50 protein-coding genes are annotated in these 53,814 nt (G+C 65.1%); 23 read left to right on the top strand and 27 right to left on the bottom strand.

Going from position 1 to position 53,814, the window contains the following annotated elements:
• Positions 1-991: 991 nt before the first annotated feature.
• The 4 genes from NFX52_RS10115 to NFX52_RS10100 all read right to left on the bottom strand — a co-directional run bounded on the left by NFX52_RS10115 (position 992) and on the right by NFX52_RS10100 (position 8,757).
• Complete coding sequence (locus tag NFX52_RS10115; RefSeq protein WP_238385702.1) at positions 992-2,491, bottom strand: efflux transporter outer membrane subunit; 1,500 nt, start codon at positions 2,489-2,491, stop codon at positions 992-994.
• Positions 2,492-2,591: 100 nt separating this feature from the next.
• Positions 2,592-5,825 (bottom strand): efflux RND transporter permease subunit, encoded by a 3,234-nt coding sequence (locus NFX52_RS10110; RefSeq protein WP_207401996.1) that lies wholly within the window; start codon positions 5,823-5,825, stop codon positions 2,592-2,594.
• Between the two features lie 28 nt (positions 5,826-5,853).
• A complete protein-coding gene (locus tag NFX52_RS10105) occupies positions 5,854-7,107 on the bottom strand; it encodes an efflux RND transporter periplasmic adaptor subunit (protein ID WP_055400929.1) in 1,254 nt (417 codons plus the stop codon).
• 771 nt (positions 7,108-7,878) lie between these two features.
• Positions 7,879-8,757, bottom strand: a complete 879-nt coding sequence (locus tag NFX52_RS10100) for an alpha/beta hydrolase (RefSeq protein ID WP_176886528.1) — start codon at positions 8,755-8,757, stop codon at positions 7,879-7,881.
• 176 nt (positions 8,758-8,933) lie between these two features.
• Here NFX52_RS10100 and NFX52_RS10095 point away from each other — a divergent pair, with 176 nt between their 5' ends.
• Genes NFX52_RS10095 through NFX52_RS10085 form a run of 3 tightly spaced genes read left to right on the top strand, consistent with a single transcriptional unit; the run spans position 8,934 to position 10,491 of the window.
• Positions 8,934-9,851, top strand: coding sequence for a LysR family transcriptional regulator (locus tag NFX52_RS10095; RefSeq protein ID WP_055400927.1), 918 nt, complete (start codon positions 8,934-8,936; stop codon positions 9,849-9,851).
• A gap of 43 nt (positions 9,852-9,894) precedes the next feature.
• Positions 9,895-10,227, top strand: a complete 333-nt coding sequence (locus tag NFX52_RS10090; RefSeq protein WP_055400939.1) for a VF530 family protein — start codon at positions 9,895-9,897, stop codon at positions 10,225-10,227.
• 6 nt (positions 10,228-10,233) lie between these two features.
• Positions 10,234-10,491 (top strand): hypothetical protein, encoded by a 258-nt coding sequence (locus tag NFX52_RS10085; protein ID WP_055400925.1) that lies wholly within the window; start codon positions 10,234-10,236, stop codon positions 10,489-10,491.
• Positions 10,492-10,690: 199 nt separating this feature from the next.
• Here NFX52_RS10085 and NFX52_RS10080 read toward each other — a convergent pair whose 3' ends face one another.
• The 4 genes from NFX52_RS10080 to NFX52_RS10065 form a co-directional block, all read right to left on the bottom strand.
• Entirely contained in the window at positions 10,691-11,650 is a 960-nt protein-coding gene (locus NFX52_RS10080; RefSeq protein WP_055400923.1) for an alpha-E domain-containing protein, read from the bottom strand.
• Positions 11,644-11,799: an alpha-E domain-containing protein gene (locus tag NFX52_RS10075; RefSeq protein ID WP_082437570.1), complete on the bottom strand. Its 156-nt coding sequence runs from the start codon at positions 11,797-11,799 to the stop codon at positions 11,644-11,646. Before NFX52_RS10075 ends, NFX52_RS10080 begins: the two co-directional genes overlap by 7 nt.
• Positions 11,800-11,801: 2 nt before the next feature.
• Positions 11,802-13,337 carry a circularly permuted type 2 ATP-grasp protein gene (locus NFX52_RS10070; RefSeq protein ID WP_055400921.1) on the bottom strand — a complete coding sequence of 512 codons (1,536 nt, stop codon included), beginning with the start codon at positions 13,335-13,337 and terminating at the stop codon, positions 11,802-11,804.
• Between the two features lie 67 nt (positions 13,338-13,404).
• Entirely contained in the window at positions 13,405-15,885 is a 2,481-nt protein-coding gene (locus NFX52_RS10065; RefSeq protein ID WP_252635624.1) for a DNA internalization-related competence protein ComEC/Rec2, read from the bottom strand.
• A 265-nt stretch (positions 15,886-16,150) separates the two neighbouring features.
• Here NFX52_RS10065 and NFX52_RS10060 point away from each other — a divergent pair, with 265 nt between their 5' ends.
• Positions 16,151-16,609 carry a RidA family protein gene (locus NFX52_RS10060; protein ID WP_055400919.1) on the top strand — a complete coding sequence of 153 codons (459 nt, stop codon included), beginning with the start codon at positions 16,151-16,153 and terminating at the stop codon, positions 16,607-16,609.
• Positions 16,610-16,735: 126 nt separating this feature from the next.
• Here the strand turns inward: NFX52_RS10060 and NFX52_RS10055 are convergent, their stop codons facing one another.
• From NFX52_RS10055 to NFX52_RS10035, 5 genes are all read right to left on the bottom strand, one after another.
• A complete protein-coding gene (locus NFX52_RS10055; RefSeq protein ID WP_055400917.1) occupies positions 16,736-18,547 on the bottom strand; it encodes a methyl-accepting chemotaxis protein in 1,812 nt (603 codons plus the stop codon).
• Positions 18,548-18,878: 331 nt separating this feature from the next.
• Complete coding sequence (locus tag NFX52_RS10050; RefSeq protein WP_252635623.1) at positions 18,879-19,985, bottom strand: DNA glycosylase AlkZ-like family protein; 1,107 nt, start codon at positions 19,983-19,985, stop codon at positions 18,879-18,881.
• Between the two features lie 4 nt (positions 19,986-19,989).
• Entirely contained in the window at positions 19,990-22,347 is a 2,358-nt protein-coding gene (gene parC / locus NFX52_RS10045; RefSeq protein ID WP_055400913.1) for a DNA topoisomerase IV subunit A, read from the bottom strand.
• Positions 22,344-23,177 (bottom strand): lytic transglycosylase domain-containing protein, encoded by an 834-nt coding sequence (locus NFX52_RS10040; RefSeq protein ID WP_055400911.1) that lies wholly within the window; start codon positions 23,175-23,177, stop codon positions 22,344-22,346. The genes parC and NFX52_RS10040 overlap by 4 nt, the downstream gene beginning before the upstream one ends.
• Before the next feature lie 39 nt (positions 23,178-23,216).
• Positions 23,217-25,199 carry a DNA topoisomerase IV subunit B gene (locus NFX52_RS10035; RefSeq protein ID WP_055400909.1) on the bottom strand — a complete coding sequence of 661 codons (1,983 nt, stop codon included), beginning with the start codon at positions 25,197-25,199 and terminating at the stop codon, positions 23,217-23,219.
• Between the two features lie 130 nt (positions 25,200-25,329).
• Here NFX52_RS10035 and NFX52_RS10030 point away from each other — a divergent pair, with 130 nt between their 5' ends.
• The 6 genes from NFX52_RS10030 (at position 25,330) to NFX52_RS10005 (ending at position 30,309) form a co-directional block, all read left to right on the top strand.
• A complete protein-coding gene (locus NFX52_RS10030) occupies positions 25,330-26,547 on the top strand; it encodes an MFS transporter (protein WP_055400907.1) in 1,218 nt (405 codons plus the stop codon).
• 24 nt (positions 26,548-26,571) lie between these two features.
• Positions 26,572-26,739, top strand: coding sequence for a hypothetical protein (locus tag NFX52_RS10025; RefSeq protein ID WP_176886539.1), 168 nt, complete (start codon positions 26,572-26,574; stop codon positions 26,737-26,739).
• Between the two features lie 78 nt (positions 26,740-26,817).
• Positions 26,818-27,372 (top strand): class I SAM-dependent methyltransferase, encoded by a 555-nt coding sequence (locus NFX52_RS10020; protein WP_055400905.1) that lies wholly within the window; start codon positions 26,818-26,820, stop codon positions 27,370-27,372.
• A gap of 30 nt (positions 27,373-27,402) precedes the next feature.
• Entirely contained in the window at positions 27,403-28,299 is an 897-nt protein-coding gene (gene dapA / locus NFX52_RS10015) for a 4-hydroxy-tetrahydrodipicolinate synthase (protein ID WP_055400903.1), read from the top strand.
• A gap of 45 nt (positions 28,300-28,344) precedes the next feature.
• Entirely contained in the window at positions 28,345-29,436 is a 1,092-nt protein-coding gene (gene bamC / locus NFX52_RS10010) for an NlpB/DapX family lipoprotein (protein ID WP_082437569.1), read from the top strand.
• Positions 29,437-29,526: 90 nt separating this feature from the next.
• Entirely contained in the window at positions 29,527-30,309 is a 783-nt protein-coding gene (locus NFX52_RS10005; RefSeq protein WP_055400901.1) for an MBL fold metallo-hydrolase, read from the top strand.
• A gap of 133 nt (positions 30,310-30,442) precedes the next feature.
• Here NFX52_RS10005 and NFX52_RS10000 read toward each other — a convergent pair whose 3' ends face one another.
• From NFX52_RS10000 to NFX52_RS09990, 3 genes are all read right to left on the bottom strand, one after another.
• The gene (locus NFX52_RS10000) at positions 30,443-30,697 is read right to left on the bottom strand and encodes a hypothetical protein (protein ID WP_082437568.1); all 255 of its coding nucleotides are present in this window, start codon (positions 30,695-30,697) and stop codon (positions 30,443-30,445) included.
• 201 nt (positions 30,698-30,898) lie between these two features.
• Positions 30,899-31,420, bottom strand: a complete 522-nt coding sequence (locus tag NFX52_RS09995) for a hypothetical protein (protein WP_055400899.1) — start codon at positions 31,418-31,420, stop codon at positions 30,899-30,901.
• Positions 31,421-31,446: 26 nt separating this feature from the next.
• Positions 31,447-32,571: a JmjC domain-containing protein gene (locus NFX52_RS09990; protein ID WP_055400897.1), complete on the bottom strand. Its 1,125-nt coding sequence runs from the start codon at positions 32,569-32,571 to the stop codon at positions 31,447-31,449.
• Positions 32,572-32,625: 54 nt separating this feature from the next.
• Between NFX52_RS09990 and NFX52_RS09985 the strand changes: the two genes are divergently transcribed.
• The gene (locus tag NFX52_RS09985) at positions 32,626-33,150 is read left to right on the top strand and encodes an FKBP-type peptidyl-prolyl cis-trans isomerase (RefSeq protein ID WP_055400895.1); all 525 of its coding nucleotides are present in this window, start codon (positions 32,626-32,628) and stop codon (positions 33,148-33,150) included.
• 59 nt (positions 33,151-33,209) lie between these two features.
• Here the strand turns inward: NFX52_RS09985 and NFX52_RS09980 are convergent, their stop codons facing one another.
• From NFX52_RS09980 to coaBC, 4 genes are all read right to left on the bottom strand, one after another.
• A complete protein-coding gene (locus NFX52_RS09980) occupies positions 33,210-33,713 on the bottom strand; it encodes an outer membrane lipoprotein (protein ID WP_055400893.1) in 504 nt (167 codons plus the stop codon).
• A gap of 195 nt (positions 33,714-33,908) precedes the next feature.
• Positions 33,909-34,355, bottom strand: a complete 447-nt coding sequence (gene dut / locus NFX52_RS09975; RefSeq protein WP_055400891.1) for a dUTP diphosphatase — start codon at positions 34,353-34,355, stop codon at positions 33,909-33,911.
• A 2-nt stretch (positions 34,356-34,357) separates the two neighbouring features.
• The gene (locus NFX52_RS09970; protein WP_238385701.1) at positions 34,358-34,828 is read right to left on the bottom strand and encodes a hypothetical protein; all 471 of its coding nucleotides are present in this window, start codon (positions 34,826-34,828) and stop codon (positions 34,358-34,360) included.
• 21 nt (positions 34,829-34,849) lie between these two features.
• Positions 34,850-36,073, bottom strand: a complete 1,224-nt coding sequence (gene coaBC / locus NFX52_RS09965; protein WP_055400889.1) for a bifunctional phosphopantothenoylcysteine decarboxylase/phosphopantothenate--cysteine ligase CoaBC — start codon at positions 36,071-36,073, stop codon at positions 34,850-34,852.
• 114 nt (positions 36,074-36,187) lie between these two features.
• Here coaBC and pyrG point away from each other — a divergent pair, with 114 nt between their 5' ends.
• The 6 genes from pyrG to NFX52_RS09935 all read left to right on the top strand — a co-directional run bounded on the left by pyrG (position 36,188) and on the right by NFX52_RS09935 (position 41,312).
• The gene (gene pyrG, locus NFX52_RS09960; RefSeq protein WP_055400887.1) at positions 36,188-37,843 is read left to right on the top strand and encodes a CTP synthase; all 1,656 of its coding nucleotides are present in this window, start codon (positions 36,188-36,190) and stop codon (positions 37,841-37,843) included.
• A gap of 15 nt (positions 37,844-37,858) precedes the next feature.
• Positions 37,859-38,716: a 3-deoxy-8-phosphooctulonate synthase gene (gene kdsA / locus NFX52_RS09955; protein ID WP_252635622.1), complete on the top strand. Its 858-nt coding sequence runs from the start codon at positions 37,859-37,861 to the stop codon at positions 38,714-38,716.
• 3 nt (positions 38,717-38,719) lie between these two features.
• Positions 38,720-39,010, top strand: a complete 291-nt coding sequence (locus NFX52_RS09950) for a DUF1330 domain-containing protein (protein WP_055400883.1) — start codon at positions 38,720-38,722, stop codon at positions 39,008-39,010.
• A gap of 106 nt (positions 39,011-39,116) precedes the next feature.
• Positions 39,117-40,403, top strand: coding sequence for a phosphopyruvate hydratase (gene eno / locus NFX52_RS09945; protein ID WP_055400881.1), 1,287 nt, complete (start codon positions 39,117-39,119; stop codon positions 40,401-40,403).
• 23 nt (positions 40,404-40,426) lie between these two features.
• On the top strand, positions 40,427-40,705 hold the full coding sequence (gene ftsB / locus NFX52_RS09940; RefSeq protein WP_055400879.1) for a cell division protein FtsB: 279 nt from the start codon (positions 40,427-40,429) through the stop codon (positions 40,703-40,705).
• 250 nt (positions 40,706-40,955) lie between these two features.
• Positions 40,956-41,312: a hypothetical protein gene (locus tag NFX52_RS09935; protein ID WP_156358742.1), complete on the top strand. Its 357-nt coding sequence runs from the start codon at positions 40,956-40,958 to the stop codon at positions 41,310-41,312.
• 61 nt (positions 41,313-41,373) lie between these two features.
• On the opposite strand, the gene NFX52_RS09930 is transcribed toward NFX52_RS09935, so the two are convergent.
• The 3 genes from NFX52_RS09930 to NFX52_RS09920 form a co-directional block, all read right to left on the bottom strand.
• Entirely contained in the window at positions 41,374-41,862 is a 489-nt protein-coding gene (locus NFX52_RS09930; protein ID WP_055398611.1) for a CZB domain-containing protein, read from the bottom strand.
• Between the two features lie 229 nt (positions 41,863-42,091).
• Positions 42,092-43,084, bottom strand: a complete 993-nt coding sequence (gene hslO, locus NFX52_RS09925) for an Hsp33 family molecular chaperone HslO (RefSeq protein ID WP_055398610.1) — start codon at positions 43,082-43,084, stop codon at positions 42,092-42,094.
• Between the two features lie 54 nt (positions 43,085-43,138).
• Positions 43,139-43,663 carry a gamma carbonic anhydrase family protein gene (locus NFX52_RS09920; protein WP_055398609.1) on the bottom strand — a complete coding sequence of 175 codons (525 nt, stop codon included), beginning with the start codon at positions 43,661-43,663 and terminating at the stop codon, positions 43,139-43,141.
• A 110-nt stretch (positions 43,664-43,773) separates the two neighbouring features.
• On the opposite strand from NFX52_RS09920, the gene NFX52_RS09915 reads away from it, so the two are divergent.
• From NFX52_RS09915 to NFX52_RS09905, 3 genes are all read left to right on the top strand, one after another.
• Positions 43,774-44,577: a ferritin-like domain-containing protein gene (locus tag NFX52_RS09915; RefSeq protein ID WP_207402145.1), complete on the top strand. Its 804-nt coding sequence runs from the start codon at positions 43,774-43,776 to the stop codon at positions 44,575-44,577.
• Positions 44,578-44,761: 184 nt separating this feature from the next.
• Positions 44,762-46,027, top strand: coding sequence for an EAL and HDOD domain-containing protein (locus tag NFX52_RS09910; RefSeq protein ID WP_055398607.1), 1,266 nt, complete (start codon positions 44,762-44,764; stop codon positions 46,025-46,027).
• 81 nt (positions 46,028-46,108) lie between these two features.
• Positions 46,109-47,389: an EAL and HDOD domain-containing protein gene (locus NFX52_RS09905; protein WP_055398606.1), complete on the top strand. Its 1,281-nt coding sequence runs from the start codon at positions 46,109-46,111 to the stop codon at positions 47,387-47,389.
• Positions 47,390-47,455: 66 nt separating this feature from the next.
• Here the strand turns inward: NFX52_RS09905 and NFX52_RS09900 are convergent, their stop codons facing one another.
• From NFX52_RS09900 to NFX52_RS09890, 3 genes are all read right to left on the bottom strand, one after another.
• Positions 47,456-48,421 carry a Bug family tripartite tricarboxylate transporter substrate binding protein gene (locus tag NFX52_RS09900; protein ID WP_055398612.1) on the bottom strand — a complete coding sequence of 322 codons (966 nt, stop codon included), beginning with the start codon at positions 48,419-48,421 and terminating at the stop codon, positions 47,456-47,458.
• Between the two features lie 61 nt (positions 48,422-48,482).
• Entirely contained in the window at positions 48,483-49,382 is a 900-nt protein-coding gene (gene xerD, locus NFX52_RS09895) for a site-specific tyrosine recombinase XerD (protein ID WP_055398605.1), read from the bottom strand.
• A 79-nt stretch (positions 49,383-49,461) separates the two neighbouring features.
• On the bottom strand, positions 49,462-50,427 hold the full coding sequence (locus NFX52_RS09890; protein WP_252635621.1) for a tripartite tricarboxylate transporter substrate binding protein BugE: 966 nt from the start codon (positions 50,425-50,427) through the stop codon (positions 49,462-49,464).
• A 127-nt stretch (positions 50,428-50,554) separates the two neighbouring features.
• Here NFX52_RS09890 and NFX52_RS09885 point away from each other — a divergent pair, with 127 nt between their 5' ends.
• Positions 50,555-51,460 carry an AEC family transporter gene (locus NFX52_RS09885; RefSeq protein WP_252635620.1) on the top strand — a complete coding sequence of 302 codons (906 nt, stop codon included), beginning with the start codon at positions 50,555-50,557 and terminating at the stop codon, positions 51,458-51,460.
• Positions 51,457-52,134 carry a GDSL-type esterase/lipase family protein gene (locus NFX52_RS09880; protein ID WP_055398602.1) on the top strand — a complete coding sequence of 226 codons (678 nt, stop codon included), beginning with the start codon at positions 51,457-51,459 and terminating at the stop codon, positions 52,132-52,134. Before NFX52_RS09885 ends, NFX52_RS09880 begins: the two co-directional genes overlap by 4 nt.
• A 97-nt stretch (positions 52,135-52,231) precedes the next feature.
• Here the strand turns inward: NFX52_RS09880 and queG are convergent, their stop codons facing one another.
• Positions 52,232-53,281 carry a tRNA epoxyqueuosine(34) reductase QueG gene (gene queG, locus NFX52_RS09875; RefSeq protein WP_055398601.1) on the bottom strand — a complete coding sequence of 350 codons (1,050 nt, stop codon included), beginning with the start codon at positions 53,279-53,281 and terminating at the stop codon, positions 52,232-52,234.
• 12 nt (positions 53,282-53,293) lie between these two features.
• Here queG and tsaE point away from each other — a divergent pair, with 12 nt between their 5' ends.
• On the top strand, positions 53,294-53,812 hold the full coding sequence (gene tsaE, locus NFX52_RS09870; protein WP_055398600.1) for a tRNA (adenosine(37)-N6)-threonylcarbamoyltransferase complex ATPase subunit type 1 TsaE: 519 nt from the start codon (positions 53,294-53,296) through the stop codon (positions 53,810-53,812).
• The last annotated feature ends 2 nt before the right edge of the window (positions 53,813-53,814 follow it).

Below are 53,814 nucleotides of genomic sequence, written 5' to 3'. Positions count from 1 at the left end.
GGGATTTTTGAACGATTTTGGCTGCTGGCGCTTTTGGAATAAGCGCTGGCAGCTATTGTTTTTATAGTTATTGGGGCTCTCCTTCCCGTTCGCGCTGAGCTTGTCGGAGCCGGTGGAAGCTCGTTCTCTAGTTTGGGCGGCGTGCTTGGGTTGAGGGCAGAGGCCGGGATGTCGCCCCGGCGGGCGAGTCCCTTTCTTTCGCGTCGCCGAAAGAAAGGAACCAAAGAAAGGGCGACCCTACTGTCTGCGACCCCTTCGCTGCGCTGCGGGGCAACCTGGGGTGCTCGGTCACGGGGTGCACCGCAGAACTCGCTGCGCGCCTGCGGCGCTCCGCTCGGACAACTGCGGTGAGTCAGTTCACGAAGCATGCGCGCTCCGACGCGCATGCCACCCCGCGCCCTGCGCGCCCCAGGCGCATCCAGAAGGGAACCCGGGGGAGCGGACTTCCACACGGGCCATTGCTTCGCTCGGCCCCATCTCGCGGGCGCAAGCGCCACGCGCTGCGGCGGCAGGGCCGAGCGCAGCGATGGCCCGAAGGGCAGTTTGGCTGTTCGGATGTTCTGCTGCCCCACCCCTGCTGGCTGCGCCTGCGGCGGGGCGGTTGCGGGGTGGCATGGGCGTCGAAGCGCCCATGCTTCGTGAACTGACTCGCCGTGGTTGTCCGAGCGGCGCTGCGCAGCAGCAAAGCGAGTTCCACGGCGCACCCCGCAACCGCCCCGACGCAGGTTTGCCCCGTAGCGAAGCGCAGGGGTCGCAGACTGGGGGTCGCCTCTCTTTGGCTTACTTTTCTTTGGCGAAGCAAAGAAAAGTGAGTCGCCCGCCGGGGCGACAACCCGGCCTCCGCCCTCAACCCCAGCATGCTTTTCAAACCAGCACGCCCCAGCTTCGACAAGCTCAGACCGAACGGCCCAAGTCAACCCCAGTAGCTACAAAAATAATAGCCACCTCCGCTTGATAGATAAGCGCCAGCAGCCAAAATCACTCAAAAAAACTACTGCGACACCTGCGCCACCTTCACAGCAGGCTGATCCCCCCACCCGCCTCCAAGCGCCCGAATCAACCCCACCGTCGCCACATACTGCGCCGTCCGCACCTGCAACTCCTGCCGCCGATTGCGCAATTCGCTGCGCCGCGCGTCCAGCAACTCCAGCTGACTCACCAAGCCATTGCGATACCGCACATCCGACAACTGCGTGGCCCGCCGCGCCGCAGTCACCGCACGCCCTTGCGCCTCGGCCTGGCCAGACAACAAGCGCAGCGAGGTCAACTGGTCCTCAACGTCACGAAACGCGTTGAGCACCTGCCCCCGATGGTCCGCCAGCGCAGCCTCCAGGCGGGCCTTGGCGCCCTCGATCTGTGCATCGCGCTGGCCGCCGTCAAAGATCGGCAGCGACAGCAGCGCACTCACGCCCCAAGCACGGGCCGACCACTTGAACAGGTCACCCAGCTCTGGCGACGCATGCCCCGCATTGCCGGTGAGCGTGACGGCCGGGAACCACGCCTTCTGCGCCACGCCCACGCGTGCCTGCGCGGCCAGCACGGCAGTTTGCGCGGCCGACACATCGGGCCGGCGCGCCAGCACCGTGCCGGGCACGCCCGGCGGAATCACCGGCAACGCGGCATCGCCCGTTGCGGGCGGCAGCACAAAGCCGCTGGCCACCTCACCGGCCAGCACAGCCAGCGCGTTGGTCAGCAAGGCCTGCTGGCGCTGCAAGCCCAGGGCATCAGACTCGGTGGCCGCCACCTCGGTCTGCACACGGGCCACGTCCAGCTCGGCCACATCGCCGGCTTGCAGGCGGCGCTGTGTCAGGCGCAGGGTGTCCTGGTAAGCGGCCAGACTCTCTTGCACCAGCACCTGCTCGGCCTGCACGGCGCGCAGTTGCAGGTAGGTTTGCGCCACATCGGCCTGCACCATGAGGCGCGTGCTCTGGAGCAAGGCCTCGCGCGTGTCGGCGTCGAGGCGTGCGGCGTCGCTGGTTTGCGAGAGGCGGCCGAACAGGTCCAGCTCGTACGAAGCATTGAGCCCCGCCGTGCCCAGCGTGGATGGCACCACGCTGCCCGTGCTGTTGGCACCGGCCTGGCGTGCAACGCCCGCCGAGGCGCCCACTTGCACCGAGCGCGCGGCGTCGGCAGAACGCAGCAGCGTGCGCGCTTCGGCCAGCCGCGCGGCGGCCTGCTGGATGCTGGTGTTGGCCTGGCCCGCGCGCTGCACCAGATCGGCCAGCACCGGGTCTTGAAAGCCGAGCCACCACTCGCCGCGCGGCTGCGCTTCGGCGGGGGCAGCGACTGTCCAGGGCGCCGCGGGCAGTGCGTCGCCGCCTGCCGTGAAACTGGTGGGCACGGGCACACCCGCATGCGGCGCGGGGGCCACGGGCTGGGTCATGCAACCGGCCAGCACCAGGGCGGCGGCCAGGGGCGCCAGCAGGCTGCGCTTGCGCACGCCAAAGACAGCACCCTCGGTGGAGTTTTTCTTCAAAAGCAATTCGGTCATGGTTGTTCTCCTGCCCCAGTCGTTACGCCCGGTGCATTCGGCAGCGCGGAGCACGTGGCGAGGGCCACAAAGATTTTTCTTGTCACCGTTTTCAAAAGCATCATTCGTGCTCCTTGCGCGGCGCTGCCAGCACCGGGTGGGCAATGCCGCCGCTGCCCGGGGTGTGCGAGATGGGCGCCACATGCGTGCCATGCTCCACCAGCGGGCGGTTGCCTGCCAGCTTGCGCAGCAGCACGTAGAACACGGGCGTAAGGAACAGGCCGAAGGCCGTCACCCCAATCATTCCGGAGAACACCGCCACACCCATGGCGCTGCGCATTTCGGCGCCGGCACCGGTGGACAGCACCAGGGGCAGCACACCCATGACGAAGGCCAGTGAGGTCATCAGGATAGGACGCAAGCGCAGACGGCTGGCTTCGATGGCGGCCTGCACGGGGGTGCGCCCGGCAAACTCCAGTTCGCGCGCAAACTCCACGATCAGGATCGCGTTCTTCGCTGACAGCCCCACCAGCACGATGAGCCCGATCTGCGTGAACACGTTGTTGTCGCCGTTGCTCAGCCACACGCCGGTCATGGCCGCCAGGATGCCCATGGGCACGATCAGGATGATGGCAATCGGCAAGGTGAGGCTTTCGTACTGCGCGGCCAGCACCAGGAACACCAGCAGGATGGCCAGAGGGAACACCAGCACGGCGGAGTTGCCCGCCAGGATTTCCTGGTAGGTCAGCTCGGTCCACTCGAAGGTGATGCCCTGGGGCAGCGTCTCAGCCGCGATGCGCTCGATGGCGGCCTGCGCCTGGCCCGATGAATAACCGAGTGCAGGGCCGCCGTTCACATCAGCAGCCAGGTAGCCGTTGTAGCGCATGGCACGTTCGGGGCCGAAGCTCGGCTCCATCTTCATCAGCGCCGACAGGGGCACCATCTCGCCGGTGCTGGAACGCACCTTGAGCAGGCCCACATCCTCAGCCCGCGCGCGGTAGGCCGCATCGGCCTGCACGCGTACGCTGTAGGTGCGGCCGAACTGGTTGAAGTCGTTGGCATAGAGGCTGCCCAGGTAGATCTGCAGCGTGTCAAAGATGTCCGTCACCGGCACACCGAGCTGGCGTGCCTTGGTGCGGTCGATGTTGGCGTACAGCTGCGGCACATTGACCTGCCAGCTACTGAAGATGCCGGTCAGCTCGGGCGTCTGGTAGGCCTTGGCCATGAAGGCCTTCACGGCGCCGTCCATGGCTTCGTAGCCCAGCGAGGCACGGTCTTCGATCTGCAGCTTGAAGCCTCCCGTGGTGCCCAGGCCCGCCACCGGGGGTGGCGGGAACATGGCGATGAACGCGTCCTGAATGCTGCCAAAGGCCTGGTTCAGCTGGCCTGCCACGGCGCCGCCGCTCTGGTCGGCGCGGGTGCGCTCGGCAAAGGGCTTGAGCGTGGCGAACACGATGCCGGCGTTGGAGCTGTTGGTGAAGCCGTTGATCGACAGGCCCGGGAAGGCAATCGCGTCTTCGACGTTGGGGTTCTCCTTCATGATCTCGCCCATGCGGCGGATCACGTTCTCGGTGCGGTCCAGCGTGGCGCCGTCGGGCAACTGCGCAAAGCCGATGAGGTACTGTTTGTCCTGCGCGGGCACGAAGCCGCCGGGCACGATCTTGAACAGGCCCATGGTGGCCCCCACCAGCGCGAGGTAGATCACGAACATCAGCGCCTTGCGGCCGATCACGCGCTTGACGCCGCCGCTGTAGGCCTCGGAGCCACGGTGGAACAGGCGGTTGAAGCCGCGGAACAGGCCACCGAACACTTTGTCCATGCCGCGCGTGAGCGCGTCCTTGGGCTCGTTGTGGCCCTTGAGCAGCAGTGCTGACAGGGCGGGCGACAGGGTCAGCGAGTTGATCGCCGAGATCACCGTGGAGATCGCGATGGTCACCGCGAACTGCTTGTAGAACTGGCCTGTGAGGCCACTGATGAAGGCCAGCGGCACGAACACTGCCACCAGCACCAGCGCAATCGCGATGATGGGGCCGGACACTTCACGCATGGCGCGGTAGGTGGCCTCGCGCGGGGTCAATCCCGCCTCGATGTTGCGCTCCACGTTCTCCACCACCACGATGGCATCGTCCACCACAATGCCGATGGCCAGCACCAGGCCGAACAGGCTCAAGGCATTGATCGAGAAGCCCAGCAGGTGCAGCACCGCAAACGTACCCACCACCGACACCGGCACAGCCAGCAGCGGGATGATGGACGCGCGCCAGGTCTGCAGGAACAGGATCACCACCAGCACCACGAGGGCGATGGCTTCGAGCAGCGTGTGGATCACGGACTTGATCGAGGCACGCACGAACTGCGTGGGGTCGTACGCAATGCGGTACTCCACACCTTCGGGCATGTTCTTCTGGATCTCGTCCATGGTGGCGCGCACGTTCGACGAGATGTCGAGCGCGTTGGAGCCCGGCGCCTGGAACACGCCCATGCCCACGGCCGGGTCGTTGTTGAGCAGCGAACGCAGCGAGTAGTCGGCCGCGCCCAGCTCCAGGCGGGCGATGTCGCGCAGGCGCGTCACCGCGCCGTCGGCACCGGTCTTGACGATGATGTCGCCGAACTCTTCTTCGGTCTGCAGACGGCCCTGCGCGTTGATGGACAGCTGCAGGTCCACGCCGGGCAGTCCGGGCGATGCGCCCACCACCCCGGCAGCGGCCTGCACGTTCTGGCCGCGGATGGCGGTCACCACGTCGCTGGCCGACAGGCCGCGCTGCGCGACCTTTTGCGGGTCGAGCCAGACACGCATGGAGTAGTCGCCGCCGCCGAAGATCTGCACCTGGCCCACGCCGCCGATGCGGGCGAGGCGGTCCTTCACATTGAGCACCGCGTAGTTGCGCAGGTAGTCGATGTCGTAGCGGTTGTTGGGCGAGACCAGATGGACCACCATGGTCAGGTCCGGCGCGCTCTTCACAGTGGTGACGCCCAGGCGGCGCACTTCCTCGGGCAGGCGCGGCTCGGCCTGCGAGACGCGGTTTTGCACCAGCTGCTGGGCCTTGTCGGGATCAGTGCCCAGGGCAAAGGTCACGGTCAGCGTCATCACGCCGTCGGTGGTGGCCTGGCTGCCCATGTAGAGCATGCCTTCCACGCCGTTGATGGATTCCTCCAGCGGCGTGGCCACGGTCTCGGCGATCACCTTGGGGTTGGCGCCCGGGTACTGGGCGCGCACCACCACGGACGGCGGCGCGACTTCAGGGTATTCGGAGATGGGCAGACCGCGCAATGCGATCAGCCCCCCGAGGAAGATGAGCACCGACAGCACCCCGGCAAAGATGGGGCGGTCGATGAAAAAACGGGACAGGTTCATGGATGCAAATTCCTGGTGTCCAGCGCGCTCAGGCGGCTGGCGACTTGGCGGCGTTCTTGGCTTCCTTGCGATCACCCGCAATCTCGGCCTTGGCGGTCATGGGCACAGGCTGTGGCGCCACCACGGCGCCGGGGCGCACGCGCTGCAGGCCGTTGACGACGATGTTCTCGCCCGCCTTCAGGCCCGAGGTGACCACGCGCAAACCGTCAATCGGCGCGCCCAGGGTGACCTCGCGGTACTCGGCCTTGTTGCCCTCGCCCACCACCATCACGAACTTCTTGTTCTGGTCGGTGCCCACCGCACGTTCGTTGATGAGCAGCGCCTGCGTGTTGCGGGCCTGGCCCATGCGGACGCGGGCAAACTGGCCGGGGATGAGCGAGCCGTCTTCGTTGTCGAACACGGCGCGCACGCGCACGGTGCCGCTCTTGGCATCGACCTGGTTGTCGATGAGCTGCAGGCGACCGGCGTGCGGCGTGCCGCCCGCAGTGCCGGTGCCCATCTGCACAGGAATGCGCTCGATGAGCTGGCGGGCGCTGTTGCCGCGCTGGCCGCTTTGCAGGTCGGCCAGGGCCTTCACCACGATCTGCTCATCGGTGTCGAAGCTCGCGTAGATGGGGCTCACGGAAACCAGCGTGGTCAGCACGGGAGCGCCCGGACCGGCCGCCACCAGGTTGCCCACGGTGACTTCGATGCGGCCCACACGGCCCGCCACCGGGGCGCGCACCTGGGTGTAGCCCAGGTTCAGCTTCGCGGTCTGCAGCGCGGCCTGGGCGGCGCGCAGGTTGGCATCGGCTTCGCGCTGGGCGTTCAGGCGCTCATCGTGCTCGCGCTGGGCGATGGCTTTTTCTTCGAGCAGGCGCGTGGCGCGCTCCAGTTCGCTGCGGGTGTACGACACGCGTGCCTGTGCAGCCACCACCTGGGCTTCGGCGCGGTCCACTTCGGCGGCGTAAGGGGCGGGGTCCACCGTCACGAGCAGCTCGCCCTGCTTGACCAGCGAGCCTTCGCGGAAGTGCACGGCCTGCACGGCGCCCGAGACGCGCGGGCGCACGTCCACGCGCTGCACGGCTTCGAGGCGGCCGGAGAACTCGTCCCACAGGGCGATGTCTCTTTGGAGCACGGCCGCCACCGACACCGGCATGGCCGGGGGCGCAGCAGGGGTGCCATCGGCCTGGGCGGCGGGCGCCTGGAACACAAGGATGATGGCGGCCACGGTGGCCGTCACAGCAGTGGCAAGGGTGGCCAGTCCCAGCGGGCGGCTCTTGGAGAGAGGATTGGAGTTCATGGTCGTTTCAATCGTTAAGGCCGCCCTTGTGGAGCGAGCCGGTGGAGGTTTTCTGCCGCGCCCCGGTAGGTGGCGTTGTGCCGACAAGAGTCAAAAAAGGTGTCACAACCGTGGGCAGATGGGCAGTCTCGGCAATGACACCGTGGCAAAGTCAAGGCCCCGGCAGCACACCGCCGGGACACTGAGAACCTGTTCCAAATCTTTTCGGGGATCGCATTGGAGTGCAATCGGGAGGAGTGGATGCTTCGGATGCGCCGCATGGGCTCGTGCCCATGCAAGCAGCCGGGGCGTCCAATCACCCGATTTCACTCCAACCCTTCGGGCAAGATCCTTGCCGGGCGGTCTGCGGCGTTGCGGCGCTTGCCAATAGCCGGGCTATTGGCTGCACCCCGCGCCTTGCATCCCATCCCGGCAAGGACCTTGTGCGACCCTGAAAAGATTTGGAACAGGTTCTCAAAGCCGACGTCAGAAGACGCGGCAACACTGTGTGTTGTGACAGCCGTGGCTGCAGACAGGCAAGTCGCCCAACGGGTTGTTCATGGTGTGATTTCCTCCGTATGTATCGTTGACATCAATGGCACCTGCCCGCCGTCTGCGCCCTGATGGGCTCGGCGTGCAGAAATACGTGGGCAAAGCTTCTCCCTCCGGCACGTGTGGGCCGGAAAAATCAGCGTTGATAACCAGATGGTTGGCGGTAAGGCCGCAGTATCAAACCTCAACCAAAGTTGAGGTCAATGACTTTCTGGAGACAGCCTTGCCGGGTTCAGGGTCTCAGGAAGGCACCGGACATCGGGTGGCTTCAAAGAACAGGCGGAACTGTTCCTGCGCACCGGTTGCGCAAGGGCATTCGTGGGGGCCGGTTTGCAGCAAGGCATCGGGCCACTGCGCCGTTTTCGAGAAAACATGGCGGGTCACCTGCAGGCCCGCCGCCTCCAGCCGGGCGGCATAGGCCAGTGCCTCATCGTGCATGGGGTCGGTGTCGCCCACCAGCACCAGCGTAGGCGGCAAGCCGGCCAGACGGTGTGCTGCGGCAGGCACTGCATAGGGGTGCTCGGCATCGCGCGGGCAACGCAGAAAATTGCGCCAGCCTTCGGCCCATTTGCAGCCAGTGGCATTGCCCGTGGCTTCGCGCAGCGAGGCTGTGCCCACACACGGGTCCAGCATGGGCGAGAGCAGGATCTGCCCGGCCAGCGGCGGGTGCGACTGGTCGCGCGCCATCAGCCCCACAGCCGCAGCCAGATTGCCGCCCGCTTCTTCACCCGCCAGGTAGACCAGTGCACCTTGCCCGCCGAGCTTGGTGCGGTTGCGGTGCACCCACTTGAGCACGTCATAGCCCGTGTCCACCGGCTGCGGGAACGGGGTGAGCGGGTACGCCACCGACACCACAACGGCCCCCACACCTTCCAGCAGCGAGGCCACGGTGCAGCCGTTGTCCAGCCCCCCCGAGGTAAATGCGCCTCCATGAAAATGCACCACCACCGGCGACGCCTGGCCCGTCTTCTTGCGCCCATACATGCGCACGGCCACATCCTGCCCCTTGGTCACTTCAATAGTGGAGTCGGAGCACACGGAGGCGGCCTTGCCCCCTTCGGTGGGTTTGGCAACGGGTGGCAATGTGGAAGATAGCGAGGACGGCTGGTCGGGCTGCATGGCATGTACCCATTGGATTGACGATGGATGAAATGTAGTGGCTCGGGCCTTTCAGATAAACAGGTCAAACACCACCGCACTGTTTCCAAAAGCTCAACAATCAAATGGCAGTGCCCGTGTGAGAATTCCGCAGCACCCACCGGTGGGTGCTGACGTTCCAGATTCAAGGAGAAGCCATGGACCAAATACAGGCCATGCGCATATTCGTGCGGGTGGTGGAGGCCGGCACGTTTACCCGGGCAGCGGATTCGCTATCGCTGCCCAAAGCCACCGTGACCAAGCATGTGCAGGCGCTGGAGGAGCGCCTGCGCGTAAAGCTGCTCAACCGCACCACGCGGCGCGTGACAGTGACGCCCGACGGCGCCGCCTACTACGACCGCACCGTCCGGCTGCTGACCGACCTGGATGACATCGAGGCCAGCATGACCAATGCACGCGCCAATCCGCGCGGTCGCCTGCGCATCGATGTCGGCACGTCGGTGGCACAGCTGCTCATCATTCCGAACCTTGCAGAGTTTCATGCACGGTACCCGGACATCCAGGTGGACCTGGGGGTGAGCGACCGCATCGTGGACCTGATCGGAGATAACGTGGACTGCGTGATTCGCGGTGGCGAGCTCAGCGACCAGTCGCTGGTGGCGCGGCGGGTGGGCAACCTGGAGTTCATCACGGTGGCATCGCCCGACTATCTGGCGCGCAAGGGCACGCCCACCCATCCGCTGGAGATCGAGGAAAAACACGCCAGCGTGATCTATTTTTCTCCGCAAAGCGGCCGGCACTACCCGCTGGAGTTCGTCAAGGGCTCCGAATCCATCGACATCACGGGTCCCTACCAGTTGAGCGTGAATGAAGCCAATGCCTATGTGACGTCCGTGCTGGCGGGGCTGGGTATCGGGCAAATCACCAGCTACCAGGCGCAACAACACCTGCAAAATGGCGCCCTGGTGCGGCTGATGCCCGAGTGGACCCAGCCGCCACTGCCGGTGTACGTGGTGTATCCACCCAACCGCCACCTGAGCGCCAAGGTGCGTGCGTTTGTGGACTGGGCGGCCGAGCTGTTTCAACGCGAGACCCACCTGCAACGCACGCAGTGAAGGCATTACACAAAGGCGGGCAGGGGCCTTTATGCTTGGGCCCATGAACGCTACCGAGTCCACCCCCACCCCTGACGCGCGCACCAACGAGGGCGGCCACACCGCGCAAGCTGCTGAGCCCACACCTCCAGCAGCTTCTGCCAAACAGCCCCGCAACCCCCTGCACGGCGTAACGCTGGAAGCCATGGTAGTGGGCCTGGCAGACTATTTTGGCTGGGACGAGCTGGGCCGACAGATCCCCATCCGCTGCTTTCAGATCGACCCCAGCGTGGGCTCCAGCCTCAAGTTTTTGCGCAAAACCCCCTGGGCGCGCGAGAAGGTCGAGAGCCTTTACCTCTTCATGCTGCGCGACCAGCGGCGCAACGCGCAAGAATGACTGGCAATGCGCGCTACCACGCCCCAAGCATCGCCAACCCCGAATGCGTATTCGGCACGGCTGAGCGCACGGTATCGCAATTTTCTGGTCTCCCTGCTGACGCTGGGCGTCATCGGTGGGTTCAATGCTTTGCTGGCGGCTCAGTCCGGAAGGGGTGATGCAGGATGGTGGCCCGTGGCGTGGCTGGCCACCATGTTCTTGGGGGTTTTCTTCAGTGCAGCCTTCATGGCCATGGCGGGTCGCCGCAAGCTGCCGGTGGCCTAGGGCATCGCTCTGGGTGCGACTGTAGGTCTGGGGCTGACGACCTATGGGATTCTGCAGACGAGCCTGCACGCCCCTTGGGGCGCAGTGATGCCCGACTGGCTGCGTGGCGCGCAGGCAAGAGCCTGGCTGGGCTCTCCCTGGGCACCGCTCATTCCCTACGCAGCGGGGCTGGCCTTGCATGGCGCCGCCATGCTGGTTTTCAATCGCCGGACGTCACCAGAAAATCGCGGCTGATGCCGCCACCCAGGTCGTTGACCCGGTCCAGGAACTGCGTGAGGAACGCGTGCAGGCCCGTCGCCAGGATCTCGTCGATGCGACCGTACTGCAGGTCGGCCAGCAAGCGCCCTGCCCTGCGGCTGGTTTCGGCGGACTGCCCGTTGGCCAGCACGGCCAGGTTGTCCACCACCTCGCGCAGACAGGCGTGCAGCGATCGGGGCATATCGCGGCTCAGGATCAGCAGGTCGGCCACGCGCCCCGGCGTGATCACATCGCGGTAGACCTTGCGGTACACCTCGAACGCCGACACGCTGCGCAAGATGGCGCTCCAGTGGTAGAAGTCGCTTTCCTGGTTGCGGTCGCTGGGGCGGCCAAAAAAGTCATTCTTCACGGCGTGGAACTTCACATCCAGCAGGCGCGCAGTGTTGTCCGCGCGCTCCAGGAAGGTGCCCATGCGCAAAAAGTGAAACGCCTCGTCCTGCAGCATCGTGCCGAGCACCACGCCGCGTGAGAGGTGCGAGCGGTACTTCACCCATTCAAAGAACTGACCCGGGTCGCGCTCAAAGGCGCCCCCCTCCAGCTGGCGGTGCAGCTCCAGCCAGGTCTGGTTCTGCGTCTCCCACACCTCGGTGGTCAACGCACCGCGCACGGCCCGCGCGTTCTCGCGCGCGGCACGCAGGCACGACAGGATGGACGACGGGTTGTTGCCATCGTGCACCATGAACTCCAGCACGTTGGCGGGCGTCACTTCGCCATGCTTGGCGGTGTAGGCAGGAATCAGCTCGCTGATGGACAGCAGGCCCTCCCAGCCTTTCTGCGCCACATCGGCAGCCTGGGGCAACAGGGAGGTCTCGTAGCTCACATTGAGCATTCTTGCGGTGTTCTCAGCCCGCTCGGTGTAGCGGGACATCCAGAACAGATGGTCGGCGGTGCGGCTCAGCATGCGGCCTCCTTGATCGAGCAGGGCTGAGAACCCCGCACGTGCTGCGCACGCACGCGGTGTTGTGTCGAAAGCCCCATGCCAAGGGGCTTTTCAGCCCGCTCGGTGTAGCGGGACATCCAGAACAGATGGTCGGCGGTGCGGCTCAGCATGTTCAGAGGCTCCCTTGCGATTGACTTTGCGACTGGCCCTGGGATTGCGATTGCGACTGGGATTGCACGGCCTTGGGTTGCGCGGCAGGCGCACCCTCGCCCAGCACCCAGGTGTCCTTGGTGCCGCCGCCCTGCGACGAATTCACCACCAGCGAGCCCTCTTGCAGTGCCACGCGCGTGAGGCCCCCTGCGGCCATCTGCACCTCGCGACCGCTGAGCACGAAGGGGCGCAGGTCGATGTGGCGCGGGGCGATGCCGCTTTCCACATAGGTCGGGCAGCTCGACAGGCTGAGCGTGGGCTGGGCGATGTAGCCCGCCGGGTTGGCCAGCAGCGCACGGCGGAAGTCCTCGATCTCGGCCTGCGTGGCGGCCGGGCCGATCAGCATGCCGTAGCCACCGGCACCGTGCACTTCCTTCACGACCAGGTCCTTCAGGTTGGCCAGCACATGCTGCAGATCCTCCTGCTTGCGGCACATCCACGTGGGCACGTTCTTGAGGATGGGCTCCTGCCCCAGGTAGAAGCGGATCATCTCGGGCACGTAGGGGTACACCGACTTGTCGTCGGCCACGCCCGTTCCCACGGCGTTGCAGATGCCCACGTTGCCTGCGCGGTAGGCCTCCATGAGACCGTGGCAGCCCAGCGTGGAGTTGCGGCGGAAGACCTGCGGATCGAGGAAGTCGTCGTCCACCCGGCGGTAGATCACGTCCACCCGCTGCAGGCCGCGCGTGGTGCGCATGTAGACGAACTTGTCCTTGACGACGAGGTCCTGCCCTTCGACCAGCTCCACGCCCATCTGCTGCGCGAGGAAGGCATGTTCGAAGTACGCGCTGTTGTGCATGCCGGGGGTGAGCACCACCACCGTGGGCTCGTCGGCCGCTGCGGGCGCGCTGGCGCGCAGGGTTTCGAGCAGCATGTCGGGGTAGTGGGCCACGGGCGCCACCTTGTGCAGGCTGAACAGCTCGGGGAAGAGCCGCATCATCATCTTGCGGTTTTCCAGCATGTAGCTCACGCCGCTGGGCACGCGCAGGTTGTCTTCCAGCACGTAGTACTCGCCCTCGCCCTGCGCGTTGGGCGCGCGCACGATGTCGATGCCGGCAATGTGCGCGTAGATGTTCTGCGGCACATGCAACCCGGCCATCTCGGGCCGGTACTGCGCGTTGTTGAGGATGAGGTCGGCGGGCACGATGCCGGCGCGGATGATGTCCTGGCCGTGGTACACGTCGTGGATGAAGCGATTGAGCGCCGTGACCCGCTGCACCAGCCCCTGCTGCATGCTGCTCCACTCATGGGCCGGAATGATGCGCGGAATCAGGTCAAACGGAATCAACCGCTCGTTGCCCGCCCCGCCCTCGTCCTTTGCGCCGTAAACGGCGAAGGTAATGCCCACGCGCCGGAAGATCATCTCGGCTTCGGCCCTGCGGGCCTGCATCACATCAGGGGGCTGTTTGCTCAACCACTGCGCGTAGCGCTTGTAGTGTTCCCGCACATCGCTGCCATCAAAAGGCAGCATGGCGTACATCTCGTCAAATTTCTGCATGAACTGGCCTCCTGAAGACAGGATAGCAAGTTGCGCGCCCACACTCTGCAAACGGCCCCTGGTGGCACTACGGCATCGCGCCTGCTGAGTCCGCCCGGGGCACCATCTGGTGCTGCCAGTAGCGTCGGCCCGCATCGCGTTCACACCCTATTGCTGCGGGTTTGGCAGAGGCCCAGGTCGCGGCGCCACAGCGCGAAGACTCCACCACTTCGATGTCGCGAAGGCGATAGCGCTGCAACACCTGCGGGGCTGGATGGCCAAAGCGATTGCGGTACCCGGCTTGCACCAAAGCAGTGCGCGGCTGGACGGCATCCAGAAACGCCGGGGACGATGATGTCTTGCTGCCGTGGTGGGGCACCAGCAGCAGGTCGGCCTGGAGCGCCGCACCGCGCGCCAGCAGGGCCTGTTCCTGCGGGGCTTCGATGTCGCCCACCAGCAAGGCCGACACGCCCTGCGGCCCGGCGGAGGTGATGCGCAGCACACAGCTCAGCGCATTGGGGCGCACGCTGCGCACCGCCGCGTCGTCCGACTGTGGGTGCAGCACTTCGAAAGCCACACCATCCCATTCCCAGCGCTGGCCCGCCAGGCAGGGCTGGACTGGGCGCAAGGCCTGCAAGGTGTTCTCTGCCTCGATCGAGCCCACCAGCTCCGCATGCGGCTGCTGCGCCAGCACCGCGGCCGCACCGCCGGTGTGGTCTGCATCGCGGTGGCTGAGCATGAGGGTGTCCACGCGCTCCCCCAGTGCCCGCAGCAGCGGCACCAGCACACGGTGGCCCGCGTCGCTCTCGCGGCTGAAACGCGGCCCTGCGTCGTACAGCAGCGTGTGGGTGGCGGTGCGCACCAGCACCGCATTGCCCTGGCCGATGTCTGCGGCCAGCAGTTCAAACTGCCCTGCCGCGGGGCGCACCGGCTGCCACCACAGCGCGGGCCACAGGAGGGGAAATGCCAGCAGCCGCAGCCGCCAGGGCAGGCGCGTGGCCAGCAGCGCGCCTCCGGCCACGGCCAGCATGCCCGCCCACAACGGCGCGGCAGGCAGGAAGACCACGGCCCAGGGCCACAACGCCAGCCATTGCAGCAGAGCTGCCAGCGGCTGCAAACTGAGGGCGGCCAGGCTCCACAAGGGCGCCCACAGCACGCCGCCCAACGCCAGCGGGGTGACCACCAGGGTGACCCAGGGAATCGCCACCAGGTTGGCGGCAAAACCCACCACCGACACCTGGCCAAACAACAGCAGGGTCAGGGGCGTGAGCGCCAGCGTCACCACCCACTGCTCCCGAATCAATGCATAAAAATGGTGCCTAGCGCTGGATGGATAAGCGCTACCAGCTATTGAATTAGTAGCAAACAGAATACCCACCGCCACAAAGCTCAGCCAGAAGCCTGCCTGCGCCAACGCCCACGGGTCTGCCACCACCACGGCCGCACACGCCCACAGCCACACCTGCGGCCAGGGCCAGCGGCGGCCACTGAGCTGCAGCACGGCAATGGCCGCCAGCATGATCACCGTGCGCTGTGCAGGCACGCCCCAGCCGCTGAACAGCGCGTAGGCTGCCGCCAGCACCACCCCGGCGGCCAGTGCTGCGGAGGGCGCGGGCACCGCCAGGCACAGCCGGGTGGAACGCCGCCACAGGGCACCCACCACCAGCGCGGCCAGCCAGGCAAACAAGGTGATGTGAAGCCCGGAGATGCTCATGAGGTGAGCCACGCCCGTGGCGCGGAACACATCCCAATCGGCACGGTCAATGGCGCGCTGGTCACCCGTCACCAAAGCCGCCACCACGCCCGCAACGCGCGTGCGGGCCGGGTCACTGCCATCCTGGTCGCCCGCCAGGCGCTCCAGGATCGCATCGCGCACCGACTGCCGCGCCCGCTCCACCGGATGCCGCCAGGTTGCAGCCACAAACTCCGGCGGCTCGTCCTTGGGCCCTGCACGCACGTAGCCTGTGGCCTGCACGCCCTGCTCCCACATCCACAACTCGTAGTCAAAACCATGGGGGTTGCGCAGCCCGTGCGGCGCCTTCAGACGCACCGTCAACGCCCAGCGGTCGCCGGCTTTCAGGGCGGGCGGTGGACGCTGCAGGTCCAAGGTTCCGGCCGCATCGCGGAACGGGCCGCCGTACCAGGCCACATCGATGCGCGGCGGCAGCGTCACCGGGGCACCGTTCAGGCGCGCGGCCTCCACGTCCACGCGGATGCGGGTGCCAGCCTCGTTGGTTTGGGGCATGGCCGCCACCACGCCGGTCACCCGGATGTCCTGGCCCTCCAGCGCGGGCGCGAGGCCCTGGGCCGCATAGTCCACAGCGCGCAGCCCGCACAGGGCGAACATCACCAGCACTCCGGCGCCCACCGCCAGCGCGGTGGCGGCATGAGCGCCCCATCTGCGTCGCCTGGACGCTGCCCGCGCGCACCCGCCCACCACACACGCCGCCACCAGAACCGCCCCGTAGACCACCCCGGGCCACAACACCGGCTGCTGCAGCTGCAGCGCGGCCCCCAATACGGCCCCCAGCAGCCACGCAGGCAAGCGCCAGGGAACGGCGGCGACCATCGCGGAGCTTTCGCTGGCCACGGCGCCATCCAGGCCCACAGGGGCGGAGGGAATGGCATTAGGGGCGCTTATGGCGGGCATGGGCTGATGCTAATGCGATGCCTGAGGGCTGGCCGCTGGATTCTGCACACCAGGCTGTGTAACACTCGCGGCCATCCGGGTGCCGCCGGACCGCGAAGCCACCGCGCTGACCAGCAGGCCGTGCCGGCGCACCTGCACCGGCAAGCCCCCGCCATCCACCTTCACGCCAAACCGAGGAAAGACCATGAGCGTTTACGACAAGCTGAAAGAACTCAACATCACCCTGCCCCCCGTGTCGGTGCCCGCTGCCGCCTATGTGCCCTATGTGCAGACGGGCAACCTGGTGTTCCTGTCCGGCCACATCGCACGCAAGGACGGCAAGCCCTGGGCCGCGCAGTTTGGCCGCGATATTGGCACCGATGAAGGCAAGGAAGCTGCACGCTCGGTAGCGATTGACCTCATGGGCACGCTGCAGGCGGCCTGTGGCGGCGACCTCAACCGCGTCAAGCGCATCGTCAAGGTCATGAGCCTGGTGAATTCCACGGGTGATTTCACCGAGCAGCACCTGGTGACCAACGGCGCCAGCGAACTGCTGGGCCAGGTCTTTGGCGAAAAAGGCGTGCACGCCCGCAGCGCTTTTGGCGTGGCGCAGATCCCCCTGGGTGCCTGCGTGGAAATCGAGCTGATCGCCGAGCTGGCCTGACAGACCCCACCCCTCACCAAAAAACCCATGGCATGGCTGCCATGGGTTTTTTGTTTTCTGCGCAGGGCGGCGACGGATGCGCCCCTCCCAGCCGCCATGACACCATGGCCGCCAGTTGTCAGAGCGTCAGAAAGACTCCCAGTCCTCTTCCGATCCCTGGGCCACCGCGGGCTTGCGGCTGGCGGGTGCAGGTGCCGCAGATACCTTGGAAACAGCGGCCGCTGCAGCCGGAGCCTTGGCCACCGCAGCGGGCGGGCCGTGGAGTGCCTTCGCACCAGAACCCGGTGCGGGCCGTGCGGGTGCCGAGGGGACAGCGGTGGCGGCGGGTGCCTGTGGCCGCTGGGCAGCCGTGGCGCGCGCCGCACCAATGGCCGCCTGCGCGGGCCCATAGCTGGCGGCATTCACCTTGAACATGGACACCTCGCGCGCCAGGTGGTCTGCCTGCTCACGCAGGCTCTGGGCGGCGGCGGCGCTTTCTTCCACCAGCGCCGCATTCTGCTGCGTCATCTGGTCGAGGTTGCTGATCGCCTTGTTGACTTGCGACACCCCCGCACTCTGTTCGGACGATGCTGCGGTGATCTCGCCAATCATGTCGGTCACGCGCTGCACCGACTGCACGATGTCGGTCATGGTGGTGCCTGCGTCCGACACCAGGCGCGAGCCCGTCTCCACCTTCTCGACCGATGCACTGATGAGCAACTTGATCTCCTTGGCGGCCTCGGCGCTGCGCTGGGCAAGGCTGCGCACCTCGCTGGCCACCACCGCAAAACCCCGGCCCTGCTCACCCGCGCGGGCAGCTTCCACAGCGGCGTTCAGCGCGAGGATGTTGGTCTGAAAGGCTATGCCATCAATCACGCCAATGATGTCCGCGATCTTCTTGCTGCTGTGGTTGATGTCCTCCATCGTGGCCACCACCTGGTTCACCACCTCGCCGCCCCGCCGCGCCACGCCCGTGGCGCCCGCCGCCAGGCTGCTGGCCTGCTGCGCACTGCCTGCGCTTTGCTGGATGGTGCTGGTGAACTGCTCCATGGCGGCCGCCGTCTCCTGCAGGTTGCTGGAGGTCTGCTCGGTGCGGGCCGACAGGTCGTGGTTGCCCGTAGCAATCTCGGCGCTGGCGATGGCGATGCTGTCGGTGCTCTGGCGCACCTGGTGCACCATGCGGCCCAAGGCGCTGCTCATGGCATACAGCGAACGCAGCAGATCGCCAAACTCGTCGCCCCGGGTCACGGATTCCTGCATGCTCAGGTCTCCCCCCGCAATGCGTTCGGCCAGCCCGTTGGCCTGCTCCAGGGGCCGCTGGATGCTGCCGATCAGGTAGTAGGCACCCACAATGATGGCCAGCAGCAGCAGGCCCACAGCCACGGCAGCAATCTTGACCGTCAGCATGCGCTCTGCCGCCATCTGCTTCTGAACGGCCTCGGCACCTTGCTGCTGCTGCTGAACGAACTCACGCAGCGTGGTGGTGTAGGCCGCCACCGAAGGGTTGTACTTCTGGGTGATCAGCGTCACCGCCTGTTCTTGCTGCCCATCGCTCTTGAGTTTGCGGGCCTCGCCGCGCAGGTCGATCATGGTCTTGCGCGCAGCGGCGATCTTGGCCATCTGCTGCTTGTCGGCCTCTGACAGGGCCATGGATTCCAGCGACTTTTGCACTTCGCTGATCTGCGCCGATGTGGCCGCAATCACATCCTTGAACTCGGCTTCGACGGCCGGGTCGCTGCTGACGATCAGGGCCTGGGTTCTGGCGGCATTGGTCTCGGTAAGACCCGACCAGCGCAGTGCCGCCTGCACGCGCGACTCCATGTCTTTGCTCACCGCATCAGCATGGGCCTGTACCTTGGCAGACCGGTAGGCCGCAAAGCCCACCACCGCCACCAGCATGACCACAATCAAAATCACCGCCAGCCAGAGCTTGTGAGCCATCCGAAGATGCTTGGGCATGGTTGTCTCCTGAAGCGTTGTGTTTGTGTACAGATGTTGCACGCTTTTTCACGATTGCACAAACTCCGTCACTGCACATCAGGGTCTGCCCTGCCTGCATGGGCCCCAGCACATCTCCCGGGGTGCACGTCATTGCGCCGCCAGAGTTCGGCCACGGGGTTTCAGCAGGTCGTGTCGCTCGGGCAAATGCCCCATTCGCATGCCATCTGTACGCCCATCGTCGACAAAAGCGTGGTGCCAGCGGCCCCTGTTGCCCGCTGCAACACCCTGAAAAAAACTGGCGACAGGTGCTAACTCGCAGGCCCGGGGTGCCGGGTGCGTGAGCGGGCTGTCAGGCTGCGGAGCCGAGGAAGGCCTCAAAACGCGCCAGTTCGTCGCCCAGCGCGCGCCGGAACCCCGCGTCGCGTGGTGGGCGCCCGGCCACAAAACCCAGAGCATGCTGCAGCCGACCGCGCTCCACGCGCAGGTTGGCCCAGCCCACCATCTGTTCGCCCCACAGCACCGGCAACGCATAGTGGCCCATGGTGCGCTTGGGTGCCGGTACATGGGCCTCGAACCGGTACGCCCAGCCCCACAGCATCTCAAAGCGGCGTCGGTCCCACACCACGGGATCGAACGGTGCCAATAGCCGCACGCCGTTATGCGGCTGGTGGCGGCGCGATGCCGGGCTTTCAGCGACAGGCCAAAACCAGGTGGTTCCATCGACCACCGCATGGCCGTAGCGTGACGGTGCGGCCTTGGCCACCGCGCGCGCCTCGGCAGCCAGCTGCGGTGCGCCGTAGCGCAGCAGCGTGACCAGGTAGCCCAGGCTGGGTGCAGGCAACGGGGCATACAGCGCCACGATGCGATCCACCAGGGCTTCGGCGCGCGCCATGCGTGCGGCAGGACTGGCATCCTGCTCGGGGTGCGCCACCGGCGCATACACCCGGGTACCCGATTCGCGGCGGCACACGCGCAACCAGCCGTGGTGGTGCATGGCGTCCAGCAGGCGCGTGCTCGCGTTGAGTTCTCCGCCCCAGTAGCCTGCCACGCGGCCATGGTGCGCAAACGCCTCGCTGACCTCACGTGGATGCACCGCGCCCCGCTCCCGCACAAACGCCAGCACCTCGCGCGCACGCTCGGTCGTGGCTGCGTCCCACGGCCTGCGCGGCGTGCGCGGGTGCAGCAGCGCCAGCATCTCGCGCGACACAAAACCGTAGTTGACGAAAGCGTCTTCCTCAATGCCCAGCCGCTCGTAGCGGCGTTCCAGGTCACCGGCACGGTAGTCACGCACCCGTAAACGCAAAATCAGGTCCTGTGCCCGCGCGGGCGCCCGCATCGGATCGGCCTGCACAAAACCCAGCGTGCGGATCGCACCGGGCAGGGTCTGTGGTTTGAACAGGCTGCGCGCAATCGCGTAGCGGCGCAGCTCATCCAGCGTGGGTGAGCGCGACGCCACACCCTTACTCCACGCGCGTCACGGCGTTGGGCTTGAAGCCCAGGTCCGCCGCCTTGCCCTTGCGGCCGCGTGCGGCGCGGGCGTTGTTCAGGCTGCGGATCTCGAGCGTCTCGTCGCGCTGCTTGCCGCCCCGGCCAATGCCATCCAGGCGAATGCTGCGCGTGTAGGCTGCGGCTCCCGCCAGCTGGTCCTTGTCTTCGAGGTCGATCAGCATCAGGCCGCGACCGCCGTTGACCATGGTTTTCAACTCGGTAATTTCGAACGTGAGGATGCGTCCGCCCGTGGAAGCGCAGGCCACGTGCGTGGCAGGCAGCACCGGCTTGCTGCCTGTACTGCCTGCGGCATGCGAAGGCACACACACGGTTTCGCCCTCGCCCAGCGTGAGGAAGGCCTTGCCGCCCTTCTGGCGCGAGACCATGTTCTCCACCGCCGCCAGAAAGCCGTAGCCACCGGAGTTGGACAGCAGCAGCGTGGCGTTGGCGGGCCCTGCAAAGTAGTGGAGCAGTTGTGTGCCCGACTCCAGCTCGATCAGCGTGGTCACCGGCTGGCCGTCACCGCGTGCGCCGGGCAGCAGCGACACCGCCACCGAGTACACGCGGCCATTGCTGCCAAAGGCCAGCAAGGTATCGACCGTACGGCATTCAAACGTGCCATACAGGCCATCGCCCGCCTTGAAGGCAAAACTGGCAGCCTCGTGGCCATGGCCGGTGCGAGCGCGCACCCAGCCTTTTTGCGAGACGATCACCGTGACGGGCTCGTCCACCACCTTCACTTCGGCCACAGCCTTTTTCTCGGCCTGGATCAGCGTGCGGCGCGCATCGGCAAAGGTCTTGGCGTCGGCCTCGATCTCCTTGACCATGGTGCGGCGCAGCGAGCCGGGGTTGTTCAGAATGTCTTCGAGCTTGCCCTGGCTTTCGCGCAGCTCTTTCAGCTCCTGCTCGATCTTGATGGCTTCGAGCCGCGCAAGCTGGCGCAGGCGAATTTCGAGGATGTCTTCGGCCTGCCGGTCGCTGAGGTTGAAGCGTGCAATCAGCGCGGCCTTGGGCTCCTCGGCCGCACGGATGATGGCGATCACCTCGTCGATGTTGAGCAGCACGGTCTGCCGCCCTTCGAGGATGTGAATACGGTCCAGCACCTTGTCCAACCGGTGCTGGCTGCGGCGCGTGATCGTGGTCTGGCGGAAGGCGATCCACTCTTCCAGCATCACACGCAGCGACTTTTGCACCGGCTTGCCGTCGAGCCCCACCATCGTCAGGTTGATCGGGGCCGAGGTCTCCAGGCTGGTGTGCGCCAGTAGCGCGGTGATCAGCTCCTGCTGCGGGGTCTTGCCCGTCTTGGGCTCGAACACCAGGCGCACAGGGGCGTCTTTGCTGGATTCGTCGCGCACGACATCCAGCACGGCCAGCATGCTGGCCTTCAGTTGCGTCTGGTCCTGGCTCAGCGCCTTCTTGCCGGCCTTGACTTTGGGGTTGGTGATTTCCTCGATCTCTTCGAGCACGCGCTGCGTGCTCACGCCCGGTGGCAGCTCGTTCACCACCAGTTGCCACTGGCCACGCGCCAGTTCCTCGATCTTCCAGCGTGCGCGCACCTTGAGGCTACCCCGGCCGCTGCGGTAGGCGTCGGCAATGTCGCCGGGGCTGCTGATGATCTGGCCACCGCCGGGGTAGTCCGGGCCGGGCACGATGGCCAGCAGCTCGTCCTGGCTCAGCGAAGGTGTCTTGATGAGTGCAATGCAGGCGTCGGCGATCTCGCGCAGGTTGTGGCTGGGGATTTCGGTGGCCAGGCCCACGGCGATGCCGCTGGCGCCGTTGAGCAACGCAAACGGCAGGCGGGCGGGCAACTGGCGCGGCTCCTCGGTGCTGCCGTCGTAGTTGGGCATGAAATCCACGGTGCCTTCGTCGATCTCGTCGAGCAGCAGGCTGGTGATGCGCGACAGGCGCGCCTCGGTGTAGCGCATGGCAGCGGCGCCATCGCCATCGCGGCTGCCGAAGTTGCCCTGGCCGTCGATCAGCGGGTAGCGCTGGGCAAAGTCCTGCGCCATGCGCACCAGCGCGTCGTAGGCCGACTGGTCACCATGCGGGTGGAAGCGGCCCAGCACATCGCCCACCACGCGGGCGCTCTTGACCGGCTTGGCGGCAGTATTGCGCGTGGGGCCGCTGTAGCCCAGGCCCATGCGGTCCATCGAATACAGGATGCGCCTCTGCACGGGCTTGAGACCGTCGCACACATCGGGCAACGCGCGGCCCTTGACGACCGACAGTGCGTATTCAAGGTAGGCGCGCTGGGCATAGCCTGCCAGGCCCAGGGAGTCGCCCCCGTCATCGCCTGCGGTGGTGAAATCCAAAGTCGGTTGGTCGCTCATTCGTTAACTACAGGTTCTTGATTCAGGTTCTGGTCGCGTGTCTGCGCGACGCGGGTGGGCGGCAGGTTGCCCCTGTTGGTGGCACCGCCCGAGAGCTCCATGCGTACGCGGCCAGGCGCTGCACGCTGTGCCAGCACGGGTGCCGGGGGCTTGAGCTGGGCATACAGGCCCAGCACGGTGCGCACATAGCTCTGCGTTTCCTTGTACGCGGGGATTTGGTTGCCCGCGCGCTGTACCGCACCTTCACCGGCGTTGTAGGCCGCCACGGCCAGGTCCATGCGGCCGGGGAACAGGTCCAGCAGGTGGCGCAGGTAACGGGTGCCAGTGGGCACATTCACCGCCGGGTCGGCCAGCTTCTGTTCCACCGTGCGCTTGGCGTCGCTGCTCACGCCAAAGCGGTTGGCGGTGGCGGGCATCACCTGCATCAGGCCCACGGCGCCCTTGGGCGACACGGCGGTGGCGTCAAAGCCGGACTCGGTCGCGATCACGGCCTGCAGCAGCTCGTAGTCCACACCGTGTTTGACGGACGCAGCGCGCAGGTGGTGTTTGACGCGTTTGTAGTCGGGGGCGATGTCAAAAAAGGCCAGCAGGCGCGCGCCCGCTGCGGGCAGCGCGTAGGGCATGGGCGACGCATTGGCAGGCGCGTCGCGGGTGGAGTCAAAGTCGTTGCCGCGAAAAAACAGCTGGTAGCGCGCATCGACCTGCTCGGCCGCAAAGTGCGTCACGCCACGCTCGTCCACATGCGCCCACAGGTCCGCATGGGCCATTTGCTGCACAAAACATAGCAGCAAACCCAATACAGACAAGCGCAGGGCACTGTTTTTATTCATATTTTGATCACAAACACCGGGCGGAGCGCGTCGATGCGGTCAGATATCGATCTCGACCGCATCGCCATGCAACTCCATCAGCTCACGGCGCGCGGCGGCTTCGCCCTTGCCCATGAGCTTGGTGATGAGGCCTTCGGTGGCGGCAAAGTCCATGTCGCCCAGTTGCACGGGCAGCAGGCGGCGGGTGTCGGGGTTGAGCGTGGTTTCCCACAGCTGCTCGGCGTTCATCTCGCCCAGGCCCTTGAAGCGGCTGATCTGGCACTTCTCTTTGGGCACGCCGTCCTTGGCGCACTTGTCGAGGATGGCCGTCAGTTCGCCATCGTCCAGCGCATACATCTTGGCGGCGGGCTTCTTGCCGCGCGCGGGTACATCCACGCGGAACAGCGGCGGGCGCGCCACGTAGATGTGACCGGTTTCGATGAGCTTGGGGAAGTGGCGGAAGAAAAGCGTGAGCAGCAGCACCTGGATGTGCGAGCCATCCACGTCGGCGTCGCTCAAGATGCAAACCTTGCCGTAGCGCAGGCCGCTCAAATCCGGCGTGTCGTTGGGGCCATGCGGATCCACGCCGATGGCCACCGAGATGTCGTGGATTTCGTTGTTGGCAAACAGGCGGTCGCGCTCCACCTCCCAGGTGTTGAGCACCTTGCCGCGCAGCGGCAGGATGGCCTGGCTTTCCTTGTCGCGGCCCATCTTGGCGCTGCCGCCAGCCGAGTCGCCCTCGACCAGGAAAACTTCGTTGTGGGCGATGTCCTTGCTTTCACAGTCGGTGAGCTTGCCGGGCAGCACGGCCACGCCGGAGCCCTTGCGTTTTTCGACCTTCTGGCCCGCCTTCTGGCGCGTCTGCGCGGCCTTGATGGCCAGCTCGGCGAGCTTCTTGCCGTATTCAACATGCTGGTTGAGCCAGAGTTCGAGCGCGGGGCGCACAAAGCCGCTGACCAGGCGCACCGCGTCGCGCGAGTTCAGGCGCTCCTTGATCTGGCCCTGGAACTGCGGGTCCAGCACCTTGGCACTGAGCACATAGCTGGCGCGCGCAAACACGTCCTCGGGCAGCAGCTTCACACCCTTGGGCAGCAGGCTGTGCAGCTCGATGAAGCTCTTGACTGCATTGAACAGGCCGTCGCGCAGGCCGCTCTCGTGCGTGCCGCCCGCGCTCGTGGGAATCAGGTTGACGTAGCTCTCGCGCACGGGCTGGCCGTCTTCGGTGAAGGCGACACACCAGGATGCGCCCTCGCCTTCGGCAAAACTTTCGTTGTTGCGGTCGGCAAAACCCTCGCCTTCAAACAGCGGGATCACCGGGTCGCCGTTGAGCGTCTGCATAAGGTAGTCGCGCAGGCCGCCTTTGTATTGCCAGGTTTGCGTGTCGCGCGTCTTCTCGTTGACGAGCTGCACCGTCACGCCGGGCATCAGCACAGCCTTGCTGCGCAGCAGGTGGGTGAGCTCGCTCATGGGCAGCGCGCTCGATTCGAAATACTTGGCGTCGGGCCACACTCGGACCGAGGTGCCCTGCTTGCGTTCGCCCGCCTCCAGCGGTCGGGCCACCAGGGGTTCGATCACGTCACCGGCCGAGAACACCAGGCGTGCCGCCTTGCCTTCGCGGTAGCTCGTTGCCTCCAGCCGTGTGGCCAGTGCGTTGGTCACACTCACGCCCACGCCGTGCAGGCCGCCCGAGAAGCTGTAGGCACCACCCTTGCCCTTATCGAACTTGCCACCCGCGTGCAGCCGGGTGAACACCAGTTCGATCACCGGGGCGTTTTCCTCGGGGTGCATGCCAAACGGAATGCCCCGGCCGTCGTCCTCCACGCTGACCGAGCCGTCGGCATGCAGCGTGACGCGGATCTTCTTGCCGTGCCCGGCCAGCGCCTCGTCGGCCGCGTTGTCCAGCACCTCCTGAACGATGTGCAGGGGGTTGTCGGTGCGGGTGTACATGCCCGGGCGTTGCTTGACGGGCTCCAGGCCCTTGAGCACGCGGATCGAGCCTTCGGAATATTCGCTGGCGGATGCAGAAGACGGTTTGGCAGACATGGGGCGGATTGTAGTGCGGCAACGCAGTAATAGCTGGATATAAAACCAGCCCCACCTTCGCCCCTGCTGCCAACTGTATTGGTCCCCCGTGTATCAGCACGTTTCACGCAATCTAGCTACATTCCTGCGCATGCATACGAATCCTCCCAAACTGTCCATGTTCCAGGTGCTGGCCTGCGGCGCGGCCATCGTGACACTGTCGATGGGCATCCGCCACGGCTTCGGGCTCTGGCTCTTGCCCATCACCCAGGAGATGGGCTGGACGCGCCAGTCGTTCGCACTGGCGATTGCCATCCAGAACCTGTCCTGGGGCCTGATCGGCATTTTTGCGGGCATGGTGGCCGACCGGTTTGGCGCGTTCCGCGTGCTGATGGGCGGTGCCGTGCTGTACGGCCTGGGCCTGGCGGGCATGGCACTGTCGCCCACGCCCACGCTGTTTGCGCTGACGGCGGGCGTGCTGATTGGCGCGGCCCAGGCAGGCACCACCTACGCCGTGATCTACGGTGTGCTGGGGCGCCAGATTGCACCCGAACGCCGGTCCTGGGCCATGGGTGTGGCCGCTGCGGCAGGCTCGTTCGGCCAGTTCCTCATGGTGCCGGTGGAAGGCTGGCTGATTGCCGGATTGGGTTGGCAGCAGGCGCTGCTGGCGCTGTCCTTGATGGTGCTGCTCATCGTGCCGCTGGCCTTTGGGCTGCGCGAGCCCAACTTCGCGGGAGCGGCCCCGGTCAAGCGCGAGCAGACGATCCTGCAAGCGCTGGGCGAGGCGTTCCGCTACCCCAGTTTCAACCTGTTGATGGCGGGCTACTTCGTCTGTGGATTCCAGGTGGTGTTCATCGGCGTGCACATGCCCAGCTACCTCAAGGACCACGGCCTGTCGCCCCAGGTGGCCAGCTATGCGCTGGCGCTGATTGGCCTGTTCAATGTGCTGGGCACCTATGTGGCCGGCACACTGGGCCAGCGCATGCCCAAGCGGTTCATCCTGGCTTTTATCTACTTTGCGCGGGCTGCGGCCATCAGCGTGTTCCTGCTGGTGCCGCTGTCGCCGCTGTCGGTGTATGTGTTCTCGGCGGTGATGGGCACGCTGTGGCTGTCTACCATCCCGCCCACCAACGCCACCATCGCGCAAATCTTTGGCGTGCAGCATCTGTCGATGCTGGGCGGCTTCGTGTTCTTCAGCCACCAGATCGGCAGCTTCCTGGGCGTGTGGCTGGGGGGCTATCTGTATGACGCGACGGGCAGCTACGATATCGTCTGGTACATCGCCATCGGCCTGGGTATTTTTGCCGGGCTGGTAAACCTGCCGGTCCGGGAAAGCCCCATCCAGCGCGGCGCAGCCCAACCTGCCTGACCATCCCCTGCAAAGAACTTCCTCATGCCCACCGTCAGCGCATCCACCACCCCGCCCGGCAGCAGCGTGCCACGGGTATGGCGCTGGCTTGGCTGGATCACGGCGGTGGTGCTGTGCCTGGCGGTGTTTGGCATGTACACGGTGCCGGACTTCATGGTGATGCTGGCCGACCAGATGTGGGCGTGCTTCTGAGCCCGCGCCTTCCTCTTTCAAGTTTTTGGCCGCTAGCGCTTGATGGACAAGCGCTGATAGCTATATTTTCAATAGCACATGCACGGTAACGAAGCTCCATCCGAATGGGTCCGCCGCTGGTCCCACCTGATTGCGCCGGGCAGCACGGTGCTCGACGTGGCTTGCGGCGCCGGGCGCCACCTGCGCTGGCTGCGCGGCCTGGGGAACTCCGTGGTGGGGGTGGACCGCTCTGCCGAGGCTCTGGCCGCTTGCGAGGGTCTGGGTGAACTGGTACTGGCCGACATCGAGAGCGGCCCATGGCCCTTTGCAGGCCGCCAGTTTGGTGCCGTGGTGGTCACCAACTACCTGTGGCGGCCCCTGCTGGCCACCCTGGTGGAAAGCGTGGCCCCAGGCGGTGTGCTGATCTACGAGACCTTTGCACACGGCAACGAAACCGTAGGCCGCCCGGCCCGGCCGGAATTCCTGCTGCAGCCCGGAGAACTGCTGACCGCCTGCACGGGGCTGCGCACCCTGGCCTATGAAGACGGCTTCCAAAAAAACCCCGACCGTTTCGTGCAACGCATCACGGCCGTGCGGGAACTCCCGCCGCCTGGGGGACCCTCACGACATCTTCTGCCCATGTGGGCTAGTTAGAATGCTCTTTTACCGTTTACCACTGCGGACATGACCTCTTCCTCCGTCGCTCTCACCGGCAGCATCGTCGCCCTCGTCACTCCCATGCACGAGGACGGTAGCGTGGACTACCCGGCCCTGCGCAAACTGATCGACTGGCACATTGCCGAAGGCACCGACTGCATCGGCGTGGTGGGCACCACGGGCGAGTCGCCCACCGTCAACGTCGAAGAACATTGCGAGATCATTCGCGTGGCCGTGGAGCAATCTGCCAAGCGCGTGCCCATCATGGCGGGCTGTGGCGCCAACTCCACCGCCGAAGCCATCGAGCTGGCCAAGTTCGCGCGCGGCGTGGGGGCCGACAGCCAGTTGCAGGTCGTGCCGTACTACAACAAGCCTACGCAAGAGGGCCAGTTCCAGCATTTCAAGGCGATTGCCGAAGCCACGGGCGACCTGCCCATCGTGCTGTACAACGTGCCCGGCCGCTCGGTGGCCGATATGCAACACGACACCGTGCTGCGCCTGACCCAGGTGCCCGGCATCATCGGCATCAAGGAAGCCACCGGCAATATCGAACGCGCCCAGTGGCTCATCCGCGATGTGCCCAAGGGCTTTGGTGTGTATTCGGGCGACGACCCGACCGCTGTGGCGCTGATGCTGTGCGGAGGCCACGGCAACATCAGCGTGACGGCCAACGTCGCCCCGCGCCTGATGCACGAACTGTGTGTGGCTGCCCTGGCGGGCGATGCACGCCGGGCCATGGAAATCCAGTTCAAGCTGATGCCGGTGCACAAGAACCTGTTCGTCGAAGCCAACCCCATCCCGGTCAAGTGGGCCATGGCCCGCATGGGCCTGTGCGGTGGCACGATGCGCCTGCCCATGACGCCGCTGACCACCAGCAACGAGGCTGTGGTCGAATCTGCGCTGCGCACCAGCGGCCTGATCTAATCCGGGCTGCGCCCGCTCCCCGAGACACTCTCCAAGGATTTCCGCGTGAAAGCTGCTACCACCCGCCTGAGCCTGCTGGCCCTTGCCATGGCCCTGTCTGCCTGTGCCGCCCTGGAGGGCGACAAGATCGACTACAAGAGCGCGACCAAAGGCTCGACCCTGGAAGTCCCGCCAGACCTGACCCAGCTGTCGCGTGATTCACGCTACAACGTCCCAGGCGGCGCCGTCTCGGCCGCCGCCATGCAGGCCGGCCAGGCTGCTCAGCCATCGGGCACCGCCAACGCCGCAGCCCTGCAACTGGGCGACGTGCGCATCGAGCGCGACGGCAACCAGCGCTGGCTGGTGGTCAACCGCCCGGCCGACAAGCTCTGGGAACCCGTGCGCGACTTCTGGCAGGAAAGCGGCTTCAACCTGGCGCAGGCAGACGCCAACGTGGGCATCATGGAAACCGACTGGGCCGAAAACCGCGCCAAGCTGCCGCAGGATTTCATTCGCTCGACCCTGGGCAAGCTGCTCGACTCGCTGTACTCCACCGGTGAACGCGACAAGTTCCGCACGCGCCTGGAGCGCAACGCCAATGGCGGCACCGAGATCTACATCACCCACCGCGGCATGATTGAGGTCTACGGCAACGTTTCCAAAGACAGCACCGTGTGGCAACCCCGCCCTTCCGACCCGGAACTCGAAACCGAATTCCTGCGCCGCCTGATGGTCAAGCTGGGCGTGAGCCAAGAGCAGTCCAAGGCAGTGGCTGCGGCCCCTGCCCCACGCGCTCAGTCGGCCCGCATGGCCACGGTGGACAACAAACCCGTGGTCCAGCTTGACGAGGGTTTTGACCGCGCCTGGCGCCGCATCGGCCTGGCCCTGGACCGCACCGGCTTCACGGTGGAAGACCGCAATCGCAATGAAGGCACCTACTTTGTGCGCTATGTGGCTCCCAATGCCGAGAAGAAGGAGCCAGGGTTCTTCGGCAAACTCTTCAGCTCGTCCAACGCCACACCTCCACTCAAGTACCGCATTCTGGTACGCAGCCAAGGGGAGTCCACCACGGTATCGGTGCTCAACGAAGCCGGCGTCCCCGAATCGTCCGCCAATGCCGAGCGCATCGTCCGCGTGATTGCCGACGATCTGAAATAAGCGACGAACCGCGCGCCTCTTCGTTCCCCCTGCCTGGGCCCGGGGTCCAGGCTACAGAGGTGCTGCGCGGCAAGCGCCTTCGACCACGACATGCTGCGTTTCAAGAACCTGGGTAGCGGCAGCACGGGCAACGCCACGGTGGTGGAAGGCAGCAGCGGCACACAGGTACGCCGCCTGCTGATCGATTGCGGATTCGGCATCCGGCAACTGCAGACCCGCCTGGCGCAAGCGCAGTTGCAGATCGAAGACCTGGATGCCGTCTTCATCACCCACGAACACTCGGACCACATCGGCTGTGCACTGGCCGTGGCCGTGCGCTACCGCATCCCGGTATGGATGAGCCAGGGCACCTATGCCGCCCTCGGAGCCCCCGACTTTGATGGCATGCTGCGTATCGCACACGACATGCAGGCTCTGGACCTCGGCACCTTCAGCGCCCTGCCCTTCACGGTGCCCCATGATGCGCGCGAGCCGCTGCAGCTGCGCTGCTCGGACGGCGCATCCCACCTGGGTGTGCTCACCGACCTGGGCCACGCCAGCGACCATGTTCTGCAGCAACTACAAGGCTGCCATGCGTTGATGATTGAAGCCAACCACGACCCCGCAATGCTCGAAGCATCCCGGTATCCGACCTTCTTGAAACGCCGCGTCGGGGGACCGTATGGGCACTTGGCCAATTTTGCGACAGCCGACATCCTGCGTGCCGTGCGGCACCCTGGCCTGCAGCGTGTGGTGGCCGCCCACCTGAGCGCACAGAACAATGCACCCAGCCTCGCTCAACAGGCGCTAGGCCTTGCGCTGGAGTGGTCCGCCGAGGAAATCACCGTCGCCAGCCCAACGGTGGGAACGCCCTGGCTTGCAGTTGCAGGATGAAGTGACTCCGGTCACGCCGCAAACGACCAACTCCGGGGAAGGAAAACGCCCCAAAAAAGAAAAAGCCCCGACCTTGCGGTGCGGGGCTCTCGGTCGATAGCAGGTTTTGCAACCTGCTGCAGCCTGCAGCGAATTACTTGGCTGCGGAAGCGCCAGTAGCAGCGGTGGCAGCAGCGTCAGCGGCAGCCTTGGCAGCATCGGCAGCAGGAGCCGAGGCAGCGTCGGAAGCGGCAGGAGCGGCTTCAGAAGCGGCAGGAGCTGGTGCGGGTGCTGGAGCTGGGGCTTCCACGGCAGCTGGTGCTGGAGCAGGAGCGGGCTCTTCCTTCTTGCCACAAGCGGCGAGTGCAGCAGCAGCGATCAGGGCGGCCAGAACGAGAGAGTTCTTCATTTCGATTTTCCTAGTTGGACAGACAGAATCTTGAAAAGCCACGGCGTCAGGCTTTTTGGAAGCCCCGGTACGCTTTGGCACAATGCGCTTGGCTTGCACCTTTTCGGCGCAGCCGCTGATTATATTGGTATTTAGTCAATACAGACTAACACTGACGAAACCTTTACGCCCAATTGACAAGGCGCAAAGCGCGCATTTTGCTCATAACCCCAGCGTCGATGCGGGAAAACCGGGCGTGCTTTTGCTGCGCACCCATTCGTTGAGCGTCTCGCGCAGCAGCACACGGCGATCTGGTTCAAAGCCTGCAACCCCCACGCACCGCTCCGGGTCCAGCCGTTGCATCACCCACTGCGGGGACCACAATGCACTGGGAATATCCAGGGGATCAGCCGCCGGGCTGCGACGGCAATTGATGATGTGGTCCCAGGTGCCCCGCCAACGCACAAAACGCGCGTGCCGACGGATCACATCATCGTAGCTGCACGCCAGCATGGTGAAACGCCGACTTCCATGGGCCCAATCCTGCAAGGCCTCCACCACACTGCGTTCGCCCAGGGGCCAGTCATGGAAATTCGCATCGCTGATCACAATTTCCTTCCAGCCATCCCGGGCGGCCGTGGCAATCGCATCGCGCACCATTTGCTGAAACGCTTCACGGCCGCTGAAACGGCCCACCGGGAGATCGGGCGGCGAATCAGGGGAAGTGGCAGAAGTCTCGGTCATGGCGGTGTCTCCTGGGGTGCTTCGGCCTATCCAGCCCAGACATGGGCCCAGCCCGCATCACACCAGGACGACAGCAGCTCCAGCGCGTCGTCGCTGGCGCGCGCAAGCTCGCGGGCGGTCAGCTGGCGTTCGTCAGCCAGGCGGCGCATTAGCGTTGCATCGCGGCCTGCTGCACGGTAGCTCTCGCCATTGATGAACACATGGTGTGTGTCGTACATCATGCGGCTGCGGCGGTCCAGGCGCACCCCTTCCAGCATCACGCCTGTATCACCAGGCTCAAACCACACATTCGGCTTGGGCTCTGTCAGATATTCCCCCAGTGCGCGCTCCAAAACAAGGGGCTGCGCCAGTGCGCGGCTCAAGGCATCCCGCGCGAAGTCCTGCAGACCCGCCGGAATGGCCGCAGGTTGGGACACAGCTTCCTGCTGGGCATCACGGTACAGCAGGGGCTTGTCTTGATCCGCAGCATCCTCGGCCAGGCGCACCAACAATTCCTGGCCCAGTTCGGCGCGCGACGGCACCTTAAAGCCGATCGAATAAGTCATGCATTCGCCCTCGGCGATGCCATCGTGGGCATAACGCGGCGGCAGGTACAGCATGTCGCCCGGCTCCAGCACGTACTCCTCTTCAGGCTCGAACTGCGCCAGCACTTTGAGGGGAATACCTTCGCGCAGCGTGAGATCCTTCTGGCGGCCAATGCGCCAACGCCGCGTTCCGTGGGCCTGCAACAGAAAGACGTCGTAACTGTCGAAATGCGGGCCCACACCACCGCCGTCGGACGCATAACTGATCATGAGGTCATCAAGCCGCGCCTCCGGCACAAACCGGAACTGCTGCATCAGCGCATGCACGGCGTCGTTGTGCAGGTCAACGCCCTGCACCAGCAAAGTCCAATCGGGCTGCTGGAGCGCAGGCAGGGCACGCCTTTGAAAGGGTCCATGGCGCAGCTTCCACGCCCCTTTGGCCAGTTGCACGAGGCGGGACTCCACGCCCTCCTGGGCGGCCAGCGCGAACAGCTGCGACCGCAACACAGGGGGAGCAAACTGGGGAATGGCCTGGCGCACCAGCAAGGGCTTCTTCTGCCAATGGCGGCGCATGAACTGCGCGGGGGTCAGGCCACCGAGCAGGGTAAGGGGTTGCTGGATATCCATGGGAACTGGTCTGCCCCTTTGCGGAGCCGTTGGTCAAACTGCGACAATTCTCCTATGGAAATTACCCAACAATGTGTGGTCGCACTGACCTGGACACTGAAAGACACCCTTGGCGAAGAACTGGATGTGCTCGACGATCCCGTAGAGTTTCTGGTGGGCGGCGACGACCTTCTACCCCGCATCGAAGAGGCTCTTCAAGGCCACGGCCCCGGTGCCACGCTGGCACTGCACCTGGAGCCCGAAGATGCGTTTGGTGACTTCAACGACCAATTGCTGTTCCTGGAGCCACGCGATCTTTTTCCGGCAGAGATCGAAGAGGGAATGACGTTTGACGGCGCCGCGCTGCCCGAGGGCTGCAATCCCGATGCCCCCCGTACGGGGCTCTACACGGTCACGGAGATCTATCCTGAGCATGTGGTCCTGGACGGCAATCACCCATTGGCGGGGATTGCGCTGCGCTTGCAGCTGACCGTACAGGCCGTGCGGGAAGCCACCGAAGAGGAAATTGGCCGGGGCAGCGCCGGCACAGGCTTTTTTCGGGTACAGCCGCGGGCGCCTGGCAATAACCTGCTCCACTGAGCTGGGCGAAAGGAAGGCCCTGAACGGTTTTCAGAGCCTAGCCAAGCCCGAATGGTCGATTAAAGGCGTGAAATCTGGCCGTTGTACAGGCGTACACGGTCGCCAATGCGCAGATCGCCGGGGCTGCTTACGTCATAGACGCGGTAGCCGCCGTGATCGAGTTGCACCGACAGGCGGTAGCCCTGTACTTCCTGGCTGTTGTTGCGGCCCTCAATGGCATTGCCTGCTACAGCGCCTCCAACAATGCCCACGCCGGTGGCGGCCGCACGACCGGAGCCCTTGCCAATCTGGTTGCCCAGAACCCCTCCCACCACGGCGCCGATCACGGCACCAGCCCCGGAGGTCTGGCCTTGCGACCGCCCCTGCAGCACCTCAATATTGGAAACCCGACCGTACTCCGTGCCGGCCGGATTGTTCGGGTAGGCCGGCGCCGTTTGGTAGCCGCCCGAGTAGCCCCCCGAATATTGTGGCGCAGGGGCCGATCGGTTGTGGCCGCAGGCGGCCAACGAGCCCACAAGGACCACGGCGCCAGCGATGGCGAAAGAACGGGTAATTTGCAGCATTTTCGTACTCCTAAAGTCAGGGGGTGCACACGGCTTGCAGGGAATCCGGCCTAGGTGCGCATACCTAGATTGGAACAACGCCCCAGCCCCCTGTCCCGTAGACGCAGGGGCTGCGCCTGCGTCAGTAACAAACCCATCCAAAGGTAAGCGGCGTCTTACAACCCCAACCTGCCCCGACCCCATTCAGCCCGGTGCTCAGGCCTTCCCGGTTGACCCGTAGCCACCCTCGCCCCGCTCCGTCGCTGCAAACTCAGTCACCACGTTGAACTGCGCCTGCACCACCGGAACGATCACCAGCTGGGCGAGCCGCTCCATGGGCTCCAGCGTGAATGCGGTGCTGCTGCGGTTCCAGGCGCTCACCATGAGCTGCCCCTGGTAGTCGCTGTCAATCAGGCCCACGAGATTGCCCAGCACGATGCCATGGTTGTGGCCCAGACCCGAGCGCGGCAGGATCAGCGCGGCGTACCCGGGGTCTTTGAGGTAGACGGCAATGCCGGTGGGCACCAGTTGCCAGGCATTCGGCTGCAGGGTGAGCGGCGCATCGAGGCAGGCCCGCAGGTCCAGGCCCGCACTGCCGGGTGTGGCATAGGTGGGCAATTGGTCCGCCATGCGCGGATCCAGAATCTTCACGTCAATCTTCACGGCTATTTCTTCTTTCCAGTTGTGCGCTGCTGGGCCACTTGCCGCAGCCGCTCCTGCAAGGGCTCCACGCCAGACGCGGCCCCGAAGGCTGCGGATGATAGGGCCTTGGGAGCCACGTCGATCAAACGCCCCAACCCCCACCAGATGGCCGCCATGACCGCGAGCCCCGGCAAAGACCCTTGACTGAACATGAACAGCGCCACCCCGTGCAAGGCAATCAACACCAGCAGCACGGCGCGCACCGCACGCACAACGCCCAGCAAAGGCTTCAGAACCAGAGCGAGATCCGGCGGACCGGACTGGGGCGCCGGGCGCACCCCACCCGCCCCAGCGGGCTTCTGGGCGGTGGTGGAGCCAGGGGCTGGAGCCTGTACACCTCTGGCAGGTGCAGGCGCGGTCAGCCGTTCCACGTAGCGTGCAAAGTCGCCATCGGGCGGCGTATCCCATTCAGGCTTGGTGGCACCAGTCTTCATACGGCCTCCCGGCAAAGACCTCTAAGAACCCACAGGCGGCAACCGCGCCGCAATCTCCCCAATCAGCTGCTGGGCCAGCACCCGTTTGGAAGCCCGGGGCAGCTCGCGGTGCCCCTGGGCGTCCACCAACAGCAGGGCATTGTCATCCTGCCCAAAGGTGGCAGGGCCAATGTTGCCCACCAGCAGCGGCACCCCTTTGCGCGCACGCTTGGCCGTGGCGTGGGCCAGCAGATCATGGCTTTCAGCAGCAAAACCGACGCAAAAGAGATCACCCTCCAGGGCATGCGATGACTTCGCGACCATGGCCAGGATGTCGGGGTTTTCCACGAAACCCAGGGTCGGTGTCTGGCCCGAGCCGTCTTTCTTGATTTTCTGGGAGGACTGGCTGGCGGGCCGCCAGTCCGCCACGGCAGCGGTGGCAACGAACACCGACGCCGCCTGCACATGGCGCTGTACAACCGCCAGCATCTCCTGGGCCGACTGCACATTCACACGCTGCACCCCACGTGGCGTGGGCACATGCACAGGCCCAGCGACCAAAGTGACTTCGGCACCGGCCTCGCGGGCCGCACGGGCAATGGCAAAACCCATCTTTCCGCTCGAGAGGTTGGTGATGCCACGCACGGGATCGATCGCCTCAAAAGTGGGCCCCGCCGTCACCAGCACCTTGCGCCCCGCCAGGACCTTGGGCGCGAAGAAGGCAATCAACTCTTCCAGCAGCTCCACAGGCTCAAGCATGCGGCCATCGCCAGTCTCGCCACAAGCCTGGTCTCCGTTGCCCACACCCAGCACCACCGCGCCATCCTGCGCCACCTGGGCCAGGTTGCGCTGCGTGGCCGGATGGGCCCACATCTCGCGGTTCATGGCCGGAGCCAGCAGCAACGGCACCCGCTGCGCAGGGCGGGCCAGGCACAGCAAGCTGAGCAGCTCATCCGCCCTGCCCTGCACCAGCCGCGCGATGAAATCGGCGCTACATGGCGCTATCAGGATCGCGTCGGCCTCACGGCTCAGGTTGATGTGGGGCATGTTGTTGGGCTCGCGCGCATCCCACTGCGAGCCGTACACCGTGCGGCCAGACAGCGCCTGCATGGTGACCGGCGTGATGAATTGTTCAGCCGCCTCGGTCATCACCACCTGCACGGTGGCGCCCTCCTTGATGAGCTGGCGGCACAGATCAGCCGCCTTGTAGCAAGCCACGCCCCCGCTCAGACCCAGAACAATGTGTTTGCCAACAAGCTCATTCATGGGGCGAATTTAGCAGACGGGGGTGACCCTGCCCGGCGGGGTGTCGCCGGGGTGCCATCTATAATCCCAATTTCCCACCACCAGGAGACCTCTCGCGAGAGGCCCCCTTCAGACATGACCAAATTTGTCTTCGTCACCGGCGGTGTGGTGTCTTCCCTCGGTAAGGGAATCGCCTCAGCCTCCCTTGCCGCGATCCTCGAATCGCGGGGACTCAAAGTCACCCTCATCAAGCTTGACCCCTACATCAACGTAGACCCGGGCACCATGTCGCCGTTTCAGCACGGCGAGGTTTTCGTGACCGACGACGGCGCAGAAACCGACCTGGATCTGGGCCACTATGAGCGTTTCATCGAAACGCGCATGAAGAAAACCAACAACTTCACCACGGGCAAGATTTACCAGTCCGTGCTGGAGAAGGAACGTCGCGGCGACTACCTGGGCAAGACCGTGCAGGTCATTCCCCACGTCACCAACGAAATCCAGGAATTCATCAAGCGCGGCGCCGGTATCGGCACGCCGGATGCCGTGGACGTGGCCATTGTCGAAATCGGCGGCACTGTGGGTGACATCGAATCGCTGCCGTTCCTGGAAGCCGTGCGCCAGATGAGCCTGCGCATGGGCCCCAACAACGCAGCCTTCGTGCACCTGACCTACCTGCCCTGGATCGCTGCAGCGGGGGAGCTGAAAACCAAGCCCACCCAGCACACCGTGCAGAAGCTGCGCGAGATCGGCATCCAGGCCGACGCCCTGCTGTGCCGCGCCGACCGCCGGATCCCTGAAGAAGAGCGCGCCAAGATCTCGCTGTTCACCAACGTGCCCGAATGGGGCGTGATCAGCATGTGGGATGTGGACACCATCTACAAGGTGCCCCGGATGTTGCACGAACAGGGCCTCGACGGCCTCATCTGCGACAAGCTGCGCCTGAACACCCCGCCCACCAGCCTCAAGCGCTGGGACGACCTGGTGTACGAAACCGAACACCCCCAGGGCGAAGTCACCATCGCCATGGTCGGCAAGTATGTGGACCTGTCGGACAGCTACAAGTCGGTGAACGAGGCCCTGCGCCACGCGGGCATGCGCAACCATGTGCGCGTGAAGATCGACCATGTCGATTCCGAGACCATCGACAGCGCCGACGCAGCCGCCAAGCTCGCCAAATACGACGCCATTCTGGTGCCCGGTGGTTTCGGCCAGCGTGGTGTGGAAGGCAAGATCGCCACGGCGCAGTTTGCCCGTGAGCGCAAGGTGCCCTACCTGGGCATCTGCCTGGGCATGCAGGTGGCCACCATCGAATACGCCCGTCATGTGGCAGGCCTGGCCAACGCCAACAGCACCGAGTTCGACCCCACCACGCCTCACCCCGTGATCGCGCTGATCACCGAGTGGAAGGATGCGGACGGCACGATCAAGAAGCGCGATGAAAATTCGGACCTCGGCGGCACCATGCGCCTGGGCGCGCAGAGCTCGGACGTGTCCAAGGACACGCTGGCCCACAGCATCTACGGCGATGTGGTGACCGAGCGCCACCGCCACCGCTACGAAGCCAACGTGAACTACCTGGACCAGTTGCGCAAGGCGGGCCTGGTGATCTCGGCGCTGACCCAGCGTGAAGAACTCACCGAAATCGTGGAGCTGCCGCAAAGCGTGCACCCTTGGTTCATCGGCGTGCAGTTCCACCCCGAGTTCAAGTCCACGCCCTGGAACGGCCACCCGCTGTTCAATGCCTTCATCAAGGCTGCTGTGGAACACCAGAAAGCGGCGAAAGCCTGATCGAAAGGAAAGCCCATGCAGCTGTGCGGATTCAACGTTGGCCTGAACCAGCGCTTCTTTTTGATCGCAGGCACCTGCTCCATTGAAGGCCTGGAGATGTCGCTCGACGTCGCGGGCCAGCTCAAGGAAGCCTGCGCGCCGCTGGGCATTCCGCTGATCTACAAGGGCTCGTTCGACAAGGCCAACCGCTCCTCCGGCACCAGCAAGCGCGGCGTCGGCATCGACTCTGGCCTCAAGATCCTTGATGAAGTGCGCCGCCAGCTGCAGCTGCCCATCCTGACCGACGTGCACGACACCTCGCATGTGGCCGAGGTGGCGAGCGTGGTCGATGTGCTGCAAACGCCTGCCTTCCTATGCCGCCAAACGGATTTCATCCGCGCCGTGGCGCAAAGCGGCAAGCCAGTCAACATCAAAAAGGGCCAGTTTCTCGCGCCCTGGGACATGAAGAACGTCATCGACAAGGCCCGGTCTGCAGCTGCCGAAGTGGGCCTGTCGGAAGACCGCTTCCTGGCCTGCGAGCGCGGTGTGAGCTTTGGCTACAACAACCTCGTCGCAGACATGACCAGCTTGGCAGAAATGCGCAACTCCGGCGCCCCTGTGGTGTTCGACGTGACCCACTCGGTGCAAAAGCCCGGCGGCCTGGGCGCCGTGAGTGGTGGGGCGCGCGACATGGTGCCCGTGCTGGCCCGCGCCGGTGTCGCCGTGGGCGTGGCGGGGCTGTTCATGGAAACCCACTCCAAGCCCGCCGAGGCCTGGTCGGACGGCCCCAACGCCGTGCCGCTCAAGCACATGAAGGCGCTGCTGGAGACCTTGGTGGCTCTGGACGATGTCACCAAGAAAAACGGATTCCTCGAAAACAACTTTGGAGCTTGAGACATGAGCAGTGGTTACGTCATCGCATCCGTCACCGTCACCAACCCTGAGCAGTACGAAGAGTACAAAAAGTGGAGCACGCTGGCCATGCAGACGCACGGCGCCGAGGTGTGCATTCGCGGCGGCAAGGTGGAAGTGCTGGAAGGCGACTGGAATCCCGGTTGCACCGTGTTGCTCAAGTTCCCGAGCTTCGAGGCCGCGCGCGCCTTCTACGACACACCCGGGTACCAGAAAGCCAAGGCCGCTCGCGAAGGCGCAGCCATCATGCGCATGGTCTGCGTCGAAGGCGTCTGAACGCTGAACGCACCCGCGATACTCGCTCACTAATTGATAGCTGCTGGCGCATATATCACCTGCACCAGAGCATGATTTGATTTAAAACTTCTGCAAAAGGAAAACCATGAGTGCCATCGTTGACATCGTCGGTCGCGAAATTCTGGACAGCCGCGGCAACCCCACCGTCGAATGCGACGTGTTGCTCGAATCGGGCGTGATGGGCCGGGCCGCCGTGCCGTCGGGCGCATCCACCGGCAGCCGCGAAGCCATTGAAATGCGCGACGGCGACAAGGGCCGCTACCTGGGCAAGGGTGTGCTCAAGGCCGTGGAATACATCAACACCGAGATCAGCGAAGCCGTGCTGGGCCTGGATGCCTCCGAGCAGGCCTTTTTGGACAAGACCCTGATCGACCTCGACGGCACCGAGAACAAGAGCCGCCTGGGCGCCAACGCCATGCTGGCTGTGTCGATGGCCGTGGCCCGTGCTGCCGCCGAAGAGTCCGGCCTGCCCCTGTACCGCTACCTGGGCGGCATGGGCAGCGTGCAACTGCCCGTGCCCATGATGAACGTGATCAACGGCGGCGCGCACGCCAACAACAGCCTGGACCTGCAAGAGTTCATGATCATCCCCGTGGGCGCTCCCACGTTCCGCGAAGCCGTGCGCTGGGGCGCCGAAGTGTTCCACGCCCTGAAGAAGATCCTGCATGACAAGGGCATCAGCACTGCCGTGGGCGACGAAGGCGGCTTTGCCCCCAGCGTTGAAAACCACGAAGCGGCCATCCGCCTCATCCTGCAGGCCATCGAAGCCGCTGGCTACACGGCAGGCGAGCAGATCGCCCTGGGCCTGGACTGCGCCGCGAGCGAGTTCTACAAGGACGGCCACTACGTGCTGGAAGGCGAAGGCGGCCTCAAACTCACCGCCCAGCAGTGGACGGACATGCTGGCGGCCTGGGTGGACAAGTACCCGATCATCAGCATCGAAGACGGCATGCACGAAGGCGACTGGGACGGCTGGAAACACCTGACCGAACGCCTGGGCGACAAGGTGCAGCTGGTGGGTGACGACCTGTTCGTGACCAACACCAAGATCCTGAAGGAAGGTATCGACAAGCGCATTGCCAACTCGATCCTGATCAAGATCAACCAGATCGGTACGCTGACCGAAACCTTTGCCGCCATCGAGATGGCCAAGCGCGCAGGCTACACCGCCGTGATCTCGCACCGCTCGGGCGAAACCGAAGACAGCACCATTGCCGACATCGCCGTGGGCACCAATGCGGGCCAGATCAAGACCGGCTCGCTGAGCCGCTCGGACCGTATCGCCAAATACAACCAGCTGCTGCGCATTGAGGAAGACCTGGGTGAAATCGCTCAGTACCCCGGCCGCGCTGCGTTCTATAACCTGCGCTGATCCCCATCCAGCCCGAGCGAGCCATGGGCTCCCGCCTTGTGCCTGTGATCCTGCTGGCCCTGCTGGCAGCGCTGCACGCCCAGCTCTGGCTCGGGCGGGGCAGCGTGCCGCGCGTCAACGAGATGCAGCGGCAAATCGATGTGCAAAAGGCGGCCAATGACCAGGCCAAGCAGGCCAACGAGCGCTTGTCTTCCGAGGTGCATGACCTCAAGGAAGGGCTCGACATGGTGGAAGAAAAGGCGCGCAGCGAACTGGGCATGGTCAAGCCCAACGAGGTCTACGTGCAGTTCACGCCACGCTGAGTCCTTGTGCTCGCCCCTCCGGGGTTCAGTGCCCCGGCCCCCAAAAGCTGCCCTTCGGATGTCTTGATGGTGGATTGGGGACGACGCCCCACCTTCTGCCCCCCCTGCCACCGTGCCCTTCCCGCCCACCCTTGTTCTCCTCGGCGCGCCCGGCACCGGGGCCCAGGCGCTGCGCGATGCGCTCCACGCGCAACTTGCCCCCGGCTCCGCGCAAATTCTCTGCAACCCTGGCCTGCCCTCTGAGGGGGTCGTGGATGCCAGCCTGATTCTGCTCATGGGGCTGGATCTGCCCTGCCCCACCAGCGAGCGGGCCGCACAGGAAGCCGCCGATGCACGTTTGCGTGCGGATCTGACCCAGCTGGGTATGGGCTATCGCGTTGTGTATGGCCACGGTGAGCAGCGCATTGCCAATGCGTTGAATGCTATAAAAAACATAGCTTCTAGCACATACCCATCAAGCGCCAGAGGCAATTTCGATTCAGATTCTGGCTCCAGTACCCGGACAGCGCCCCGCCTGCGCGCCTGGAACTGCGAAAAATGCAGTGATCCCGAATGCGAACACCGACTCTTCACTGCACTGATGGGGCGGGACACAGGCTCCACCTAAAACCCGCGACCCGAGGCATATCCCCAAACAACGTGGAGGGGATGGAGGTAGAGGGATGAGATCAGGCCTGCTGCACCAGACCGCGCTTGAGCTCCTTGAGCAGCAGCACCACTTGGCTGGAGCCATAGCGGTAGCCGCCATGGAGCACCTGCACGGCCTTGTCCCACTCGCCCTGCTGGGCCAGCTCCACCAGCATCGCTGCCTGTTCGTGGAAATACTGGTGGCGTGCCATCAGCACCGCATACGCAGCCTGGTCGCCCAGCAATTCACCGCCCACCCCATGCAGCCAGCGCCCGAGGGCACCCCGGTCACTGCGGCGCACCTCCGCAGGGTCCAGACCCTCGGTGGTACGGCCTTCCAGGTAGTCCATGAGATGGGTTTTCCAGCGCTCGTGGGCATTGATGGCGGCGTCGATGTCGAGGGCCGCCAGTACGGTGTCCGCGCGCAGCGAATCCTGCGTGCCGGAAGCCCGGCTGCTGTCGCACAGCTCCAGGGAAGGCACAGCCTCTTGCCCCCGGGCACCCCCAAACACACGGCGTAGTAACCCCATAGCTCCTCTTGCACTTGCAGCACCACACCAAGAAAGCGGTGCGGCTGCGGGCCTGCCCCTGGGGTGGCCTTGCAGAGAACCTGCCGTGTGGAAGGCGACATCTTAGGGGCGCACAGCGTGATAAAGCGCGTGCGATTGTCAACGATGGTCATCCGCCCGGCACGCCGGCTGGCCCGTGGAGCGCAGGCAGCCGTGGCTGCGACGGGCGCCGGAAGACCTACCAGATGCCCTACTGGATGCCGGTGGGTCCGGGCGGCTGGCTGACGGTGGGTGGCACAAAAATCTGCGCGGCATCGACCGCGTCAAAGCGGTACTGCTGCCCGCAGAACTCGCAGCCCACCTCGATGTCTTCGCGTTCGGAGAGGATGCTCTCGGCTTCTTCGACGCCCAGGTTGCGCAGCATGTTGCTCACACGTTCACGGCTGCAGGTGCAGGCAAACCGCGGGCCGCTGGCGCCCTGCTGGGGCTCGAAGCGCAGCAGCTTTTCCTCCCAGAACAGGCGGCGCAGGATGGTGTCCACGTCCAGGTTCAGCAGCTCTTCGCGCGTGAGGCTGGCAGCCAGGTGGGCGATCCGGTTGTAGTCTTCGTTGTGGCCGATCTGGTCTTCGTTCTCGCGGTGCGTGAGGCCTGCGGCCAAATTGCCCTCGCCCTTGATCGGCATGCGCTGGATCAACAGGCCCGCAGCCACCTGGTCATTGGCGCCCAGCACCAGGATGGTGTCCAGCTGCTCGGACTGCAGCATGTAGTGCTGCAACACGTCGGACAGGCGCTCCAGCTTCTCGTGGCGGTCGCCATACAGCGGCACCACGCCCTGGTAGGGCTGCTGGCCCGGGTGGCGGTCCTTGGGGTCGAGCGTGATCGCGCAGCGGCCGCCACCGCCCACATTCACCATCTGGCTCAGGGCTGCGCCCTCTGGCACCTCGCTGTTCACGGTAGCCGTGGCACGCAGGCTCAGGTCCGACTGCACTTCGGCCACGGCGAGCTTTACGGGGCCATCGCCAAACACCTGCAACACCAGTGCTCCGTTGAACTTGATGTTGGACTGCATGAGCACACCGGCGGCGGCCATCTCGCCCAGCAGCTCGCTCACGGGCGCAGGGTAGGCACCCGTGCTGGTGTTGCTGGCGCGGCGGCACAGGATTTCGGTCCAGGCATCGGTCAGGCGCACGATCATGCCGCGCACGGGCAGGCCGTCGAAAAGAAACTTGTGGAGTTCAGACACGCAGGGGTTCCAGGAGAAAAGTGGACGGCAGCAACGAAAAATGGTTGCCGACGCTCAGGCGAGCTTGTGCAGGCCGCTGTGATAGCGGCGCGCGTTGTCGATGTAGTGCTGGGCGCTCTGGCGCAGGCCTTCAATCTGCTCGGGGGTCAGTTCGCGCACTGCCTTGGCTGGGCTGCCGATGATCATGGAGCCATCCGGGAACTCCTTGCCCTCGGTCACCAGCGCGCCCGCGCCCACCAGGCAATGCTTGCCGATCTTGGCGCCGTTGAGCACCACGGCGCCAATGCCGATGAGTGATTCGTCGCCGATGGTGCAGCCGTGCAGCATGACCTGGTGGCCCACCGTCACACGCTCACCCACCACCAGTGGCTTGCCGATGTCTGCATGCAAGACACTGGCATCCTGGATGTTGGAGCCAGCGCCGATGGTGATCGTCTCGGTATCGCCGCGGATCACCGTGCCGAACCAGACGCTGGCGTCTTCGCCCAGCACCACATTGCCCATCACTTGGGCACTGTCCGCCACCCAGGCCGATGCCGCCAACTGGGGCACCATGCCATCGAGTTCGTAAATCGCCATGCACCACTCCAAAAAAGAGGAAAGGCCAGCGTTTGCACAGGCCCAGGGAAGTCGCCAGACGTTACAAAGCGTGCGCCGTGTTCCGCATGGCAGGGCCTAGAATTGTAAGGATGGAGCTTCGCCACCGTGCACTGCAGGTCTTGTGCCTTGCAGACCCTGAACAAAAAGCGGCCGCAGCGCTTGACCTGCAAGCGCAATCAGCTACTCTTTCGATAGCAGAACAATCCCCCACTCCCCCATCCGACGCCAGTGCACTGCCTGGCCGTCCCGAGCGGCCGGAGCTGCTTCGCCATACCGACGTCGCCCGCCGTTCGCCGGCCACTCCACAGGGGCGCGCCATTTTGATCCACGCCATTGCGCACATCGAGTTCAACGCCATCAATCTGGCACTCGACGCGGTATGGCGCTTTGACGGCATGCCCCGCAGCTACTACGCCGACTGGATGCTGGTCGCTGGGGAAGAGGCCCGGCACTTTCGCCTGTTGCGCGATCACCTGCGCAGCCAGGGCCATGACTATGGCGACTTCCCGGCCCACCAGGGCCTGTGGACGATGTGCGAGAAGACCCAGCACGACATCCTGGCCCGCATGGCGCTGGTGCCGCGCACCCTGGAGGCGCGCGGGCTGGACGCCACGCCGCAGATTCAGGCCAAGCTGCGCCAAGTGGGCACGCCCGATGCGCTGGCCGCCGTGGGTATTCTCGACATCATCCTGCGCGACGAGGTGGGCCATGTGGCCATCGGCAACCACTGGTACCGCTGGCTGTGCGAGCGCCAGGGGGTAGACCCTGAAATCCACTATGGCACCCTGGTCAAGCAGTACGAAGCCCCCCGCTTGAAACCCCCGTTCAACGAAGCCGCCCGCCGCAAGGCCGGGTTCACTGACAACGAGCTGCGCTGGCTCCAGCAGATCTGACATGGCTTGCGCAAAAAAAGGCTCCGTCAAGCGGCCAGTCCCAGGGCGAGAAGGCTGGCGCATCCCGATGTATGCAAGCCCTGTCTGAATTCCTGGTTACAGCGCGCGCCCGCAGCGGCTCCTACAATTTGCCGCGCCAGCCCCGCCCGCTGACACTCGCCCCTCTTTCTTCGATACTCCCTCCATGACTTCACCCACTGCCCCCGGCACTCCCACCGCACCGCCCTCCGGCAACCAGTCCTCGGTCGCCATGATCGCGCGGCAGGCCATCGTGAATGCGCAGCAGGTGGTGGTCGGCTATGAGCTGTTCAACCGCTCGCGCAGCGGCGCCGCACACACGGCCGCCACCGACGTGATCCTGGTCTTCACCGCCCTTTCGCACGCTGGCACTGAAGAGCTGGTGGGCAAAAAGCTCATCTTCGTGAACTGCACGCATGAAAGCCTTTCCGGTGGCCACCTCGAACTCGTGGAGCCCGACAAGGTGGTGCTCGAAATTCCTCCACTGGGCCACACTGCGGCCGAAGAAGTCGCCACACGCCTGCCTATCTTGACCGAGCTGCGCGACCGGGGCTTTCACCTGGCGTTCAACCACACGGTGTTGCAGTCCGCGTATGCCCCGTGGCTGCCGCTGGCGGACTACATCAAGCTGGATCTTTCGGTGCTGGCGCCCGACCAGCTGGCCGTGCTGATCAGCTACGCCGGGCGCCACAGCCAGGCCGAACTGATCGCGGAAAAGGTGGAAACTGCTCAGCAGTACGACATGGTCTCCAGCCAGGGCGTGCAGATGTTCCAGGGCTACTGGTTCGCACGGCCCGCGCTGGTCGAGGCCAAGCTGCTGACCCCGTCGCAGGCCAGCATCATCGAACTCATCAACCAGGTGCGCAAACAGGCCAGCACCGACGACATCGAAGAAACGCTCAAGAAAGATGCTGGCCTGGCCTTCAACCTGATGCGCCTGATCAACTCGGCGGGTTTTGGTCTGTCGCGTGAGATCACGTCTTTCCGCCAGGCCGTGATGCTCATGGGCCTGAAAAAGCTGTTCCGCTGGGCGGCGCTGCTGCTCACTGCCTCGCGCACGGGCGGTACTCCGTCATCCGTGGGCCAGACCGCCGTGGTGCGGGGCCGCCTCATGGAGCTGCTGGCACTCGAAACCCTTCCCCCCGAAGAAGCAGACCAGGCCTTCGTCGTGGGCATCTTCTCGCTCCTGGACGTGATGCTGTCCATGCCCATGGAATCCGCGCTCGGCCTGCTCAACGTGCCCGAGCCTGTGGCGGCGGCGCTGCTGCGGCGAGAAGGCTTCCTGGGAGACCTGCTGACCCTGGCCGAAGCCTGCGAATCCAGCGACGATGTGGTGTTCGACCGCACGGCGGGCCTGCTGCACCTGACCAGCCAGCAGATCAACTTTGCGCACCTGCAGGCCCTGGCCTGGGCCGACCAACTCACCGACTGAACCCCACATTGATAGATAGGCGCACGCCGCGTGCGGGTCTAGAATCATTGCAGACCCCAGCACATCACTCCAGCAGACCCCATGTCGACCACACCTGAACAAGACGCCCCCGAAGCTGCATCGCCTGCGGTTGACCCTGTAGACGAGAACATCGCCATCATTGCGCGCCAGGCCATCGTGGACGAAAGCCGCGCCGTCTATGGCTATGAGCTGTTTGACCGGTCCACCGCCTCCGACGCCCACACTGCGGCCAGCGATGCGGCCCTGCTGTTCAACGCCCTGTCGTACGCCGGCACCGAGGCCCTGGTCGGCAAGAAGACGGTGTTCATCAACTGCACGCACGATAGCCTCTCGGGCGGCCACCTGGAACTGATCCACCCCGAAAAGGTGGTGCTGGAAGTCCCCCCTCTGCCCGACGGCGCCACGCCCGAGGAGATCGAAGGCCGCATCCCCACACTGGAAGCCCTGCGCACGCGCGGTTTTCGCCTGGCGTTCGACCAGCAGGCCCTCAAGCGTGCCTACACCAGCTGGTTGCCCATGGCCTCCTTCATCAAGCTCGACATGCAGGCCTTCAAGCCTGAACTGGCAGGGCCGCTGGTCAAGTTCTCCACCACCCACAGTAAGGCCACGCTGGTGGCCGAAAAGGTGGAAACCGCCGAACAGTACGAGCTGATGCGCGACCTGGGCGTCAAGCTCTTCCAAGGCTACTGGTTTGCCCAGCCTTCGCTGGTGAAGGCCACCACCATCCGCCCCTCGCAGGCCACGATCATCCAGCTCATCAACCTGGTGCGCAAACAGGCCAGCACGGCCGAGATCGAAGATCTGCTCAAGAAAGACCCCACGCTGTCTTTCAACCTGCTGCGCTTCATCAACTCCTCCGGTTTTGGCCTGTCGTGCGAGATCACCTCGTTCCGCCATGCGGTGATGATCCTGGGCCTCAAGAAGCTGTTTCGCTGGGCGGCCTTGCTCATGACCACGTCCCGCGCCGGCGGCGCGCCCCCCGCCGTGGGCCAGACCGCCGTGGTGCGCGGCCGCCTGATGGAGCTGCTGGCCGCCGAGCTGCTGCCACCCGAAGAATGTGACAACGCCTTTGTGGTGGGTGTGTTCTCGCTGCTGGACACCATGCTGGGGGTTCCGATTGAAAAGGCGCTCGAATCCGTGGCCCTGCCCGAGCCCGTGATGGACGCCCTGCTGCGCGGCACCGGTGTGTTCGCGCCCTTCCTGGAACTGACCAAGGCCTGCGAAAGCGGCGACGAAGTGGCCTTTGCCAAGAACGCCGATGCGCTGCACCTGTCCAATCGCCAGGTCAACTGGGCCCACCTGCAGGCACTGACCTGGGCCGAGAGCCTCAACGAAGACTGATTCGTCCCAGAAACACCTTTGCCTGCACGGGCCCTGGTCATCCAGGGCCCGTGGTTTTTCAGGCAGTCATTGATTTCCCTGGATACCCGCCGCGCGGATGATGCGCGCGTTGTTCTCCGACTCCTGCGCAATCTGGCGCGCGAATTCGGCAGCCGTGCCACCGGTCGGTACGTTGTCCGTGGCCTCGAGCTTGTTGCGGATGTCGGGCAGGGCCAGCGCCTTGTTCACCTCGGTATTGATGCGCTCCAGCACGGCCACAGGCGTCTGCGCTGGCGCATAGATGCCAAACAGGGAAGACAGGTTGGCTGCAGGCTGGCCCAGCTCTGCCAGCGTGGGCACCTGGGGCAGCGAGTCGAGCCGCGCTGGTGCGCCCACCGCCAGCGGCTTGAGCTTGCCCGCCTTGATGTGCTGCAGCACGGCAGGGCCCGCGTTGGAGGACAACACCTCGTACTGGCCGCCCAGCGCGTCGTTCATCTGCTGGCCGCCGCCCTTGTAGGGGACATGGGTGATCTGCACCTGGCTTTTGCCCATGATCTGCTCCAGCATGATGTGACCCAGCGACGCCTGCCCCGAGGTCGCCCAGCGCACAGCCCCCGGCTTGGCCTGTGCGGTGGCGATGAGGTCCTTGAAATCCGCCGCCTTGCTGGCGGATGTGCCCAGCAGCAGCACGGGTGAATACATCACGCTCACGACCGGTGCAATGTCCTTTTGGGGATCGAACGGCGACTTGCCCAGGTGCGGATTGAGCGCCAGCGGACTCACCGCCGCAAAGCCCAGGGTGTAGCCGTCGGGAGCCGCCTTGGCCACCGCATCCACGCCCAGGCTGCCACTCGCACCGGCCTTGTTCTCGATGACCACAGGGGTGCCGAGCTGCACAGCCAGCTTGTCGGCCAGCGCTCGGGCCACCGTGTCGCTCACGCCGCCAGCGGGGTAGGCCACCACGATGCGAATCGGTTTGGCCGTGGGCCAGGCCTGCGCCATGGCCAGGGTGACCGTGCTCAGCAGCAACGCGCCGATAAATAGTTTTTTCATGAATGTTTCCTTGGGTGAAAGGGCGTGTATCCGCAGGGGCACCACAACCAGGGCGCCTGCGCTACCCGCGCGGATGGTGTTGCGCATGAAGCGATTTGAGCCGCTCGCGCGCCACGTGGGTGTAGATGGTGGTGGTGGAAATATCGGCGTGGCCCAGCAGCAACTGCACCACCCGCAAATCTGCACCGTGGTTGAGCAGATGCGTGGCAAACGCGTGCCGCAGCGTGTGGGGCGACAGTGGCACGGTGATGCCCGCCACCTGCGCCCATTTCTTCACGATGACCCAGAACATGACCCGCGTCATGCCGCTGCCCCGCTGGGTGACGAACAGGTCGTCTGTCTGCTGCCCGCCCAGGATGGCGCTGCGGCCTTCCTGCAGATAGCGGTCCAGCCACTGGCGGGCCACTTCGCCAAACGGCACGAGCCGCTCCTTGCTGCCCTTGCCCATGACCCGCAGCACACCTTCGTTCAGGCCCAGCTGAAAGGTCTTGAGCGTGACCAGCTCCGTCACGCGCAGGCCGCTGGCGTACATCAGCTCCAGCATGGTGCGGTCACGCAGCCCGAGCGGGTTGCCGACGTCTGGCGCATTCAGCAGGGCTTCCACCTGCGCCTGTGACAAGGCCTTGGGCACGCGCAGGGGCTGGCGTGCTGCCTGCAGCCGCACCGTAGGGTCAACCGTGATGCGCCGCTCCCGCAGCGCCCAGTGAAAGTAGCGGCGCAGCACCGTGAGGCGCCGGTTGGCAGACGTAGCGCGGGTCTGCGCATGCCGGGCGGCGAAGTAACCCTGCAGATGGTGCTCGGCCGTGCCGTCCAACGCCAGCGGAGGCTGCTGGTCGGCCAGCCACTGCGCGTACAGCGTCAGGTCACGCCGGTAGGCGGCCAGCGTGTTGCGCGAAAGCCCGTCCTCCAGCCACAGGGCGTCCACAAAGGTGTCGATGGCGGTCAGGCTGGTGGCAAGCATGCAAAAAACGATAGCACGTAAAAAAGCCGCCCGTGGCAACGAGCGGCTTTGACTGAGAAGTATGGAATACGGCGCTTGCTTATTCCAGCGTCAGCTTCTGCTTGGCGACCACCTGCTTGTAGACCGCGAACTCGGCCTTGATCTGCTCGGCAAACTGCTCGGGCGTGTTGCCCACCACGATGGAGCCGGTGTCTTCGATGCGCTTCTTCACGGCCGGGTCTTGCAGTGCGGTGCGCACGGCGGCGTTGATTTTGTCAACGATGTCCTTGGGCAGTCCCTTGGGGCCCAGGATGCCGTAGTAGGCCATGCGGTTCACGGGCTCCAGGCCCAGTTCCTTGAACGTGGGCACATTGGGCAGTGCGGCAACGCGCTGTGGCGCGGCCACAGCGATGGCCACGAGGCGGTTGTCCTTGATGAAGGGCAGCGCGGATGGAATGTTGTCAAAGATGATCGGCACCTGGCCGGCCACGGTGTCGTTCAGCGCCGGGCCCGCACCGCGGTAGGGGATGTGCGTGACGAAGGTGTTGGACAGGCTCTTGTACAGCTCCATCTGCAGGTGGCCAATGCCGCCCGTGCCCGACGATGCATACGAGTACTTGCCGGGGTTCTTCTGCACTTCGGCCACAAACGACTTGTAGTCCTTGGCGGGGAAGCTGGGGTTCACGGCAATCAGATTGGGCGTGGCCGCAATGTTGATGATGGGCGTGAAGTCCGTCGGCGGGTTGTACGGGGTCTTGGGGTTGATGGCGGGGTTGGCGGCCGTGGTGGACACGGTGGCCACGCCCAGCGTGTAGCCGTCTGGGGCCGAGCGTGCCGTTTCCGCAGCACCCACGATGCCGCCGCCACCGGCCTTGTTCTCCACGATCACGCTCTGGCCCAGGGCCTTGCCCAGCGGGTCGGCGATCACGCGCGCAATGATGTCGGTGGTGCCACCGGGTGCAAACGGCACCTGCAGCTTGATCACCTTGTTGGGGTAGCCCTGGGCGGCTGCGGTGCCTGCGGCGGCAGCCAGTACGGTCAGCGCGAGCCATTGACGACGATGCATGGAGTTCTCCTTCGAGCGGGGGTAACAAACAGCGCTGATGGTATGCGCAATGGCTGCCTTGGAGCCCTGCGGATTCCACATAAGGGCTAACCCGAAGAACTTGCCCCGCATCAAGTATTCTCGGTGCGTGAACTACGCCCAGCTCCTGATCCCGGACTTCTCCCTCATCCTTTGCGGCTACCTGATCTGCCGGTACACCGCCCTCAACCGCTCGGTGTGGCAGCCCGTGGAGAGCCTGGTGTACTACCTGCTCTTTCCCGTGCTGTTGTTCCAGTCCATCGTCAAGAGCCCGGTGGACATCGGCGCTGCGTCTGGCCTCATCGCTGCGGGCTTGACCATGGGCATCACGGGCATTGCGCTGGCCTACAGCCTGCCGCACTGGCCCTGGCTGGGTCAACACATCGACGCACGCGACCACGCGGCCAGCGCGCGGGTGGCGTTCCGCTTCAACTCGTTCATTGGCCTGGCCATTGCCGAGCGCCTGGCGGGCGCTGAGGGCTTGCTGATGATTGCCGTGCTGATCGGCGTGTGCGTGCCGCTGTTCAACGTGGCGGCCGTGTGGCCCATGGCGCGGCATGGCCAGCACAGCTTTGCGCGCGAGCTGGTGCGCAACCCGCTCATCGTCGCCACGGTGTCGGGCCTGGTGGCCAACCTCCTGGGCTTTCAGATTCCGGAATGGGCCAGCCCCACGGTCGGCCGCATCAGTGCGGCGTCGCTCGCGCTGGGGCTGATGGCGGCGGGCGCAGGCCTGCAGTTTGGCCTGCTCTCGCGCGGCAAGGCGCTGAGCGTGGCGGTGTTGTCCATCCGGCACCTGGTGCAGCCCCTGCTGGCGTTTGCGATGGCGCGGCTGTTTGGGCTCAATGCCGTGCAGACCACCATGCTGCTCGCTTTCTCGGCCCTGCCCACTGCCTCTACCTGCTATGTGCTGGCAGCGCGCATGGGCTACAACGGGCCGTATGTGGCCGGGCTGGTGACGCTCTCCACATTGCTGGGCATGGTCAGCCTGCCGTTTGCGCTGGGGTTTCTCCGATGACCGATGCCCGCAGAGCCCTGGGTTCCGACGCCTTGGCAAGCCGCCGCGCATTGATGGCAAGCTTGGGGGCACTGGCGCTCGTGCCGTTGGTGGGCTGCGGGCGCAAAACCCCGCGCGCGCAATCGTTGCCGCCGGATGCCACCGTGCTGGCCCTGGGCGACTCGCTGACATCGGGCGTGGGTGCCTCGGCCGACACCGCCTACCCGGCCGTGCTGGCACGCCTGACAGGCTGGAAGGTGGTCAATGGTGGCATTTCGGGTGACACCTCGGGCGATGCGCTGGCGCGCCTGCCGGGTTTACTGCAAAAGCACAAGCCGGCGTTGGTGATCGTGAGCATTGGCGGCAACGACTTTCTGCGCCGCCAAAGCGCCACCGCCACCCGCAGCAACATCCGCCAGATCTGCGCCGATGCTCAGGCCAGCGGCGCACAGGTGCTGCTGGTGGCGGTGCCCGAGCTGACGATGCTGGCGGCGGTAGGCCGCCTGAGCGACCACGCGATGTACGAAGAGATCGCCGGCGAACTGAAAGTGCCGCTGCACAGCAAAGGCTGGTCGGGTGTACTGGGGCAGGAGCGGCTGCGGGCGGACCAGATCCATGCCAATGCTGCGGGGTATGAAGAATTTACCCAGGGGCTGGTGTTGACCCTCAAAGACACAGGTTTGCTGGCGCGGTAGCCGCAAGAGCAAAAGCAACACGCCCCAGCAAAGCTGGCACCAATGCTCTTATTTTGATAGCTTTTCGCGCTTATCCATCAAGCGCTAGATGCCAATTTCATTCAAAATTCAGCGCCCAGACCACATGTTCGCGCACCAGCTCGCTGGTGTCGTCGGCGCGGGACTGCAATGCAGCACGCACCGCCTCGTCGCCCGTCGCCCGCAGCGCATTGCCCAGCGCCACAGCCACATTGCGCAGCCAGCGCTCGTGGCCAATGCGGCGGATGGGGCCGCCTTCGGTCATCCGCAAAAAGGTCGGCTCGTCCCACGCAAACAAGTGCACCAGCTGCTGGCCCGCCAGGCCCTTGCGCTCGTCAAAGTCCGGCAGGCGGCTCACCTGGGCAAACTTGTTCCAGGGGCAAATCAGCTGGCAGTCGTCGCAGCCGTAGATGCGGTTGCCCATCAGCGGGCGCAGTTCCACGGGGATGAGCCCGGCGTGTTCGATGGTGAGGTACGAGATACAGCGCCGCGCATCAACGCGGTGCGGCGCAATGATGGCCTGCGTGGGGCACACGTCAATGCACGCACTGCAGCTGCCGCAGTGCGCGGTGACGGGCGCGCTTTCGGGCAGGGCCATGTCCACATAGATCTCGCCGAGGAAGAACATCGACCCCGCCTCGCGGCTGAGCACCAGCGTGTGTTTGCCGCGCCAGCCCTGGCCGCTGCGCGCGGCCAGCTCCGCTTCCAGCACGGGGGCCGAGTCGGTGAACACGCGGTGGCCAAAGGGGCCGATGGCCTCGGCGATGCGGTCGCTGAGTTTTTGCAGGCGCGCGCGCAGCACCTTGTGATAATCCCGGCCCCGGGCGTAGACGGAGACGATGCCCTCCTGCGGGCGCTGCAGGCGCGAAAGCTCCGCCGTCTGCCAGCCTTCGGGCGCATCCATCGCGGTATCGCGCGGCAAATAATCCATGCGCGCCGTGATCACGCTCACCGTGCCGGGCACCAACTCGGCCGGGCGTGCGCGCTTCATGCCGTGGGATGCCATGTAATGCATGTCACCATGGAAGCCCTGCGCCAGCCAGGCCTCAAGCCCGGGCTCTGCCGCAGACAAGTCCACCCCCGCCACGCCGATTTGGGAAAATCCCAGCTCGCGGGCCCACTCCTGCATTTGAGGAACGAGTTGACTGTTGCACCACATACCGGCCAGATTGTAGAAAGCGGCAACCATGCTGCTGCCGAAACTGCGCGCCATTTCACCTGGCACAGCGAGGACGACACCACCGCCTTCGCGCAGCGCCTTGCCGCGCAGCCCCTGCTGGCCAATGCCTTTGTAACCCTGCACGGCGACCTGGGCGCGGGCAAGACCACGCTGGTGCGCCACTTGCTGCGCGCGCTGGGCGTAGAGGGCCGCATCAAGAGCCCCACCTACGCCGTGGTGGAGCCGCACGAGGCGCCGGGCCTCTTGATCTGGCACTTCGACTTCTACCGTTTTGACGACCCACGCGAGTGGGAGGATGCGGGTTTCAGGGACATTTTTGCCAACCCCGGTCTCAAGGTGGCAGAATGGCCGGAAAAGGCTGCAGCGCTTACCCCGCTTGCGGACCTTGCTATCCACATTGAAGCAATCGACGACACCGAAAGGAAAGTCACCGTGCACGCCCATACCCCCATCGGACGTGCCTTGCTGCAAGCACTCTGAGA

Source organism: Acidovorax facilis (assembly GCF_023913775.1).
Lineage (GTDB): Bacteria > Pseudomonadota > Gammaproteobacteria > Burkholderiales > Burkholderiaceae_C > Acidovorax > Acidovorax facilis.
This window is presented reverse-complemented; position numbering and strand designations above follow the sequence as displayed.

Excerpts from the sequence above, each read along its gene's own strand:
- parC (WP_055400913.1), bottom strand. The coding sequence starts at position 22,347 with ATGAGCGACCAACCGACTTTGGATTTCACCACCGCAGGCGATGACGGG.
- NFX52_RS10040 (WP_055400911.1), bottom strand. The coding sequence starts at position 23,177 with ATGAATAAAAACAGTGCCCTGCGCTTGTCTGTATTGGGTTTGCTGCTA.
- dapA (WP_055400903.1), top strand. The coding sequence starts at position 27,403 with ATGACCTCTTCCTCCGTCGCTCTCACCGGCAGCATCGTCGCCCTCGTC.
- NFX52_RS10005 (WP_055400901.1), top strand. The coding sequence starts at position 29,527 with ATGCTGCGTTTCAAGAACCTGGGTAGCGGCAGCACGGGCAACGCCACG.
- NFX52_RS09920 (WP_055398609.1), bottom strand. The coding sequence starts at position 43,663 with ATGGCGATTTACGAACTCGATGGCATGGTGCCCCAGTTGGCGGCATCG.
- pyrG (WP_055400887.1), top strand. The coding sequence starts at position 36,188 with ATGACCAAATTTGTCTTCGTCACCGGCGGTGTGGTGTCTTCCCTCGGT.
- NFX52_RS10095 (WP_055400927.1), top strand. The coding sequence starts at position 8,934 with ATGGACCAAATACAGGCCATGCGCATATTCGTGCGGGTGGTGGAGGCC.
- NFX52_RS10110 (WP_207401996.1), bottom strand. The coding sequence starts at position 5,825 with ATGAACCTGTCCCGTTTTTTCATCGACCGCCCCATCTTTGCCGGGGTG.
- NFX52_RS10100 (WP_176886528.1), bottom strand. The coding sequence starts at position 8,757 with ATGCAGCCCGACCAGCCGTCCTCGCTATCTTCCACATTGCCACCCGTT.
- kdsA (WP_252635622.1), top strand. The coding sequence starts at position 37,859 with ATGCAGCTGTGCGGATTCAACGTTGGCCTGAACCAGCGCTTCTTTTTG.
- NFX52_RS09950 (WP_055400883.1), top strand. The coding sequence starts at position 38,720 with ATGAGCAGTGGTTACGTCATCGCATCCGTCACCGTCACCAACCCTGAG.
- NFX52_RS10085 (WP_055400925.1), top strand. The coding sequence starts at position 10,234 with ATGCGCGCTACCACGCCCCAAGCATCGCCAACCCCGAATGCGTATTCG.
- NFX52_RS09985 (WP_055400895.1), top strand. The coding sequence starts at position 32,626 with ATGGAAATTACCCAACAATGTGTGGTCGCACTGACCTGGACACTGAAA.
- NFX52_RS09910 (WP_055398607.1), top strand. The coding sequence starts at position 44,762 with ATGACTTCACCCACTGCCCCCGGCACTCCCACCGCACCGCCCTCCGGC.
- NFX52_RS10030 (WP_055400907.1), top strand. The coding sequence starts at position 25,330 with ATGCATACGAATCCTCCCAAACTGTCCATGTTCCAGGTGCTGGCCTGC.
- NFX52_RS10000 (WP_082437568.1), bottom strand. The coding sequence starts at position 30,697 with ATGAAGAACTCTCTCGTTCTGGCCGCCCTGATCGCTGCTGCTGCACTC.
- queG (WP_055398601.1), bottom strand. The coding sequence starts at position 53,281 with ATGCAGGAGTGGGCCCGCGAGCTGGGATTTTCCCAAATCGGCGTGGCG.
- NFX52_RS09915 (WP_207402145.1), top strand. The coding sequence starts at position 43,774 with ATGGAGCTTCGCCACCGTGCACTGCAGGTCTTGTGCCTTGCAGACCCT.
- NFX52_RS10105 (WP_055400929.1), bottom strand. The coding sequence starts at position 7,107 with ATGAACTCCAATCCTCTCTCCAAGAGCCGCCCGCTGGGACTGGCCACC.
- NFX52_RS09980 (WP_055400893.1), bottom strand. The coding sequence starts at position 33,713 with ATGCTGCAAATTACCCGTTCTTTCGCCATCGCTGGCGCCGTGGTCCTT.
- NFX52_RS10035 (WP_055400909.1), bottom strand. The coding sequence starts at position 25,199 with ATGTCTGCCAAACCGTCTTCTGCATCCGCCAGCGAATATTCCGAAGGC.
- ftsB (WP_055400879.1), top strand. The coding sequence starts at position 40,427 with ATGGGCTCCCGCCTTGTGCCTGTGATCCTGCTGGCCCTGCTGGCAGCG.
- NFX52_RS10115 (WP_238385702.1), bottom strand. The coding sequence starts at position 2,491 with ATGACCGAATTGCTTTTGAAGAAAAACTCCACCGAGGGTGCTGTCTTT.
- NFX52_RS09970 (WP_238385701.1), bottom strand. The coding sequence starts at position 34,828 with ATGAAGACTGGTGCCACCAAGCCTGAATGGGATACGCCGCCCGATGGC.
- NFX52_RS09880 (WP_055398602.1), top strand. The coding sequence starts at position 51,457 with ATGACCGATGCCCGCAGAGCCCTGGGTTCCGACGCCTTGGCAAGCCGC.
- eno (WP_055400881.1), top strand. The coding sequence starts at position 39,117 with ATGAGTGCCATCGTTGACATCGTCGGTCGCGAAATTCTGGACAGCCGC.
- NFX52_RS10075 (WP_082437570.1), bottom strand. The coding sequence starts at position 11,799 with ATGCTGAGCCGCACCGCCGACCATCTGTTCTGGATGTCCCGCTACACC.
- NFX52_RS10060 (WP_055400919.1), top strand. The coding sequence starts at position 16,151 with ATGAGCGTTTACGACAAGCTGAAAGAACTCAACATCACCCTGCCCCCC.
- NFX52_RS09990 (WP_055400897.1), bottom strand. The coding sequence starts at position 32,571 with ATGGATATCCAGCAACCCCTTACCCTGCTCGGTGGCCTGACCCCCGCG.
- NFX52_RS09995 (WP_055400899.1), bottom strand. The coding sequence starts at position 31,420 with ATGACCGAGACTTCTGCCACTTCCCCTGATTCGCCGCCCGATCTCCCG.
- coaBC (WP_055400889.1), bottom strand. The coding sequence starts at position 36,073 with ATGAATGAGCTTGTTGGCAAACACATTGTTCTGGGTCTGAGCGGGGGC.
- NFX52_RS10080 (WP_055400923.1), bottom strand. The coding sequence starts at position 11,650 with ATGCTGAGCCGCACCGCCGACCATCTGTTCTGGATGTCCCGCTACACC.
- NFX52_RS09930 (WP_055398611.1), bottom strand. The coding sequence starts at position 41,862 with ATGGGGTTACTACGCCGTGTGTTTGGGGGTGCCCGGGGGCAAGAGGCT.
- NFX52_RS10020 (WP_055400905.1), top strand. The coding sequence starts at position 26,818 with ATGCACGGTAACGAAGCTCCATCCGAATGGGTCCGCCGCTGGTCCCAC.
- NFX52_RS10065 (WP_252635624.1), bottom strand. The coding sequence starts at position 15,885 with ATGGTCGCCGCCGTTCCCTGGCGCTTGCCTGCGTGGCTGCTGGGGGCC.
- NFX52_RS09890 (WP_252635621.1), bottom strand. The coding sequence starts at position 50,427 with ATGCATCGTCGTCAATGGCTCGCGCTGACCGTACTGGCTGCCGCCGCA.
- NFX52_RS10070 (WP_055400921.1), bottom strand. The coding sequence starts at position 13,337 with ATGCAGAAATTTGACGAGATGTACGCCATGCTGCCTTTTGATGGCAGC.
- xerD (WP_055398605.1), bottom strand. The coding sequence starts at position 49,382 with ATGCTTGCCACCAGCCTGACCGCCATCGACACCTTTGTGGACGCCCTG.
- NFX52_RS09900 (WP_055398612.1), bottom strand. The coding sequence starts at position 48,421 with ATGAAAAAACTATTTATCGGCGCGTTGCTGCTGAGCACGGTCACCCTG.
- NFX52_RS10055 (WP_055400917.1), bottom strand. The coding sequence starts at position 18,547 with ATGCCCAAGCATCTTCGGATGGCTCACAAGCTCTGGCTGGCGGTGATT.
- NFX52_RS10025 (WP_176886539.1), top strand. The coding sequence starts at position 26,572 with ATGCCCACCGTCAGCGCATCCACCACCCCGCCCGGCAGCAGCGTGCCA.
- NFX52_RS09905 (WP_055398606.1), top strand. The coding sequence starts at position 46,109 with ATGTCGACCACACCTGAACAAGACGCCCCCGAAGCTGCATCGCCTGCG.
- NFX52_RS10090 (WP_055400939.1), top strand. The coding sequence starts at position 9,895 with ATGAACGCTACCGAGTCCACCCCCACCCCTGACGCGCGCACCAACGAG.